60 protein-coding genes and 1 other RNA gene (1 of these 61 cut by a window edge) are annotated in these 57671 nt (G+C 45.5%); 11 read left to right on the top strand and 50 right to left on the bottom strand.

Annotation, left to right across the window (positions count from 1 at the left end; all coding sequences use genetic code 11):
• Positions 1–205 precede the first annotated feature (205 nt).
• On the top strand, positions 206–769 hold the full coding sequence (locus ACTSEZ_RS11630) for a hypothetical protein (protein WP_369734369.1): 564 nt from the start codon (positions 206–208) through the stop codon (positions 767–769).
• Between the two features lie 28 nt (positions 770–797).
• On the opposite strand, the gene ACTSEZ_RS11635 is transcribed toward ACTSEZ_RS11630, so the two are convergent.
• Positions 798–1115, bottom strand: coding sequence for a hypothetical protein (locus ACTSEZ_RS11635; protein ID WP_369734370.1), 318 nt, complete (start codon positions 1113–1115; stop codon positions 798–800).
• A 246-nt stretch (positions 1116–1361) separates the two neighbouring features.
• On the opposite strand from ACTSEZ_RS11635, the gene ACTSEZ_RS11640 reads away from it, so the two are divergent.
• Both ACTSEZ_RS11640 and ACTSEZ_RS11645 read left to right on the top strand, forming a co-directional pair.
• Positions 1362–1682: a MarR family winged helix-turn-helix transcriptional regulator gene (locus tag ACTSEZ_RS11640; RefSeq protein ID WP_369734371.1), complete on the top strand. Its 321-nt coding sequence runs from the start codon at positions 1362–1364 to the stop codon at positions 1680–1682.
• Positions 1683–1695: 13 nt separating this feature from the next.
• Positions 1696–2913, top strand: a complete 1218-nt coding sequence (locus ACTSEZ_RS11645; protein WP_369734491.1) for an MFS transporter — start codon at positions 1696–1698, stop codon at positions 2911–2913.
• A 55-nt stretch (positions 2914–2968) separates the two neighbouring features.
• On the opposite strand, the gene ACTSEZ_RS11650 is transcribed toward ACTSEZ_RS11645, so the two are convergent.
• Positions 2969–3457 carry a TlpA family protein disulfide reductase gene (locus ACTSEZ_RS11650; protein ID WP_369734372.1) on the bottom strand — a complete coding sequence of 163 codons (489 nt, stop codon included), beginning with the start codon at positions 3455–3457 and terminating at the stop codon, positions 2969–2971.
• A 110-nt stretch (positions 3458–3567) separates the two neighbouring features.
• Here ACTSEZ_RS11650 and ACTSEZ_RS11655 point away from each other — a divergent pair, with 110 nt between their 5' ends.
• Positions 3568–3900: a hypothetical protein gene (locus ACTSEZ_RS11655; RefSeq protein WP_369734373.1), complete on the top strand. Its 333-nt coding sequence runs from the start codon at positions 3568–3570 to the stop codon at positions 3898–3900.
• Positions 3901–4453: 553 nt separating this feature from the next.
• Here ACTSEZ_RS11655 and ACTSEZ_RS11660 read toward each other — a convergent pair.
• The 10 genes from ACTSEZ_RS11660 to ACTSEZ_RS11705 all read right to left on the bottom strand — a co-directional run bounded on the left by ACTSEZ_RS11660 (position 4454) and on the right by ACTSEZ_RS11705 (position 15470).
• Positions 4454–5281: a carbohydrate ABC transporter permease gene (locus ACTSEZ_RS11660; protein WP_029284490.1), complete on the bottom strand. Its 828-nt coding sequence runs from the start codon at positions 5279–5281 to the stop codon at positions 4454–4456.
• Positions 5282–5293: 12 nt separating this feature from the next.
• A complete protein-coding gene (locus tag ACTSEZ_RS11665) occupies positions 5294–6190 on the bottom strand; it encodes a carbohydrate ABC transporter permease (RefSeq protein ID WP_369734374.1) in 897 nt (298 codons plus the stop codon).
• Between the two features lie 139 nt (positions 6191–6329).
• On the bottom strand, positions 6330–7580 hold the full coding sequence (locus tag ACTSEZ_RS11670) for an ABC transporter substrate-binding protein (protein ID WP_369734375.1): 1251 nt from the start codon (positions 7578–7580) through the stop codon (positions 6330–6332).
• Between the two features lie 62 nt (positions 7581–7642).
• Complete coding sequence (locus ACTSEZ_RS11675; protein ID WP_369734376.1) at positions 7643–9757, bottom strand: amylo-alpha-1,6-glucosidase; 2115 nt, start codon at positions 9755–9757, stop codon at positions 7643–7645.
• 92 nt (positions 9758–9849) lie between these two features.
• Positions 9850–10854 (bottom strand): LacI family DNA-binding transcriptional regulator, encoded by a 1005-nt coding sequence (locus tag ACTSEZ_RS11680; protein WP_369734377.1) that lies wholly within the window; start codon positions 10852–10854, stop codon positions 9850–9852.
• Positions 10855–10978: 124 nt separating this feature from the next.
• Positions 10979–11290 carry an iron-sulfur cluster biosynthesis family protein gene (locus ACTSEZ_RS11685; RefSeq protein WP_369734378.1) on the bottom strand — a complete coding sequence of 104 codons (312 nt, stop codon included), beginning with the start codon at positions 11288–11290 and terminating at the stop codon, positions 10979–10981.
• Positions 11287–12183, bottom strand: coding sequence for a YegS/Rv2252/BmrU family lipid kinase (locus ACTSEZ_RS11690; protein ID WP_369734379.1), 897 nt, complete (start codon positions 12181–12183; stop codon positions 11287–11289). The genes ACTSEZ_RS11685 and ACTSEZ_RS11690 overlap by 4 nt, the downstream gene beginning before the upstream one ends.
• A gap of 288 nt (positions 12184–12471) precedes the next feature.
• Complete coding sequence (locus ACTSEZ_RS11695; RefSeq protein WP_369734380.1) at positions 12472–13203, bottom strand: exonuclease domain-containing protein; 732 nt, start codon at positions 13201–13203, stop codon at positions 12472–12474.
• Complete coding sequence (locus tag ACTSEZ_RS11700; RefSeq protein WP_369734381.1) at positions 13200–14180, bottom strand: DUF294 nucleotidyltransferase-like domain-containing protein; 981 nt, start codon at positions 14178–14180, stop codon at positions 13200–13202. The genes ACTSEZ_RS11695 and ACTSEZ_RS11700 overlap by 4 nt, the downstream gene beginning before the upstream one ends.
• Positions 14181–14204: 24 nt before the next feature.
• On the bottom strand, positions 14205–15470 hold the full coding sequence (locus ACTSEZ_RS11705) for an ammonium transporter (RefSeq protein WP_369734382.1): 1266 nt from the start codon (positions 15468–15470) through the stop codon (positions 14205–14207).
• Between the two features lie 324 nt (positions 15471–15794).
• Between ACTSEZ_RS11705 and ACTSEZ_RS11710 the strand changes: the two genes are divergently transcribed.
• On the top strand, positions 15795–16760 hold the full coding sequence (locus tag ACTSEZ_RS11710) for an L-lactate dehydrogenase (protein ID WP_369734383.1): 966 nt from the start codon (positions 15795–15797) through the stop codon (positions 16758–16760).
• Positions 16761–17107: 347 nt separating this feature from the next.
• Here ACTSEZ_RS11710 and ACTSEZ_RS11715 read toward each other — a convergent pair whose 3' ends face one another.
• Entirely contained in the window at positions 17108–19243 is a 2136-nt protein-coding gene (locus ACTSEZ_RS11715; protein ID WP_369734384.1) for a heavy metal translocating P-type ATPase, read from the bottom strand.
• Positions 19233–19604: an ArsR/SmtB family transcription factor gene (locus tag ACTSEZ_RS11720; protein WP_369734385.1), complete on the bottom strand. Its 372-nt coding sequence runs from the start codon at positions 19602–19604 to the stop codon at positions 19233–19235. The genes ACTSEZ_RS11715 and ACTSEZ_RS11720 overlap by 11 nt, the downstream gene beginning before the upstream one ends.
• 144 nt (positions 19605–19748) lie before the next feature.
• Here ACTSEZ_RS11720 and ACTSEZ_RS11725 point away from each other — a divergent pair, with 144 nt between their 5' ends.
• Positions 19749–20063, top strand: coding sequence for an ArsR/SmtB family transcription factor (locus tag ACTSEZ_RS11725; RefSeq protein WP_369734386.1), 315 nt, complete (start codon positions 19749–19751; stop codon positions 20061–20063).
• Positions 20064–20112: 49 nt separating this feature from the next.
• Here ACTSEZ_RS11725 and ACTSEZ_RS11730 read toward each other — a convergent pair whose 3' ends face one another.
• From ACTSEZ_RS11730 to ACTSEZ_RS11745, 4 genes are all read right to left on the bottom strand, one after another.
• The gene (locus ACTSEZ_RS11730; RefSeq protein WP_369734387.1) at positions 20113–21033 is read right to left on the bottom strand and encodes a cation diffusion facilitator family transporter; all 921 of its coding nucleotides are present in this window, start codon (positions 21031–21033) and stop codon (positions 20113–20115) included.
• A 176-nt stretch (positions 21034–21209) separates the two neighbouring features.
• Positions 21210–22190 (bottom strand): ABC transporter permease, encoded by a 981-nt coding sequence (locus tag ACTSEZ_RS11735; RefSeq protein WP_369734388.1) that lies wholly within the window; start codon positions 22188–22190, stop codon positions 21210–21212.
• Complete coding sequence (locus ACTSEZ_RS11740) at positions 22183–23100, bottom strand: ABC transporter ATP-binding protein (RefSeq protein WP_369734389.1); 918 nt, start codon at positions 23098–23100, stop codon at positions 22183–22185. Before ACTSEZ_RS11740 ends, ACTSEZ_RS11735 begins: the two co-directional genes overlap by 8 nt.
• Positions 23090–23902, bottom strand: a complete 813-nt coding sequence (locus ACTSEZ_RS11745; RefSeq protein ID WP_369734390.1) for an SGNH/GDSL hydrolase family protein — start codon at positions 23900–23902, stop codon at positions 23090–23092. The genes ACTSEZ_RS11740 and ACTSEZ_RS11745 overlap by 11 nt, the downstream gene beginning before the upstream one ends.
• Before the next feature lie 177 nt (positions 23903–24079).
• Here ACTSEZ_RS11745 and ACTSEZ_RS11750 point away from each other — a divergent pair, with 177 nt between their 5' ends.
• Positions 24080–24745 (top strand): haloacid dehalogenase type II, encoded by a 666-nt coding sequence (locus ACTSEZ_RS11750; protein WP_369734391.1) that lies wholly within the window; start codon positions 24080–24082, stop codon positions 24743–24745.
• 243 nt (positions 24746–24988) lie between these two features.
• Here the strand turns inward: ACTSEZ_RS11750 and ACTSEZ_RS11755 are convergent, their stop codons facing one another.
• The 18 genes from ACTSEZ_RS11755 to ACTSEZ_RS11840 form a co-directional block, all read right to left on the bottom strand.
• The gene (locus ACTSEZ_RS11755) at positions 24989–26428 is read right to left on the bottom strand and encodes a hypothetical protein (RefSeq protein WP_369734392.1); all 1440 of its coding nucleotides are present in this window, start codon (positions 26426–26428) and stop codon (positions 24989–24991) included.
• A gap of 63 nt (positions 26429–26491) precedes the next feature.
• Positions 26492–27409 (bottom strand): FTR1 family iron permease, encoded by a 918-nt coding sequence (locus tag ACTSEZ_RS11760; protein WP_369734393.1) that lies wholly within the window; start codon positions 27407–27409, stop codon positions 26492–26494.
• A gap of 26 nt (positions 27410–27435) precedes the next feature.
• Positions 27436–28188, bottom strand: coding sequence for a hypothetical protein (locus ACTSEZ_RS11765; protein ID WP_369734394.1), 753 nt, complete (start codon positions 28186–28188; stop codon positions 27436–27438).
• Positions 28189–28262: 74 nt separating this feature from the next.
• The gene (locus ACTSEZ_RS11770; RefSeq protein ID WP_369734395.1) at positions 28263–29027 is read right to left on the bottom strand and encodes a glycosyltransferase family 2 protein; all 765 of its coding nucleotides are present in this window, start codon (positions 29025–29027) and stop codon (positions 28263–28265) included.
• Complete coding sequence (locus ACTSEZ_RS11775; RefSeq protein ID WP_369734396.1) at positions 29024–30499, bottom strand: alkaline phosphatase family protein; 1476 nt, start codon at positions 30497–30499, stop codon at positions 29024–29026. The genes ACTSEZ_RS11770 and ACTSEZ_RS11775 overlap by 4 nt, the downstream gene beginning before the upstream one ends.
• On the bottom strand, positions 30486–31430 hold the full coding sequence (locus ACTSEZ_RS11780; protein WP_369734397.1) for a lysylphosphatidylglycerol synthase transmembrane domain-containing protein: 945 nt from the start codon (positions 31428–31430) through the stop codon (positions 30486–30488). Before ACTSEZ_RS11780 ends, ACTSEZ_RS11775 begins: the two co-directional genes overlap by 14 nt.
• Positions 31396–32343, bottom strand: coding sequence for an SDR family NAD(P)-dependent oxidoreductase (locus ACTSEZ_RS11785; RefSeq protein ID WP_369734398.1), 948 nt, complete (start codon positions 32341–32343; stop codon positions 31396–31398). The genes ACTSEZ_RS11780 and ACTSEZ_RS11785 overlap by 35 nt, the downstream gene beginning before the upstream one ends.
• Before the next feature lie 72 nt (positions 32344–32415).
• Entirely contained in the window at positions 32416–33612 is a 1197-nt protein-coding gene (locus ACTSEZ_RS11790; RefSeq protein WP_369734399.1) for a hypothetical protein, read from the bottom strand.
• 171 nt (positions 33613–33783) lie between these two features.
• Complete coding sequence (locus ACTSEZ_RS11795; RefSeq protein WP_369734400.1) at positions 33784–34398, bottom strand: PH domain-containing protein; 615 nt, start codon at positions 34396–34398, stop codon at positions 33784–33786.
• Positions 34399–34513: 115 nt separating this feature from the next.
• Entirely contained in the window at positions 34514–35290 is a 777-nt protein-coding gene (locus tag ACTSEZ_RS11800) for a sulfite exporter TauE/SafE family protein (RefSeq protein ID WP_369734401.1), read from the bottom strand.
• Between the two features lie 54 nt (positions 35291–35344).
• Entirely contained in the window at positions 35345–35572 is a 228-nt protein-coding gene (locus ACTSEZ_RS11805) for a sulfurtransferase TusA family protein (RefSeq protein WP_369734402.1), read from the bottom strand.
• 35 nt (positions 35573–35607) lie between these two features.
• Positions 35608–36735: an MBL fold metallo-hydrolase gene (locus ACTSEZ_RS11810; RefSeq protein WP_369734403.1), complete on the bottom strand. Its 1128-nt coding sequence runs from the start codon at positions 36733–36735 to the stop codon at positions 35608–35610.
• 43 nt (positions 36736–36778) lie between these two features.
• Complete coding sequence (locus tag ACTSEZ_RS11815) at positions 36779–37345, bottom strand: sulfurtransferase TusA family protein (protein WP_369734404.1); 567 nt, start codon at positions 37343–37345, stop codon at positions 36779–36781.
• A 42-nt stretch (positions 37346–37387) separates the two neighbouring features.
• On the bottom strand, positions 37388–37675 hold the full coding sequence (locus ACTSEZ_RS11820; RefSeq protein WP_369734405.1) for a rhodanese-like domain-containing protein: 288 nt from the start codon (positions 37673–37675) through the stop codon (positions 37388–37390).
• A gap of 14 nt (positions 37676–37689) precedes the next feature.
• On the bottom strand, positions 37690–38049 hold the full coding sequence (locus ACTSEZ_RS11825; protein ID WP_369734406.1) for a rhodanese-like domain-containing protein: 360 nt from the start codon (positions 38047–38049) through the stop codon (positions 37690–37692).
• Positions 38050–38069: 20 nt separating this feature from the next.
• Positions 38070–38549 carry a DsrE/DsrF/DrsH-like family protein gene (locus ACTSEZ_RS11830; RefSeq protein ID WP_369734407.1) on the bottom strand — a complete coding sequence of 160 codons (480 nt, stop codon included), beginning with the start codon at positions 38547–38549 and terminating at the stop codon, positions 38070–38072.
• A gap of 113 nt (positions 38550–38662) precedes the next feature.
• Positions 38663–38923 (bottom strand): metal-sensitive transcriptional regulator, encoded by a 261-nt coding sequence (locus ACTSEZ_RS11835; RefSeq protein ID WP_029284564.1) that lies wholly within the window; start codon positions 38921–38923, stop codon positions 38663–38665.
• A 17-nt stretch (positions 38924–38940) separates the two neighbouring features.
• Positions 38941–39189 carry a rhodanese-like domain-containing protein gene (locus tag ACTSEZ_RS11840; protein WP_369734408.1) on the bottom strand — a complete coding sequence of 83 codons (249 nt, stop codon included), beginning with the start codon at positions 39187–39189 and terminating at the stop codon, positions 38941–38943.
• Positions 39190–39433: 244 nt separating this feature from the next.
• Here ACTSEZ_RS11840 and ACTSEZ_RS11845 point away from each other — a divergent pair, with 244 nt between their 5' ends.
• Both ACTSEZ_RS11845 and ACTSEZ_RS11850 read left to right on the top strand, forming a co-directional pair.
• Entirely contained in the window at positions 39434–39952 is a 519-nt protein-coding gene (locus ACTSEZ_RS11845) for a sigma-70 family RNA polymerase sigma factor (RefSeq protein WP_369734409.1), read from the top strand.
• Position 39953: 1 nt separating this feature from the next.
• Positions 39954–41234, top strand: a complete 1281-nt coding sequence (locus ACTSEZ_RS11850) for a DUF4179 domain-containing protein (RefSeq protein WP_369734410.1) — start codon at positions 39954–39956, stop codon at positions 41232–41234.
• Between the two features lie 131 nt (positions 41235–41365).
• On the opposite strand, the gene ACTSEZ_RS11855 is transcribed toward ACTSEZ_RS11850, so the two are convergent.
• The 6 genes from ACTSEZ_RS11855 to secG form a co-directional block, all read right to left on the bottom strand.
• Positions 41366–41713: a VOC family protein gene (locus ACTSEZ_RS11855; RefSeq protein WP_369734411.1), complete on the bottom strand. Its 348-nt coding sequence runs from the start codon at positions 41711–41713 to the stop codon at positions 41366–41368.
• A gap of 130 nt (positions 41714–41843) precedes the next feature.
• Positions 41844–42208: a transfer-messenger RNA gene (gene ssrA, locus ACTSEZ_RS11860) on the bottom strand.
• 155 nt (positions 42209–42363) lie between these two features.
• Positions 42364–42834: an SsrA-binding protein SmpB gene (gene smpB / locus ACTSEZ_RS11865; protein WP_029284570.1), complete on the bottom strand. Its 471-nt coding sequence runs from the start codon at positions 42832–42834 to the stop codon at positions 42364–42366.
• 94 nt (positions 42835–42928) lie between these two features.
• Positions 42929–45322: a ribonuclease R gene (rnr, locus tag ACTSEZ_RS11870; protein WP_369734412.1), complete on the bottom strand. Its 2394-nt coding sequence runs from the start codon at positions 45320–45322 to the stop codon at positions 42929–42931.
• Between the two features lie 18 nt (positions 45323–45340).
• Positions 45341–46084, bottom strand: a complete 744-nt coding sequence (locus ACTSEZ_RS11875) for an alpha/beta hydrolase (protein ID WP_369734413.1) — start codon at positions 46082–46084, stop codon at positions 45341–45343.
• Between the two features lie 352 nt (positions 46085–46436).
• Positions 46437–46670 (bottom strand): preprotein translocase subunit SecG, encoded by a 234-nt coding sequence (gene secG, locus ACTSEZ_RS11880; protein WP_369734414.1) that lies wholly within the window; start codon positions 46668–46670, stop codon positions 46437–46439.
• 172 nt (positions 46671–46842) lie between these two features.
• Here secG and ACTSEZ_RS11885 point away from each other — a divergent pair, with 172 nt between their 5' ends.
• Together ACTSEZ_RS11885 and ACTSEZ_RS11890 are read left to right on the top strand one after the other, a co-directional pair.
• The gene (locus ACTSEZ_RS11885; protein WP_369734415.1) at positions 46843–47766 is read left to right on the top strand and encodes a DMT family transporter; all 924 of its coding nucleotides are present in this window, start codon (positions 46843–46845) and stop codon (positions 47764–47766) included.
• 186 nt (positions 47767–47952) lie between these two features.
• Complete coding sequence (locus ACTSEZ_RS11890) at positions 47953–48801, top strand: nuclease-related domain-containing protein (protein ID WP_369734492.1); 849 nt, start codon at positions 47953–47955, stop codon at positions 48799–48801.
• A 957-nt stretch (positions 48802–49758) separates the two neighbouring features.
• Here ACTSEZ_RS11890 and eno read toward each other — a convergent pair.
• From eno to rpoN, 8 genes are all read right to left on the bottom strand, one after another.
• Positions 49759–51051, bottom strand: coding sequence for a phosphopyruvate hydratase (eno, locus tag ACTSEZ_RS11895; RefSeq protein ID WP_369734416.1), 1293 nt, complete (start codon positions 51049–51051; stop codon positions 49759–49761).
• A gap of 25 nt (positions 51052–51076) precedes the next feature.
• Complete coding sequence (gpmI, locus tag ACTSEZ_RS11900) at positions 51077–52612, bottom strand: 2,3-bisphosphoglycerate-independent phosphoglycerate mutase (protein WP_369734417.1); 1536 nt, start codon at positions 52610–52612, stop codon at positions 51077–51079.
• Positions 52605–53366, bottom strand: coding sequence for a triose-phosphate isomerase (gene tpiA, locus ACTSEZ_RS11905; protein WP_029284585.1), 762 nt, complete (start codon positions 53364–53366; stop codon positions 52605–52607). The genes gpmI and tpiA overlap by 8 nt, the downstream gene beginning before the upstream one ends.
• Positions 53367–53394: 28 nt before the next feature.
• The gene (locus tag ACTSEZ_RS11910; protein WP_369734418.1) at positions 53395–54579 is read right to left on the bottom strand and encodes a phosphoglycerate kinase; all 1185 of its coding nucleotides are present in this window, start codon (positions 54577–54579) and stop codon (positions 53395–53397) included.
• A gap of 124 nt (positions 54580–54703) precedes the next feature.
• Positions 54704–55711, bottom strand: coding sequence for a type I glyceraldehyde-3-phosphate dehydrogenase (gene gap, locus ACTSEZ_RS11915; RefSeq protein WP_029284588.1), 1008 nt, complete (start codon positions 55709–55711; stop codon positions 54704–54706).
• A 53-nt stretch (positions 55712–55764) separates the two neighbouring features.
• Entirely contained in the window at positions 55765–56793 is a 1029-nt protein-coding gene (locus ACTSEZ_RS11920) for a sugar-binding transcriptional regulator (RefSeq protein ID WP_369734419.1), read from the bottom strand.
• Between the two features lie 198 nt (positions 56794–56991).
• Positions 56992–57249, bottom strand: coding sequence for a glutaredoxin family protein (locus tag ACTSEZ_RS11925; protein WP_369734420.1), 258 nt, complete (start codon positions 57247–57249; stop codon positions 56992–56994).
• An 11-nt stretch (positions 57250–57260) separates the two neighbouring features.
• A protein-coding gene (gene rpoN, locus ACTSEZ_RS11930) for an RNA polymerase factor sigma-54 (RefSeq protein WP_369734421.1) crosses the window boundary here: on the bottom strand, positions 57261–57671 show its 3' portion. 906 nt of this gene lie beyond the right edge of the window; 411 of the gene's 1317 nt are visible here — the last part of the coding sequence; the start codon falls outside the window, past its right edge — the gene reads right to left on this strand; its stop codon occupies positions 57261–57263.

The following is a 57671-nucleotide window of genomic DNA, read 5'->3' on the forward strand; positions in this document are numbered from 1 at the left end:
GTACTAAATAAGCAAATTCAGCACCGTTTCTGCGGTGTTTTTTTGCATAGTAAAATCCCAATGAACTATACGTTGAAATCGAATGAGCCCTAGACGTATAGATTGATAGATTCACAGCACTTACTTAGTACAGGTTAAATTTGACAATACCAGCTTAGTATCCTACATTGTGAATAATTGGGAGAATGAAAGGGAGGCGAAAGAGATGGGATTTTTTCAGAGAATGTTCAAAAAAGTAGAGGAAGTTAATCGCGGAGAGGCAGCAGCCGCTGAACTGGAGTCGGAAATGGTGCTGATCTCCAAAGAGGATGCCTACGATTTTTGGATTCAAATGGCCCAAAATATTCTCGTAAATGCTGTCAACGCGACAGGTACGACAGTAGATCGCGCTTTTGTCATCCTGGATTTTCGCAATGAGCCTGCGTTTGAGCTGTTTTATCAGCAAAACGGTTCACTTTTAATGTGGGACAAGCTTGATGACAAGTCAATAACGGAAAAAATCCGTACGCAGCTTTTGCCGCAGGCGCCTGACGTTACGGATGCGATAAATGAAAATTTCCGCGCAGCCGGACACGTCCCGATAGCGCATGCAGAGCTCCAGTTTGAATGGGCTACGAAGGCATGGTTTTCCCATATCATATGGGCGGACGGAGAGCACGCCGATATTCAAAGGGATGAGCTTCTTCGCAACTGGTTTGCCCGCATGGAAATAGAAACCGCAAATGTGCCGCTCGACAGTGACCAAAAGCTTTCTTGGTACCCTGAATAAAAGTGAACTCCACCACAATCCAAACCCCTCAGGCGTCTGCCTGAGGGGTTTTCATTTTCAAAAAATCCATAACTGTCAGACTGACCGTTTCTTTGCCTCTGGCATAGCTCACAGCATAAAGGACGAATGCAAGAAAAATCGATGTCACTAAATAAATCATCCAGTAGATTGACGTGCCGGCATACGAGATGCCGAGCACAAACGCAGAGGCAAACCAGAGCATAAGATGAAGAAGATGCTGCAGCTTATACCTTTTTTTCTCTAAAACAGCCGAAAAAAAGGACGCGCAGTATAACGCAGCTATGGCGGCATAAACACCTGATACGATGATAACTGCAAACAGCATAACCGATCATTCCTTTCCTTACTGACTATTTTCGCACAGGCGGCAGGATCAATAAAGAAAGAACTTTCATTACCCGGGTAACTAAAAAAATGTGATATAATTACCCAGGTAACTATTTAAAAGGAGAACCAACAAATGATCGCCGAACAGAACCTTTTTCACGCCATTCAGCAGCTTTCAAGGAAGCTGACAAACCGTTTAAATGAAACGCTTCAGCCTTTTGGCCTTTAAAGCGCGCAATGGACCGTGCTATTTACCCTCAAAAAATCAGGAACTCTCACACAGACTGAGCTCTGTGACTACTTATCGATTGAAGCTCCTCCTATGACGCGCACTATCCAGCGCCTCGTGAAACAGGGCTACGTCCAGCAGGTTCAAGGTGCTGATAAACGGACGAAGCACATCAAACTCACTGACAAAGCGACCCAGGATTATGAAAAATGGGAATCAGCAGTAGCTGAAATGGAGAAGGACCTTCTTTCGGGCATGCCGGAAAGCACTCAGGAGCCTCTCAGGATGTATATTCAGCAGTGGCTTCTTCATATAAGAAATACAGAAAGGAAATGAACATATGAATAATATGAATGAACAAAAACTATGGACCAGAAACTTCCTGTCCATTTCTATAAGCAGCTTTTTTCTCTTTTTGACGTTTTACTATCTGCTCGTAACCCTGCCCATTTATGCCATTCACGATTTAAACGGAAAACCGGCACAAGCAGGCCTGATAGTGACCATTTTTCTAGTCGCAGCCATTGTCGTCCGGCCATTTGCCGGGAAATGGATTGAACGGAACGGAAAAAGGAAAGTGCTCCTTTCCTCCCTTTTGATCTTTTTAATAGGATCCTTGCTTTATTCTTCGATAAACTCAATGAACGGGCTATTTGCATTAAGGTTCCTGCACGGAATTGGCTTCGGAATGGCCACGACGGCTGCAGGAGCGATTGTGGCAGATATCATTCCTGAATCAAGGCGCGGCGAAGGGATGGGCTATTACGCCATGTCGATGAATCTTGCGATGGTCATTGGACCGTTCCTTGGCCTGACCGCTATGGACCAATGGGGCACGGGCATTATGTTCAGCATCTGCATCTTTACAGCTGTTTTCTCCCTAGTGTCAGGATTGCTTATGACTCTTCCAAAAGGTACTGCTGATGGTAGCAAAGTCGTTCCAGCTGCCGGCCGGACAGGAATAAAAGGACTGTTTGAGCCATCAGCCATCTCAATTGCGCTGGTTGCCGGGCTATTCGCTCTGGTGTATGCATCCATCCTTTCCTTTGTCTCTGTATACGCAAGGGAAATCGGCCTAATGCAGGCAGCAGTCTACTTCTTTGTTGTTTACGCAGTGGTCATGCTCCTTGCACGGCCTTTTACGGGAAAATGGTTTGACCGCTATGGGGCAAATATCATTATCTACCCTGCCATCCTGATTTTTGCGGCAGGAATGGTGCTTTTGAGCATCGCCGATACATCACTCGGCTTTCTCACCGCTGCAGGCTTAATCGGCCTCGGATGGGGCACTCTGTTTCCAAGCTTCCAGACGATCGCCGTCCAATCCGCCGAGCCGAAAAAAAGAGGCCTTGCCACAGCAACCTTCCTGTCCATTTTTGATATCGGGATTGGTGCAGGTTCATTTATCGTCGGCGTACTGACAGCGAAGATTTCGTTCAGCACCTTGTATTTTGCCAGTTCGTTTTTCATTTTGGGATGCCTGGCTGTTTATTACTTGCTGCATGGGAGAAAGGACGCTGCTATGCGTGCAGCAGTAATGGCGGAGACGGAAAAACAAAGTGCATGAGAAGTCATTTTGAATAAGAACATTAAGAAGAGCCTGCTCCCGTAGAGCCGGCTCTTCAGTGTTCCAGCAAGTAATTGATTCTCTTCTCCAAAAGCCCTTCTCCCCCATACCCCATCAGCACGTTAACGATTTCTCCTTCCCTGTTGATAAAATAGGTTGTCGGCACAGCCGCTACCCTGAATAGTGAGGCTGCTGCTCCCGTTTTATCCAGCAGGACAGGAAACGAAAAGCCATAATCTTTCGCAAACATATACGCCCCTTCTTCTGAATCCTGGGCTGTTAGATTCACGGCGTATATCTTCACTTTCCCTTCATATTTTTTAGAAAGCATGACTAGCTCGGGAGCTTCCTGTTTGCACGGACCGCACCAGGAAGCCCAGAAATTCAGGACAACAGGCTGATCATATGGAGGCTTTAAATAATGCTCCTGCCCCCTCATATCCATCAGTTTAATTTCAGGAGCGAGTGGATCTTTTGCCAGTGCAGGCTGGTGAAATGCTAAACAAAAACATAAAGACAGTACAAATCCGATTATTCTTTTCAACGTCTTTCCTCCCTTTTTAAAGCTAGCATTCTCCTTATCAAAAGTGCATATTCCTAAAAAGACAAGCGTACACATGAGATAGGATGGTTTTCTGAAAGGAGCGGCTCGTTTTGCTTTCTAAAACAAGTTCAGCAATTGTTACTTTTCTTTTTTTGGCTTTATTTATTGCGATGATGGCCTATTTGGATACACCCCAGGCAACAAGTGATGAAACCGTTACGTTTCCAATGGCTGCTGAAGATCAGGATCAGGAGACAGCCGCATTAGAGTCAGGGCTGGTCACTGTTTATGAGGACAAGAAAATCGGCACAAAATGGGAAGACGGCTACCGTGTAGAAACGTATCAGGAATTTGAGGTAGTGAAAGATGCAGACGGGAAAACGGTAGATGTCAGGCCAACGGGGAACTACAGTTATTTGAAGTATAAAGGTGATGAGGAATAAAAGAAGGGTGTCCCGGCAGCAGGCCGGAACACCCATTTTTGTTTTTGTTTAGGAAGGGAAGTGATGGAACAGCATGAACCATTCAGTGCCATCCATTCATGGTATTGATTTATTGATGGCACTTATCATGATGTTGAGAACCATCAAACTCCGTAATCCTTTTCTTGATGGCACTTATCATGATGTTGAGAACCACCTAAAACCGAAATCCTTTTCTTGAGGGCACTTATCATGATGTTGAGAACCACCAAACACCGCAATCCTTTTCTTGATGGCACTTATCATGATGTTGAGAACCACCAAACACCGCAATCCTTTTCTTGATGGCACTTATCATGATGTTGAGAACCACCAAACACCGCAATCCTTTTCTTGATGGCACTTATCATGATGTTGAGAACCACCAAACACCGCAATCCTTTTCTTGATGGCACTTATCATGATGTTGAGAACCATCAAACTCCGTAATCCTTTTCTTGAGGGCACTTATCATGCTTTTGAGAACCACCAAACACCGCATTCCTTTTCTTGATGGCACCAGTCAAACCGCAGATCATTTCCCTCCGGTAAACGATATCCCCTTAATAAAATACCGGTTAAAGAATGCATAAATCAGCAGCACCGGAAGCGTGAATACCATGGATGCCGCCATGATATAGTTCCAGTAGCTGACGTACTGCCCCTTAAAGGTATTAAGTCCGAGCGGCAGGGTGAACATTTCAATGTCGGTCATGACGATCAGCGGTCTCATGAAGTCATTCCATGAGCCCATGAATACGAAGATTGCCTGTGCTGCAAGGGCTGGTCTTGCGAGCGGAAGCACAATTTTAAAGAATGTGCCGAGTCTGCTGAGTCCGTCCATCTCTGCGGCTTCTTCAAGTTCTTTCGGGAAGTTGATGAAGAATTGTCTCATCATGAATATGAATGTGGCATTAATCATCGCAGGAACAATCATGCCCTGGTAGGAATTGAGCCAGCCGAGCTCTTTTAAAATCAGGTAGTTCGGGATCATTGTGACCTGCGCCGGTATCATCAGGACGGCAAGAATCATGATGAACAGAGCTTTTTTCCCGGGGAAACTGAGCCTTGCGAGCGCGTAGCCTGCCATGGAGTTGAACAGGAGGTTGAGTGCCGTTCCAACCACTGCAATCAGCACGCTGTTAAACATCCATCTCGGAAAGAGCTCCTGCTCGATGAAAATCTGTTTGTAGTTGTCGAGTGTAAAGTTTTTTGGAATAAAGCTCAATGTGCCGCTTACGATTTCCTGCAGTGTTTTAAAGGATGAAGACAGCGCCCACAGGAAAGGCACAAGTGTTGTGATAGCATAGAGAATCAAAATTGCATAGACAATGATCCGTCCGGCTCCAAGCTTTTTCTTCATGTTTCTCCCTCCTTAATATAGCGACTCTTCTTTTGAAAATTTTCTCTGTATCAGTGTGGCGACAAGGATGACGATGGCAAGCATGAGCACAAGCGCTGCTGCGTATCCCATCGTTCCAAGATTTTTGAACGCATATTGGTAGACTAATAGGACGACCGTCAGCGTGGAGTTGTCAGGTCCCCCTGATCCTCCTGAAAAAATATATGACTGGTCGAACAGCTGAAACGTTCCGATCAGTCCCATGATGGCGACAAATGATGTAACTGGACGCAGCTGCGGGACAGTGATCTTCATGAATTTCTGAATGGTATTTGCTCCGTCAAGTTCAGCCGCTTCGTATAAAGAGTCCGGAATATCCTGAAGGGCTGCCAGGTAAATAACCATGAAAAACGGTGCTGTGGACCAGATGTTCATGATCATAATCGCGTTCAGCGCAATATTCGGGTCCCCGAGGAAGTTATACGTCGGAAGTCCAATCGCATCAAGCACGTTATTGATCAGCCCGTTTTTATTGTACATCCACATGAAAATCAGCGTCAGTACGGCTGATGAAGTCAACGTAGGCAGGAAGTAAACAATCCTGAAAAAGGTCTGTCCTTTCATGCCGGCATTTAACGTTGCAGCCAGAATCAGAGCAAGAATGGTCTGGCACGGCACAACGATGACAACGTACTTGAACGTATTCCAAAGAGCAATTTGCGCCCTCGTATCATTGAGTATTCGCGCGAAGTTTTCAAAGGCCACAAAATCATAGCTTGTTGTTCCAAGCAGCTGAACTTTGTGGAATGACATAAAAATAACGTAAAAGATCGGTCCGATAATAAACAGCAGCAGGACAAATAGTGCAGGCGACATGAAGAAGTAGCCCTGTCCCGCTTCTCGTAATGTTCGTTTTGAAAGGTGTTTCATAAAATGGCCACGCTCCCTGTGCAACGGATTGCTGCACAGCCTCTTTCCATTGAAGCCGTAACTTCAGCAGAAAGAAGCCGTGCAGATTTTATAAAGGGAGAAAGGAAGTTGACGCTCCCTGTTCTCCCGCTTCACCGGTTTATTTTGAATCAATCTCGCTGTTTGCCTGTTTTTCCGCTTCTTTTAAAGCCTCTTCAAGCGGACGGTCTCCCAGAAATGCACTTAAAAACTGATTATTGAAGTTGTTCATAACAATCGGGAGCGACGTGCCTTCAGACCAGACAGTTGCATATTCTGCTCCTGCTACAAGCGGCCCGCGAAGTTCGTCCTTATCAAAACCCAGCTTTTCTGCAACTGATTTGCGTGTTGGAAGTGCGTAGCCTTTGCTCGTCCACGTCTCCATTCCTTCTTTGCCGGTCAAATAAGAAAGCAGTTCCCATGAAGCTTCTTTCTTTTCAGAAGCAGCGTTCATGACATAAGCAACACTGTATGCCATCGTTGATTTTTCACCATTTACAGAAGGCAGCTCGGCTGTTCCGTATTCTACATCCGGGAAGGTATCAGCAAGGAACGGAATTGCCCAGTTTCCTTCAATGACCATAGCAGCTTTCTGCTGGCCGAACACTTCCCCGCCCCATGTTGCGCCAACTTCTTTAGGTTCAACCGCTGACTTGTCGACATTGTGCATATCAATAATCGGCTTTAACGCTTCTGCCACTTCAGCTGATGCGAAGTTTGCCTTTCCGTCCTTTACGACGTCTCCCCCGAGGGATTCAGCAAGCCAGAACTGGCGCGCAAGCTCAGGTGCAACCCCAAAGCCGTATTTGCCGTCTTTTGTAAGCGTTTTGGCTGCTTCGCGGAATTCATCCCACGTCTGCGGTACTTCTACACCTGCATCCGCAAGCATTTTTTTGTTGTAAAATAAAGCTAATGTTGAGTAATCCTTAGGAAAACCGTATGTTTTGTCATCTGCAATAAACGCTTCGAGCAACGGCTTTTCAAAATCCGCTACATCAAAATCCTCTGTAACATACTCATCAAGGGGCTCAATCACGCCCGTTTCAATTAACGCAGGAGCTTCAAATGCATCCAGGTAGAACACGTCAGGACCTTCTCCCCCGATTAAACGGGTTTTAATAACGTCCATGTATTGCTCCGTGATGACCTCAAGTTTCACGTCAATGTTCGGATGCTTCTCTTCAAAATCTGCTATGGTCTGCTTTAAAAGCTTTTCTTCCGTCGGATTTCCTCCCCATCCGGCAAGTGTCACTTCTGTCTTTTCTCCGTCTGCCCCTTCTTTAGATGCGCCGTCTGAGCTACACCCTGAGAGAACACCTGCCATTAACATTGAAGCAATTCCAAGTCCCGCCATCCATTTTCTTGATTTCATGTACTTTTGCCCCTTCCAATTTTTTATGATCTAAAGGAGGTGTCCCTCCAGCAGATAATGGGTTATTTCTGTGCGAGCTGCTTAGATGTGTTAAGTTGAAATCCTGTCGTATTTTTCAGCACTTCTATTTTGTAATCTGTTCCGCTGCGTTTGATAGAAAGAGACAGTTTTCCCTTTCCGATTGCGAGATCCTGTACTTCAAGTGAATTCATTGATGGGAGCAGAACAGGAGAAAGCTTGATTTCTTCCTTTATGCTGTCCGGAAATAACCCGAGCAGAGATTGAATAAACACAAGCGGTGTTCCGGCTGCCCAGGCTTGCGGCGAGCAGGCAACAGGGTATTTTACTGCTTTGCCCCCCTTGCTGCTGTAACCGCAGAACAGTTCAGGCAGACGGTCATATTCAAAGTGTGATGCCGCTTCAATCAGACCGTTTATAACTTTGGCTGTTTCCTGATGGAAGCCCGTTTTGCTCATTCCAAGCAGAGACATGCTGTTGTCATGCGGCCAGATGCTGCCGTCGTGATAGCTCATCGGATTGTAGCCGGCTTCGCCTTCCGCCATCGTCCGGATGCCGTAGCCTGAGAACATTTTCGGCGAAACAAGCATATCTGTTACTGATTTTGCGCGGGTTTCGCTGAGCATGCCTGAAAACAGAACGTGGCCGGGATTTGACGTTATCGTTCCTACCTGGTCTTTCTTTTCATCAAGAGCGATGGCATAGAACTGAACATCCTCCATCCAGAACGCTTCTTCAAATCTATCTTTTAAAGCAGTTGCCTGTCTGCGGAGCGGGTCTGCTTTTTCAGGAAGATTCATTTTTTCATAGATCTCGGCAAGCCCCGTTTTTGCCTGATAGACATATCCCTGTACCTCTGCAAGGGCAATCGGCGTTTTCGCATACTCTCCGTCACGGTGAACAACTGAATCACCGGAGTCCTTCCAGCCTTGATTCGCTATGCCCTTGCTTGATTCTTGATGATATTCAACAAACAGATCATCATCGCGGTCGCCGTATTCATCAATCCACATTAAAGCGTTCTCAATTGTTTTCTCCAGAGATTTTGCAAGTTCCAAATCCCCGGTCCATTTCACATATTCAGATAATAGAATTAAAAACAGCGGAGTCGCATCAACCGTGCCGTAATATGGAGTAAACGGGATCTGGCCTGTTGCAGCAAGCTCCCCGAACCGGATTTCATGCATGATTTTACCCGGCTGCTCATCTCTCCATGGATCCAGATTCTGTCCCTGGTAATGCGCCATTGTAAGAAGAGTTCCTTTTGCAATCTCTGCCTGGAAAGGAAGGATCTGAAGTGCGGCAATCAGGCTGTCACGTCCAAATGGAACGCCAAACCAAGGAAGTCCCGCTACCGGGAACGGTCCAAACCCAACGTCTGTCAGAAGCACTCTCATATCATTCAGCCCGCGTTCAACCAGACGCTGCAGCGGTGCAAAATCCGTCTTCACTGTCGCTGTGCCGTCATTCCAGTTTTCATAGGAAGCTTCAAGCTTTTCAAGAGCGTCTTCTTTTTTCACCATTTTATTTCCGATGCTATCGCCAATCTTTGGTTGTACCGCAAGTGTCACGGAATCTGATTCACCGTGTGCCAGTTCAAATTCGAACACAATGGTTCCGCTCTCTTCAGCGCGCTTTGCTTGTTTATCCCAGGTGATGACTGTGCTGCGGTTTACATTGTCCGCGCCTTCGTAGTGAAACGAAAGGGTGTTTTCCTCAATCTTTTGGCCGGTTCTTTGGCCAAGATCGCCGTTTTGGAATCCGCGGACAACAAACATGTCCAGAAAATCAACATCTGCATGCACGCTGATTTCAAATTTTACCGGCTTCGGAAAGTAATTTTTCACTTTCACTTCTTCATAAAGCACATCGTCATAGATAAAACGAGCGCGTTCCATTTCAACGGATTCTCTCCACAGAATCAGCTCACCGTCTTTTTCCATATGGGGATTCGTCAATAGAATGCTTGATTTGTAGTTTTTGTCCGCTTCAGATGAAAGAAGAATTGGATCTTCACCGTTGATTTTCAAGTCCAGCTTGCTCAGGAAGCGTGTATCCTTTGTGTAAAGCCCTAAGCCGTACGGATGGTTTTCAGGTATATTCCCGTTTGTGTCTGTCAGAAGAAACAGGTCGTTCTCTTTAATCACTCTGTAATCCATAAATGTCCTCCTTGGTGAATCCGAAACGTTTTGGATTTGATGCAGCACTTCCCGAAACGTTTCGGTTTTTGGCAGTACCACAAAAGTGGCTTTTATTTTGCAGATTCTCTTACAATTAATTCGGTTTCAAGTGTAATGACTTGCGCTTCGGAATTTTCTTCTAGCATATCTATGAGTGCATTCGCTGCTTTGTAGCCAAGTTCAAACTTATTTTGGGCAATGGTCGTTAGAGGCGGTGATGAATAGGAAGCAAGCAGAATGTTGTCATAGCCGATGACAGAAAGCTGCTCTGGCACGGAAAGTCCCGCTGCTTTTGCACTTTTTATCACGCCAAGCGCCATAAGATCGCTTGCGCAGAAAATGGCTGTCAGTTCAGCGTGTTCTTTTAAAAGCATCGTTCCTGCTTCCTCTGCTTTTTCCTCCGTAAAGTCACCGCTCGCAATATACTGCTCGTTTACTTGAAGTCCCGCTTCCTCCAGGGCTTCCATATAACCTTTAAGCCTTTGTTTACTTACATAAGCCTGATCATGGCCATTTACTAATCCTATGTTTTTATGGCCGGATTGAATGAGATGTTCAACTGCCCGTTTTGCCCCAAGAACGTTGTCTGTTGTGACATAGCCCACGCTCTTTGATGAAATAGGGATATCAATCAGCATACACGGAATGTCGCTTTCTACAACTTCCTTCAAATAAGGATCATCAATTTTCATCCCTTGAAGGATGACACCGTCGACTCTTCGTTCTCTGCACAGCTGAGAGTATGTTTTCTCCCGCTGCTTCGTAGTGGTCGTACTGAAAAGCACCAGGTCATAATCGCGTTCTGAAATGCATTCATTTACCCCCGAAAGAACCTCAAAAGTGAAATTGTCTTTAGAGCTGACACGGTTCATGCCGGATACAAGCATGCCGATGGTTCTGGACTTTTTCATGACAAGTCCCCTTGCCAGCGTGTTGGGGCTGTAATTGAGCTGTTTGGCAATCTCCGTAATCTTTCGTCTTGTCTTTTCGTTCACATCGGAATAGCCGTTCAGTGCCCGTGATACAGTCGTTACAGACACGCCTGCCGCTTTCGCAATGTCTTTTATCGTAGTCAAAATACTTTCCTCCAAAACGTTTCGGATGCCTTTGATAGTCATCTTACATGATTATGATAACGTTTGCAAATGTTTTCTTTCTGAAAAACTCATGAAAAAAAGGGATGACCAGCATCCCCCTTCCTCATACATATCTCAGCCCAATCCGATTGTTGAAGGTCTGATTCTTATTTTTAAAAACAAAAAAGTTGTTAGAATAGTCAATGGTCAGCTCATGATCATAGGCTTCTTCAAAATCATGATCAACCAGGATGCTTAGCTTTTCCGCCTCCAGTATTTTTTCATATTCTGCCGGATTGCGCTTAGGGACGACTCTCATTTCATAAAGTGTATTTACAATGTCACAGCTTCCCCGGTCAAGCGAGAGCTGAAGCATTTTATCTTCCGGAATGTCTTTCAGCTGTTTCTTTGCACTGTCTGTTACAGTCATTTTCATTGCTCATCCTCCTTCGGAACCAGTATTTCAATATGCCGTTTTAAATTTCCAATTTTCACAGGCAGCTTATCCCCTTCATCCCCATCAACATTCGCAATCATTTCGTATGTAGAGGAAACATCTACCTCGGGAACTTTTAAGTAGACAACCTGCTCGCTTTCTGCCAGATCCCCTGTCAGAACTTTTGGGAGCAGCAGAAGAAATTGAGGCAGGGCCATATCTTTTATGATCATGACGTGCAGTTTGCCGTCGTTGACCTTTGCTTCCGGCGCAATGGTTTCAAACCCGCCCACCGAATTCGTCAGGGCGATAAGCATAAGAAGCGCCTCTCCCTCCCACACGCCCTCTTCATGCTTGACGCGGAGTTCAAACGGCTGCTTTTCCTTCATTTTTTTTACCCCTTCGACAATGTAGGCGAGCGGACCAAGCTTTGTCTTTTGCTCAACAGGTGTTGAAAAGGATGCTTCAGCAAGAGCTCCTACAGCAACAATATTAATGAAATAGCGGTCGTTTATCTTGCCTACATCTGTCCGACTTGAATGCTGTTGCTCCATCATGGCGATTGCGTCTTCCGGCTCCAGCGGAATATGCAGCGCCCTTGCGAAATCATTGACCGTACCAAGCGGGATAAGGCCGAAAAGCGGCCTGTGCTCCTGTTCAGCTATGCCATTGATCGCTTCATTAATTGTTCCGTCGCCGCCCATCGCCGCAACAAAATCAAGCCTCCGTTCACATGCTTCGCGTGCAAAGTCTCTGGCGTCCCCTTCCCCCTCTGTTTCCCGCAGTTCGGTTTCGTAGCCCATCTTTTTCATTGTTTCCAGGGCATATTCCGTATATTCCGCCCCTTTTTCCTTGCCTGAAGATGGATTAACAATCAGCATCGCCTGCTTCAAACCAGATTCCCCCTTGAATGTGCTCTTTTCAATGACCTTACCCTTATTTTGTATAATTGGAACCTGTTAGATTGATAGATTGTTGATTTTTCTATTAAAAAGATAAACTGTTTTCACTCCGATAATTTTTTAAAAAATTGTACCCGTTCCCGTTCTCTCCAGTCACAAGATTACCGCAGGAGTGCCTTCCGCTTCAGTCCACTGGTGTATATAAGTTGTTCATAGAAACAGCAAAATTCACGAATTGAACCAAAAGAAAAAGCACTGCCAAGTCCTATGGCAATGCTTCTAAAGCGCAGCAATCCGTTCATAAATATCCCGAAGGTTACGGCAGCCCTCTTTTTTAACATCTTCAATGTAGCCGCACCAGAGTTTAGCAGTCATGACGGCGTCACCGAGGGCATGATGCCGGTCAGTGATAGGAATCGACCGGTGTTCGCACAGGTCTTCGAGCCTGACATAATCCGTATGGGGATCAGCAATCCGCTGAAGAAAGGAAGTATCGACGATCCGGTGCTTGAAGGGTGCCCGGAAATGCTTCCAGCTTGCGTGCTGCATAAACTTCTTTTCATGCGATGAGTGATGCGCTACAAGGGTGTCACCTTTAACAAATTTAAAAAACTGAATGAGCGCTTCCTCAAGCGCCGGTGCCCCTTCCAATTCCGCTTCTGTAATCCCTGTCAGCGTGCTGATTTCACCAGGAAGGCCGTTTTCGTGGCGGACAAGTGTATAAAACCGCTCGTCTTCGAGCATCTCGCTCCCCTTCACTTTCACCGCACCGATTGAGATAATTTCATTTCCCTGTTCAGGAAAAAAGCCCGTCGTTTCAATATCAAACACGACAGCGGAAAACTCTTCTAAAGGAACAGACATCACTTCCTCAGCCTTCATCTCCCGCTGAAGCTGCCTTAAAAATGCAATCTGCTGGGAATTCTGCCCTCCCTGTGCCGTCCCGAAAACACTCGTCTGAAACTTGCCGTGCACTTCCCGGATAAAATGAATAAACGGATTCGACTTCATGAATGAACACCCTTTTCAATGATCACTTGAACGTAGTGATGCAGCTTCTTCCCGTTTTTTAAAATGGTTTTCAGTTCCTTCTTTTCCGCACGGTTGAGGTCCTGTACAGGCAGATAATGCACATCATCATACTCTTTAATTCTCTTTAAATTCGACATCCGGAACTGAAGCAATCGCTGAAAACTTTCTTTATAGATTTCAAGTTCATTTTTATATTCATCCTGAAGGGAAAGGCCGTTTATCCGGTCAAGGGTGGAGGATTCCATGATCCCTTCTTTAATAGCAAGAATTCTCACCGCATTCACATACGGAAGAAATGCCGCCTGTTTAATGTTCAGGCACCCCTGATAATGGCCGCTGCTTTCTGTAAAGATCTGGCCGAGCGGTCCGACAGACGGTTTGATGTGCATGATGGTATCCAAAAACCGTTTCAGAAGCTTTGGCGACTGCTTTTGATAACTGTCCACTCTTTGCTTTAAACGGATAAGCAGCTTATCATTTCCCGCCATCGTTCTTGCATCAATGAAGATCTGCAGGTATCTCATCGATTCAAAGCTGACATCCTCCATCCATTTGTCGAGCAGCCCTTCATATCCTTCTGCCGACTTGCACCATAAAGGATTTGAGCTCATCACTTTTCCTTCGCAATAAGGGTAACCTGCAGCATGAAGTCCATCCGATAGTTCTTTTCCGAGAGCCAGAAAATATTCCTCTTCAGCTGCACCGCTTTTTTCATACACCATACCGTGATCCTGGTCGCTTACGACCGCCTGTTCAAACCTCCCTGCACTCCCCATGACAAACCACGCATAGGGCGAAGGAGGATCCCCTTTCTCCTCCTTCACAATCTGCAGAGACCGTTCGAAAACCGTCCGCATGACCCGGTCATGAAACACATTCAGCGAATGCGCATCAGACATATGATTCTGAATCTCTTTCTCTCTCCACTCCCTGATTGACCCGTAGCTATCACCCATGAACCGCACGTCCCTTTCGCTCCATTACGAGCTGATCTTATCCTCTTTTGATAAGAATACTTCAGGATAGCCGTAACTTCCATGCTCACTCATATCAAGACCCATAATTTCTTCTTCCTCTGTCACACGCAGGCCGCCCATCAGCTTTTTCGCTGCGAAAAGAATAACGAATGAAACGATGAAGGCATAAGCACCTGACACCCCGACACCCATAATCTGAACGCCCAGCTGTTCAAAGCCTCCTCCGTAGAAAAGTCCCGGCTTTCCGACAGTTGCAAGTTCCGGTGCTGCAAAGAATCCGGTTGAAATGGTTCCCCAAACCCCTGCCGCACCATGAACAGATAAGGCAAAGATCGGATCGTCTATTTTTTTCTTTTCAAAAAATCTCACACTATAAAAAACTAGAATTCCGGCAACAAATCCGATTAGAACAGCTGCCCACGTTTCAACAAATGCACATGAAGCGGTAATCGCGACAAGCCCGGCAAGTGCCCCGTTCAGCATCGTCGGAACATCTGATTTCCCAAGAACAGCCCATGAAACAAGGAGAGCTGCAACCGCGCCTGCAGCAGCCGCAAGATTCGTATTAAGAGCCACATAGCCGAAAAAGCCATCTTCCACTCCAAGCGTACTTGCAGCATTAAAGCCGAACCAGCCAATCCACAGCACGAGCACACCAAGAGCCGTAAAGACCTGGTTGTGGCCGAAAATATTGTTGGCAGAGCCATCCTGATTAAATTTTCCGATGCGGGGCTTTAACAGAATTGTAGCAGCTAAAGCAGCCATAGCACCTGTTAAATGAACAACGGTGGAACCGGCAAAGTCCTGCTTGCCGTGCTCTGCAAGCCATCCGCCTCCCCAAATCCAGTGAGCGACTACAGGATACACCAGCGCCGAAAACAGCACAGTGAACACAAGATAAACCGAGAGTTTCGCGCGCTCAGCAAATCCGCCAAGAGCAATGGTAATCGCAATTCCTGCGAATGCAAGCTGAAAAAGAAAGAAAACAGATGACGATAAATTCATTCCCTCAAGCTCATATCCTGAGTAGAAAAAATGAGACAGTCCAACAAAGAAATTGGAATTGTCACCGAAAATAAAGCCGAATCCAACCGCCCAGAAGATAAGCGATGCAAGACCAAACGTAAAAATTGTTTTCCCTGCAATATGTCCTGCATTTTTCATTCTGGTCGAGCCCGCTTCAAGCAGAATAAATCCTCCCTGCATAAGTATGACAAGAATGGCACCCAGCACCACCCATAAACTGTTTAATAAATATACCGAATCCAATTGAATGTCCTCCCTGATGATTTTTACCTTACATTAGATGTTATAAAACATAACATAAAACTATTATTCTTTATTCTATCTGAATATTAATTGTTGTCAACCAGTTTTCTGTAAATTATGTCACAAATCCTAACATCGATGAATTTGCCTATATTTTTATAACAGGAATTGTCCAGCTCCGCCTCCCAACCCTTCCGTCAGAACAAAATCCCCTAAAAAGGCGGGCTAAACGGTCGGCTACGCTTTTATCATGGACATTTTTCCCTTTTTAAGGTAAAATTATATTGTGAAGTTTTTCACATAATAACGGGAGGGTGTTGCACTGTGGCACAGGAAAAAATAAACCGTGTAGTGCTTGTAGGAACTGGATTTGTAGGATCAAGTTATGCGTTTGCTCTTATGAATCAGGGAATTGCAGATGAACTGATTCTGATTGACGCGAATGCCGAAAAAGCCCTTGGAGATGTCATGGATCTGAATCACGGAAAAGTCTTTGCTCCGAATCCGACTGCCATCAGACTCGGAAACTATGAAGATTGCAAACACGCAGACCTTGTTGTTATTTGTGCAGGCGCCAACCAGAAGAAAGGCGAAACACGCCTTGACCTTGTTTCAAAAAACTTGAAGATTTTCAAAGAAATTACGGAGAGTGTCATGCAATCAGGGTTTGACGGCATTTTTCTCGTTGCAACAAATCCCGTCGATATTCTCACGTATGCCACATGGAAATACAGCGGACTGCCACAGGAGAAGGTGATTGGTTCAGGAACCATTCTGGACACATCCCGTTTCCGCTACCTGCTTGGAGATTACTTTAAAATTGCGCCGAACAACGTTCACGCCTACATCATCGGCGAACACGGCGACAGCGAGCTGCCTGTCTACAGCACTGCGGACGTCGGAGGCATACCTGTTATGAAAATGATTGAACGCAACAGCACCTATAAAAAAGAAGACCTGGATGAGATTTTTAAAAATGTGCGCGACGCAGCCTATCAGATTATTGAGAGAAAAGGCGCCACGTATTACGGCATTGCCATGGGCCTTGTCCGCATCACAAGAGCCATCTTTCATAACGAAAATTGCGTGCTCACCGTTTCTGCGCGTCTCGACGGACAATACGGCGAATCTGATGTTTACATCGGTGTGCCCGCCGTTATTAACCGCGACGGCATCAGGGAAATCGTAGAGCTTGACTTAAGCGCAGACGAACAGAGCAAGTTCCGGCAAAGCGCAGGGGTGCTGAAGGAGATCCTGGCTCCGTTTTGGCCGGGAGATGCACCTGCTTAAGGAAGTAAGAGAGGAAGACTGAAGCACTCCGGCTCTTGGGAAGCCGGAGTGTTTTGCGTTGGAAAATGTGCTGTTTAGCAGATGGATGGAAGAGAGTTTGATTGAGTATGATTAGAGATTGGGATTGTTCCCTTTAGCTGCAGCAGAAAAGCCTGAGTGGTCATAAGTGACATGGATTGTTACCTTCAGCTGCTACAGAAAGGTCTGAAGGGGCTGAAGGGTCTGAAGGGGCTTGGATTGTTACCTTCAGCTGCGGCGGAATTGTCTGAAAGGTCATAAGAGGCTTGGATAGCACTTATTCCATTCAAAAAAAAACACGAACCCCGCAAGGTCCGTGTTCTCCCAATCTAGCTGTCTCTTTTTTCTTTTACTCTTAATAGACGCAATCCGTTGGCTGTCACAAGCAGGGTTGCCCCCATGTCTGCGAAAATGGCGATCCAGAGGGTCAGCCAGCCGGGAATGACAAGGAGCAGCGCGAGAAGCTTTAGTCCGAGTGCAAACGCGATGTTCTGCTTGATGATGACAAGGGTTCTGCGGCTTAAGTCAATGGCAAACGGCAGCTTCTTCAAGTCATCTCCCATCAGCGCTACGTCCGCTGTTTCAAGCGCCGTATCGGTTCCGGCTCCGCCCATGGCTATTCCTACTGAAGCTGCTGCAAGAGCAGGAGCATCGTTTACTCCGTCACCCACCATAGCGGTCTTGCCATAGGTCTGCTGCACATCTTTAACGGCTGTTAATTTATCTTCCGGAAGAAGGTCCGCTTTTATATCCGAAACGCCGAGCTGTCTGCCCACCGCTTCAGCAGTTGCTGCATGGTCTCCCGTCAGCATCACGGTCTTGCTGATCCCAAGCCCCTTCAGCTGATCGATCACCCTTATGCTGCTGTCCCGCACCTCATCTGCTGCAGCTAAAAGAGCAAGCGGCCCTTTATCTGTACCCGCAAGCATAACGGTTTTTCCTTCTCTCTGCAGGGACTGCATTCTTTCGGTCCATTCAAAATCCAGCTTAGCGGATTCCTCAAATAAAGACTGATTACCCACATAAACCCACTCGCCGTCAACTTTCCCTTTCAGTCCTTTTCCAGTGACAGACATAAAGTCTTCGACCACTGGAGATTCAAACGAAAGATTCAAATCTCTGGCCTTCTTTAAGACAGCTGATGCAAGCGGATGCTGTGATTTGTTTTCAAGAGCGGCAACCTTTGTGAAAAATTCATCTTCAGAACGGCCTCCTGCAAGAACTTCAAAATCCGTAACAGCCGGTGTTCCTTTAGTTAAGGTTCCTGTTTTATCAAAAGCCACAGCCTTAATGCTGCCAAGCTCTTCAAGGTAAATGCCGCCTTTTATCAGCACTCCGTTCCGGGCCGCATTGCCGATGGCCGTTACAATGGATACGGGTGTAGAAATGACGAGTGCGCACGGGCATCCTACCACTAAAACAGCAAGCCCCTGATAAATCCACGTTTCCCATGCACCGCTCAGAAATAATGGCGGAAGAACAGCAACCAGCAACGCGACAGCCATAATGGCAGGCGTATAATATTTCGCAAACTTATCAACAAAAGCCTGTGAAGGGGCACGCTCAGCCTGAGCCTCTTCCACCAGGTGGATGATTTTCGATATAGCTGTATCTTCTGCAAGCTTCGTGACCTCAACTTCGAGAAATCCTTCTTCGTTCAGCGTTCCGGCAAACACATCTGCACCGGGGCTTTTTTCTGCAGGCATTGATTCACCGGTAATCGGAGCCTGGTTAACAGAAGAAAATCCTTTTACCACCCTTCCGTCCATCGCGATTTTTTGTCCCGGTTTAACAATCATTATATCCCCGACTTCAATGTCATCCACCCCAATCAGCGATTCCAGGCCATTTCGTCTGATAAGGGCTGTTTTCGGAGCAATTTCCATTAAAGAACGAATCGACCGGCGCGCTCTGTCCATGGAATAGGATTCAAGCGCTTCGCTGATAGCAAAGAGGATTACAACGACTGCCCCTTCACTCCACTCTCCAATGATCGCAGCGCCAATAACTGCGATTGTCATCAATGTTCTCATATCGAATTCGAAACGCATCAGATTTTTAAATCCCGTGAGGAAAAGCGAATATCCCCCGATGATTATTGCAGCCAGAAACGCCAGAATAGACGGCAGGCTTTCTTCGCCATATGCAAAAAGAGAATAGTATCCGAAAACAATGAAACCTATTGATGCGAGCAATGCCGCATGCTTTTTGATAAAAGGTTCTGCCGGCGTTTCCACAGCCCCTTTTTCAGGAAGTATTTTCAGGTGTTCAAACGCACCGGCTTTCTCAATTTCTTTTATACTGGCTTTTCCTATCACGGTCAGCTTGGCGGCACCAAAGTTCACTTTCGCATCCGTCACTCCGTCAAGTTCCTTTACGTTCCGCTCAAATTTCCCGGCGCAGCCGGCACATGTAAATCCTTGTACCCGGTATACATTTTTCTCGGCTGATTGTTCAGCTTCCATGTATGTTCATCTCCTCTTGATGAAAGAAAGCCAGCTGAACCAGCTGCTTCACATATTCATCCTCCAGTGAATAATAAACCAGTTTTCCGTCTTTCCGGAACCTCGCAAGACCCGAGTTTTTCAAAAGTCTTAAATGGTGAGAAGCGGTTGCTGTTGTTGTGCCGGTGATTGCCGCTGCATCACAGACGCAAAGCTCGCCCTCGTCTAAGAGAGCAGAGACAATTTTAAGCCTCGTTTCGTCGGCAAGCGCTTTATAGATTCTCACAGCACTGCCGGTATCCCGCTGCTCAGCTTTTCTTTTTGCCCGCTCAACTTTATCAGAGTGAACACAGGCGACCTCGCAAACATCCTGCATTTTCACTTCATCACACCCTTCATTCAAATCATCGTTTGAATAAAGTATATGCATGAAAATATGAACAGTCAAACAATTATTTGAATGTTTGTAAAAACGGAACATTTTCCCTATAATAAAGAAACAATCGCCCGGAGAAGGAGAATATCAATGTCTAATGAAAAACAAGGATCCTATCAGGACTTGGATGAAGAAACACTGTTTATCGCATCGCAGACATTCAAAGCATTGTCCGATCCTACCAGACTCCGCATCTTAAATCTCCTGACACAGGGAGAACGCTCGGTCAATGAAATAGCCGAAACCTTATCTCTCCTGCAGTCAACCGTTTCCCACCAGCTCAGATTTTTAAAAAACCTGCGCCTGGTCAAATTCCGGAGAGAAGGCACCACCTTATTTTATTCACACGATGACGAACATGTTATCGGGCTTCTTAAACAGATGATCGAGCATGCTCAGCATTAAAAAGACAGCAGAAAAGCCCCGGGATTCGGGGCTTTCTTTTAATTGGCTTTTAATTACAGTGCTCATCCCCGCAGCAGCCCGATCCTTTCCAGTCCACCTGAATGGTTGTATGGTGAAGACCAAATTGGTCATGAAGCAGTTTGTTTGCTTCCCTCAGGACGGCCTGATGTTCCATCCCTTCCTCCACTTCAAGATGACAGCTCAGTGCTGGAAAATCGGATGTAATGGACCAGACATGCAGATCGTGCACCCCGAGCACACGGTCCATGTTCAGCAGAGCATCTTTGATTTCTTCAAGATTCAAGTTGCCCGGAACACCCTCCATCAAAATATGAAAAGAATCTTTTGTGACCCGAAATCCGCTGATGATGATTAAAATGGCCACAACGATACTTGCAATCGGGTCCGCTGCTCCCCAGCCGAAAAACATGATCAGCAAGGCGGCGATAATGGCCCCGACAGAACCAAGCATATCCCCGATCACATGCAGAAAAGCACTTCTGACATTGAGATTATCATCCTTATCACCCTTCATCAGAATGAACGCAGCTGCAATATTAACCAAAAGGCCGATGCTTGAAATGATCAGCATACCCGAGCTGACAACTTCCGGAGGATTCACAAACCGCTGATAGGCTTCCACGAAAATAAAAATGGAAATGACAATCAGCGTCAGGCCGTTAATAAACGCAGCAAGGATTTCAAACCGTTTGTACCCGAATGTCTTGGAAGAAGAAGCACCCTTTGCCCCGAATACGATCGCCAGAAAACTCAAGCCAAGCGCGGCCGCATCACTCAGCATATGACCTGCATCAGAGAGCAGGGCCAGACTGTTTGTCAAAAGCCCTCCTATCACTTCCGCAATCATAAAGAGAGCAATAAGCACAAACGCCAAAAGCAGTGCTTTTTTATTGTTCGTATGGTGGTGGTGGTGATGACCATCATGACCATGGCTGTGCGAATGTCCCATCGTATCCCTCCATTCTCCTTATATATGAATATATGCTCATATATATTATTTCAAAACATGCCGTTTTGTGCAAGGTGTAATTAGCTTTTGCATTTCTATTTTAATTATCAGGTTCGTACACTCCTCACCGTTTCACCAATATAAAAAAACAGCCGCATCCCCTGCGGCTGTTTCTTTTAATAAATATCTCTTCTCGAAAAGACAAAAAACGATACAATGAGGCCGCATAGGGCCCATACGCCGAGGACACTCATGGAAAATCCGAGCGACATCCCGCTGATTGGCGGAGCCATGCCGGCTACATAATCTGTGAGCCTCAAGTTGACCATGAACAAGTATTTAGCCGATTCCCAGGAGGAAACCATATTGGCAAGAATCGCCCCCGCGATCAGGGCGGCGAGCATGACGCCCATGACGGATGCCGTACTCTTCATGAGCACGGACAGGGTAAAGGTAAGCGTCCCGATGACGACTGCGACGAACCATACGAGGCCAAGCTCCATCAGGATATACTGCCACTGGTCAATGAGCTGGACATTTTCCGTGTTCAGCTCTTCCCCGGTCACCGTAAAACCGGTCAGCACCGGCATTGTCCAACCTCCATATCCGAAGACGACTCCCGATATCAAGTAAGATAGTACTCCAAGCGAGAGAACAATAAAGGATACGGACAAAAGCAGGGTAATGTATTTACTTAGAAGGATCTTCCACCTTTTCACAGGCCGTGTCAGCAGCAGTTTGATTGTGCCCCTGTTCGCTTCGGATGAGACAAGGTCAGCTGCAATGACCATGACCATGAGCGGAAGCAGGAGATCGATGGAATTTTCGGCAAACATCCTCATGAACGTCGGTGCTCCCGGCGCACTTGGATTGATGTCATTGTCCAGGTAATATTGCTGCTGTTCCATGCGGATCTGCAGATACTTTTTCCATTCAGCTGAAATACCGCTTGAGCTCAGCCTGTTCTGGGCATTGATAATTTCCTGCTGCAGCTGAGTGCGCCAGTCTGTGGTCCCAAGTTCTTCTTGAAGCTGTTTCGCTTCTTTCATTTGTGCATAGGTGAAAAGGCCAACCAGGACGGCAAGAATTCCTGCGATAATAAAGAGCCGCTTTTTGCGGATAATTTTAATCATTTCGTTGTAGACAAGATTAATCAATGGTTTCACCTTCAGTCAGTTCAATGAACAGGTCTTCAAGGGTTGGAAGCTTAACCTGGATTTCTTTCACTTTAACACCGGCTGAAACGAGCTTCCCGTTCCAGTCCGGGATGTGTTCTTCTTCATGATATGTGACGACCTGCTGATCGAAGTCTGACAGGATGGCTGTTTCCGCTGCCAGCACTTCTTTCCCTTTTTCTGGAGGATCAAGCTTCCAGATGACTCTCTCTTTTTCTGATAGGAGGTGCTCCACTGTGTCTACTTTTAAAACAGAGCCTTTTGATATAATAGCCACCCTGTCGCACATCAGCTGAATTTCGCTGAGCAAATGAGAGGATACCAGGACACTCAGTCCTTCTTTTTCTGCCAGGAACCGGATGAATTCCCGCATTTCACGGATACCTACAGGATCAAGGCCGTTTGTCGGCTCATCGAGGATGAGTACATCCGGTTTGCCAAGAAGAGCCTGGGCAATGCCGAGCCGCTGGCGCATTCCAAGGGAATACGTGCTTACGCGGTCGTCAATTCTGTTCTGGAGTCCGACAAGGTCCACCACTTCCTGTATCCGTTCCTTTGGAAGCCCCGGAACCATGCGCCAGAAATACTGAAGGTTTTCCCGGCCTGTCAGGTAAGGGTAAAGTTCAGGGTTTTCCACAATGCACCCGATGTGACTGATGGCTTTTGAAAAATCCGTCTTTAAGTCATGACCGCAGATTGTAATCTTTCCTGACGTTGCCTTAATGAGTCCTACAAGCATCCGGATTGTCGTGGTCTTTCCTGCTCCGTTTGGTCCGAGAAAGCCGAATACTTCTCCTTTTTGTAGCTGAAACGATATGCCTTTAATGATTTCTTTCCGCCCGATTTTCTTTTTAAGATCTGTCACTGCGAGCGTTGTCTGCCTACTGCTCATCCTGCTTCTCCTCCCCGCTGAACACAATCAATGATGAAAGCCTCTCTCCGATCAGCTTATAGCCTTCTGAGTTAGGATGAAATTTATCGCTGTAAAGATAATCATTCACGTTCTGCTCAAATAAATCGAACGTCGGAACCATGATGACATTTGGGTATTTCGCTGCCGTCTCTGCGGATTCAAAATTCCACTGTCTGACAACAGCGGACGTTGTTTTTGCATCTTCAAGATCATTAAACGGGTTGTAGAGGCCGACATAATAAAGCACCGCATCCTTGTTTATTTTGCGAATTTCGCTGAAAATGGCATCCAGGTTCTTAACATAGGCTTCTCTTGCAGCTTCATTTGAGGAAGCATTCAGATTTTCCAAAGCCTGTCCTCCCTGGAACAAATCATTTCCGCCAATCGTCATGACAATCGTATCTGCTGAGCGGAGCTGCCTCTTAATTTCAGGCTTTTGGAGCTGACCTATGACATCGTTTGAGACTTGTCCTTTTACAGCCAGATTAGACAGGTTAATCTCTCTGTCTGTCTTTTCTCCGAGCTCATCCATCATGTAGCCGATGTATCCTTTACCGGACTGATCCCCGGTTCCCCGCGTTAGAGAATCTCCAAGCGCGACAATCTGATACTCCCCGTCGCCCGAAGCGCTTACTTCTTCCTTTTCACTCTGACCGGGAGATTGCATTGCAGCCGGCCCGCTGAAAAAATAATGCTGAATGGTCCATCCAAGTCCAAATATCCATAAAGCGGTTGCCAGCACGGACAAAATGCCGATAAACTTTGCTGCAGTTGGTTTCAAACGATCACCTTTTCCTAACGTGTTATCCATCAATTTACATGAAAACAGAAGCACAGTGCAACTTTGAGTACGTTCCATCCAGGACAAATTTGACCATTGTTCAAGCTTTCGCCATATTTTCTGCCTGTTTGTGTAGTAAAAAAACGGGTATGGCTCAGTAACAGGAGGAGGCGCCAAATGAATAAAGAAATAAAGGCTTTCGTATTTGACGTATACGGCACACTTTTTGATGTGCATTCCGTAAAGAAAAAAGCAGATGAACTTTATGATGGAAGAGGAGAAGAGATCAGCGGGATATGGCGGCAAAAGCAGCTGGAATATTCTTTTCTTCGCCAGATCATGGGCAACTATGAAACGTTTTTAACCGTCACAAGAAACGCGCTGGCATACACCCTTCGTTCACTGCATCTGGAGAATACACCGGAAAATGAAGAGCTTCTTATAGATGAATATAAAAAGCTGGAATGCTACCCTGAAACGGAAAAGGTTCTGCAGAGCTTATCCGGTAAAAAGCTTGCTGTTTTCTCTAACGGGTCCCATGATATACTGGATCCCCTCATTGAACGGTCAGGACTCGCGCCTCTTTTTGACGCCATTATCAGTGTGGATCATGTGAAGCAATTCAAACCTTCCCCCGCTTCCTACACCCTTGTCTTAAAAGAACTGGGGGTGGAGCGGGAAAACGTGCTTTTCATGTCATCAAATGGATGGGATATTTCCGGTGCCCGCAATTTTGGATTCCAGACAGCGTGGATCAACCGGGGAGGCATGCCCGCTGAAGAGCTTGGGCTAAAGCCGCATAGTATTTACGATGATTTGAAAGGGATTTTAGAGTGGAGATAGCGCGTAAATCAATTTTTCTTACCCTCCCAAACCGTTATTCGTTCTGGCAGGGTACGCAAACCTACTTTTCTTACCCTCGCAAACCGTTATTCGATCTGAGAGGGTACGCAAACCTGCGTTTCTTACCCTCCCAAACCGTTAGTCAATCTGCCTGGGTACGCAAACCTACTTTTCTTACCCTCCCAAACCGTTATTCGATTTGCCAGGGTAAGCAAACCTCATCAGCTGCAGTCACCCAAACAGTCATTCCTTCAATCTATAAAGATCAATCTCCCCGTAAACAGGATCAAAAAGAACGTTCGAGTGAAACTCTTTTACTTTTTCAAGCCGGGGATATAAGTCCACTCCCTGTTCCTTAAATCCTTCGACAAGCTCGCCGGTCAGATAGATCTTCTTGTCTTTCTGGTAGGAGATGTCTTTTTTGAAGTATGGATACGTATAAAAGCGTTTATGGTCATAGGGAACGGAAAGATACTCCAGCACCCGGGTTTCCTCCCACGTATATACAATCAGCGGCTGTTTCTGCTGCCCAAGGTATTCCGCCATCTGATAGACGGCGGGTTTTTTTTCGGCCTGTTCCTTAAGAATGGGAACACTTACCGCTAACTGAAGGCCGGCAAACAGAATAAGGACATACTGAGCTTTTGCAGATCTGGCGGCAGCCGTTAAAAAGAAGCTGAAAAGCAGCAGCATGGCGATTGGAAACGAGTGTCTCGGTTTATCAATATTTTGCGCAAAAAGATTCCAGATAAAATAGCCGCCGGCAAGGACAAGCAACAGCTTGTTACTCGACCAGTACTCCCTGAATGCAGCCTTTCGGAATCTGAGCACCAGCAAGCCCCCAGCTGCCGCACCCGCAGCAAGCAGGAGAAGCGATCCGGCAAACATGCCCGTAAACACAACATTGTGAAACGTCAGCCGGTAAAGTCTGGACATGAGCGGTTCCCCTGACTCCGTAACAGCTCCTCCCCAAGAAGTGAAGTGACCCGCAACAAATCCCATTGAAAGCTTTAGAAAACCGCTTATGCTTCCTTCACTCAGAATAAGCGCAGCAAGCCACACTCCCTGAAACAGGATGGCCGCTGCAGCAAGGCCTGCAAGCTCTCTAAAACGTTTCCCTTTTCGGTACTGATTAATCCAAAGAAGCAGAATGGCAAGACCGAAGGGAGCATATGAAAGCCTGATCCCCATTAACAGACTGAAAAACAGAAGCGGCAGGAGCTGCGCCGTCAGATTGGTTTTATGATAAGCACGGTGAACAGCCCACAGGTACCACCACAGCACCCCGATTGCCGCTCCTTCTGACATCGGCTGAGCTGAAAGGATAGAGAGGTACGTGTTCGTCTGCAAGGCCGCCACAACCAGAAGTGATGGAAGACGTCCGGTATAGTGCCTTGCAAGCAGATAAACCGGAAGGCTCGCAGCAAGTGTCATCATTCCGTTAAAGACAGACAATGCCTGTGAAGGATTTTCTATCCAGCTGTTTACAATCATGCCTCCGAAGATAAAAAAAGGATAGCCGGGAAAGTGCGGCTGCATGGCAAGTAGATCATATCTTTCAAGTGCAAGGGCAAAGTCAACTTGATCCCATGTTGCTGCATAGGGGCTGCTGTATAAAAACCGTAAGCTGAAGACTGCAGCCAGAAGAAAAAAGGCGGCTGCTGTCATGATGTTTTTGTTCATTTTTGCATTCTCCTCTGCTGTATGCTGAACGATAAAAAACGCAAGGCAAATGCCTTGCGCTTTTTATCCTATACGTGCCTCAGGCTTCAATACTTCCTTGGATGCTTCTTTTTCTTTCTTTACAGGCTTCTTGGCTGTCAGCAGCATATAGATGACGGCAAAATAGCCGAGGTATCCGATGACTTCCTCGAGAGAAGGCATGGATGAATAGCCAAGGAATGCTTTAAGGAAGATGCCGATATCTCCTGATAAAAGCGGTGCTGTCCCGTGATCGCGCAGATAATGCGCATAATCAATCGGATGCTCAGGCAGCAGCCACGTAATGTTGTACACATGAGGCATGACGCTTCCAATGATTTTTAAATCCTGCAGCATGGAAATGCCCTGGACAAACAAGCCCGCAGCAATCAGGACAATGAAAGCCCCCGTGATTCTAAAGAATGCTTTAAGAGAAATTTTCATTGTTCCTTTAAAGAACAAATAGCTGACAGCAGAAGCGACGAGCAGTCCGGATATGGCTCCCCAGCCCTGCAGAGCGGCGCCAATATTCCCGCCTGTGATGGCTGCGAAAAAGAAGACCGTTTCTACACCTTCCCTGAGGACAACCAGGAAGGAATGCATCACCATGCCGATGATGCTTCCGGCCGAAATATAATGACTGATTTTCCCCTCGATGGAGGACTTGATGTTTTTACTGTGTTCGGCCATCCAGAAAACCATTTGCGTTAAGAGAATGGAGGATATAAAGATAATGGAGATCTTCAGATACATTTCGCTTCCCATTGCCGAAAAGCCGGTAAAGACGACCTGGAAAAGCAATGCAACAAGGTAGCTTGCAAAAACGGCAAGGCCTGCACCAAGCCAGACAAATTTCACAAGCTTTGCATTGTCTATTCTTTTTAAATAAGTGGTGATAATCCCTACAATAAGCAGGGCTTCAAGTACTTCGCGGAATGTGATTAAAAATGCCTGAAGCTGCATAATATACCCTCCCCTTTATAATGCGGCTACTTTCTTCTTCTCCTGATGGTGAAGACTGTAACGGCCGCAATCACTGCTGCAAGCAGCAGAATTGGAATCCAGTTTTTCAGATTCGCAAGATCTGTCCAGTCCGTCGTCTCTGAAGCGGTCGATTCTTCCTCTCCGCTTGTAAAGTGGCCCTGTTCAAAATCTTCTATATCAAATTCTTTTTTCAGGTTCGTTAAAATAACATCTTTGCTTTCATTAAACGAATCCTGGCTTGCATCTGCTTTTCCGACACCGAAAAGGCCCGGATTTCCAAGAGCTTTTAAAGCTTTATTGAATTCGTCTTTGTTCTTTTGGTCCATTTCAGGGTCACTCTCCGCGATGCGCGGCGACAAAGCTTCATAAGTTGCAAAGCCTTTTGCCAGCAGGCGTTTGCTTGTGTCGTAATCTTTAAAATTCGCGTCTACGTTCTCAAGCCGGCGGCTGATGTTCATGGCAAGAAGCTTCTCCATGTTCTGAACCAGCTGTTCTTTGTCTTTATCTTCTATATTCTGAAGGATTGCCTTTGAAGGCTCAGCGCCCATGTGCATATCCACTTCTTCCTGAACCGTTTCATAAATCTTCTTTGCCTCAGCAAAATCAGGAGGAGATTCATCGAGTTGAACCTGCATGTTTTTATAAGCTTCTGCAATCTTCTCCTCATTCGGATCACCGTAGGAATAAGCAAAAGCACTGTTATGTACAGGCAAACTGAATAGTATTAGTGCAAAAAGCAGAATAAATGTCTTTTTCATTATGTTCCCTCCCTAAACAATGATAATGATTCTCATTTTTATTGTCAATAAAAAATGAGAAAATAAAAAATACTCTAGGAGCATTTTTTATTTTCTCTAAAAAGCGGCAAAACATGTGCATCTCTTTTTATAGCCGGTTTTTTGACCGGGCGCGTCATTTCTTTAAGAATGGCAGGCAAAACAGACGACATGTATTTTCTGAATTTAATAAATGACTGCCCTTCTGTCCGCACCTGATAGGTGATGGGCACTTCTTTCACCCTGAAGCCTTTGCGTACGAGATTCAGAGTAATCACCTGGGCATAGTTGTAGTCATGAATGATTTCTGCGTGTTCCATTGCCTGGCGGGAAAACGCCCTCATGCCTGACTGCCCGTCATAGATCCACCTTCTTAAAAGAAGCGACTGAAGGAGGGTAAAACAGTAATTGCCAAGCCTTCTATGAAGCTTCATCCCTTTTATCGTTCCTAAAAACCTCGAACCCATCGTGTAGTCAGCTTCTCCTGCAAAAATCGGTTCGAGGAGGTTTGGAATTTCAGCCGCTGGATATTCGTTGTCGGCATCAATCATGACAGAGATATCTGCCCCCAATCGAAAGCTTTGCGCAAGGCCTTCCCTGACTGCGGCCCCGAGGCCGCCGTTACGCGGCAATGAAATGATATGATCAGCGCCTGCCGCTTTTGCAGCACAGACAGTTGCGTCTGTTGAACCATCATCAATAACCAGAATTTCAACGTCCACACTCTCATGAATGTTCCGTGGAACACATTCGATGACAGATGCGATGGATTTTTCTTCGTTGTATGCGGGCAGAAATACGATTACTTTCTGTTTTGTCATTGCTCTGTTCCCTTCTTCACGGCATCCATTAGCACCGGTCCCCTGCTGTGCGATGGGAATGGTGCGCCAAGCAGATAGGAAAGGGTAGGTGCAATCGATACAAGACTGTGTTTTTCCTCCACCACTTTGCCTTTGGCAATAGCTGAGCCGTACATGAAGAACGGCACAATCCGCTCTCCCTCATCAAGATGCCCGTGACCGCCGATTCCGTCCGCCTGTCCGTGATCCGCACAGATGATAAACGTCGTATTTTCGGCCTTGCCTGATTTTTCGAGGTGTCCGATAAAATCTTTTACGAGATGATCGGCTTCTTTTATTTTTTGAAGATATTCGTCATATAATACACCCCTGCTGTGGCCAGTCTGATCTGTTGAGATCAGCTGGACGATGAACAGCTCAGGATCCTGCTCGTCCATGATCTGTTTTGCTTTTTCCATGATTTTATAATCAACCACATCATTTTTCATAACGGCGGTAAAGGTTTCAACGTCTTTGCCAAAGGCATCAACAAGATGGGCAACGGCAAGCATTTTTCCTTTTTTCCCTACTTTGCGCAAGGAATCAAAAATGCTTTCTGTCCGGACTCCGAATCTCCACACCATGTTGGATTTTATGCCATGCTCAAACGGGTATGTGCCGGTGAACATGGAGGAGAAACACACGACTGTTCTTGCCGGATACACCGTTTCCATCTTCGCATACTCTGTTCCGTTCTTGCGGAGGTAATCGAGATAAGGGGTATCCGCTTCTTCAAACCGTTCCTTTCTCATCCCGTCGATGACAATGACAACTACTTTTTCGTTCATGCCATTTTCAGGTACTTCGGCGTTATCCGTATACGTTTCAATCGGCTTCGGCTTCCAGTCGAACAGATAGTGATGAAGAATAAAGGTATAAATGAACAGACCTGCATACAGCATGATAAGCTGCCCTGCGGCAATATCTGCAAATGTTCCGCCATCGTATAAAACGCTGAACGCATAGCTCCAGACGGAAAGAACAAGCATCAGCTTCGGCAGCTGCTCCTGTGCATTTCCGCTTGTGGAGTCGCTGTTTTTTAATACAAGCTTCCAAAAACGCGTAAAGTTAGTCCATGACGTCCCAATCCTCAGATGATAATAAAACGTTCCCCAGAAAAAGACCGTAAAAAAGAAATAAAGACCGGCAGCAAATAAGAGCAGGCCAAGATTCACTGCATCAAACATCAGCAAATACGCAATGAACGGAATCCATAAATAATTTCTTAAAAACAGAGGGAAATCATAAAGATAATAAATAATAAGCAATGGAATGACGACGAGCAGCGAACCTGCGAACGACTGCCAAAAACGGACATCTTCAAAAAGACCAAGATGAAACAGCAAAAAAGTACCTGCTGCAAAAATGGGTGTGAACGGCTTGCCTTCATTCAGCAGATTCCAGCACCATGCAGCAATTTTCTCAAAAGATGAAGCCTGTTTAGCTTTTTCCACTCCGATTCCTCTCCTTTCTTTTCATGAATTTTGTCAGTTCTTTCAAAGGAAGCGGCAGCAGCAAAAATGCCGCCAGGCCGCCTGCATAAGAAAAGACAAACTTAAATACGTGGCTGATGACTGCGTATCCGTAAGCCTCCTGAACGGCTGCACCTGTCTGAACGAGTGCCGCTGTCATCACTGATTCATAAGTGCACACCCCGCCGGGCGTCACCTGAAAGATCTGTCCTGCAATCGTCACGCTGTTTACCCAAATTGATTCAATGTAGGATAAACTGCCCGGCGCAGCGACGCCAAAAATAACGAACGCTTCAAGCACCCAGCTCACAATGATTAAACATAAAACCGCCATGCCCCTCACACCGTGAAGCCCTTCTTTCAGCTGAAGGATTTGCTTGCGGAGGAACTCCGGGAATTTCAGCCCCAGCAGTAAAAGCCCAGCACCTGCAAGAACGGCCAGCAGAATAACAAGCGGAACATTCAGGCCAAATCTGCCAAGAAGCACAGCAAAGCCTGAGCCTGCAAAAACAATCAGCACAAGCATGTCAAGAAGCCTCAGCACAACCACAGAGTGGGCTGCCTGTCCAAGAGATATATTCCGGTCGCCTTTAAAAACAGCTGCTCTCACAGCGTCACCTGCTTTTACAGGAGATACATGATTGACAAAAAGGCTGTAAAGCAGGCCAGCCAGACACTTTCTGAAGGAGGCCCGGTTTTTGAGATACAGCTTCCAAGCAGCTGCCCGCAAAATAAAGGCAGACCCGTACAGAAGAGTCATCAAAATCAGAACGTACGGACGCTGAAGGAGAGACTGAAACTGGCCAATCATTAATTCCGGATGGAACACGCGGAGACTGATAAAGATAAAAAAGCCAACAAGAATGAGACCTGTCAGATTAAATAAGGTCCGAATGCTCTTTTGCCCAGGCAACAGTTTCCTCAAATCCTTTCTTAAAAGACACAGCAGGATCATACCCGAGTTTCACCCGTGCTTTTGACACATCAGCCCAGGTCGACGTCACATCGCCTATCCTTGCCTCTTTTTGCAGCAGCTTCACATTCGGAAAGTGATGTTTGATCTCATCCACAACCTCACTCATCAAAACCGGGCGCCCGGATCCAAGATTGTACACGTCACTCTCTTTTGATTTCAGTGTCAGCAGAATGCCGCTTACAATGTCATCGATATACGTATAATCACGGCCGGTACCCTGGCCGTAAATAGATATCGGCTCATTTCGGAAAAGCTTGCGGATGAAGGTGGCAAATGCCATATCCGGTCTTCCCCACGGTCCATATACGGTAAAGAATCTGAGGATATTCATCTGAAAGCCATACATGTGGCGATATGAGTGGCAGAGTGCCTCTGCGCCTGCTTTGGAGGCAGCATACGGGGAAAGAACCCTTCCTGTCGCCATATCCTCTGACAGCGGAAGCCCTGCCTGTTCTCCGTAAACGGATGAAGAGGAAGCAAAGATCACATGCTTCACATTCTGTTCAGCGGCACAGGCAAGCACATTGTTTGTGCCGTCAATATTCGTCTTAATATAATCAGAAGGATTCTTGAGGGAAGGTATGACCCCTGCCAGTCCTCCAAGATGAACAACAGCATCAGGTTTTTCCTTAACCATAACGGCAGAAACCTTGTCACGGTCAAGGAAATTGCTATTGTAATATGCCGCAGGCCCTGTTTTTAATACCTGCTTCAGCTGATATTCTTTTCTCGCTTCAGGCTGTTTCTCACAAAGTTGATCAATCAAAACCGGGTGCATGCCCTCTTTTAGAAGTCGGATGGCAAGATGGCTTCCAATAAAGCCCGCCCCGCCTGTTATAAGTACTTTCATTTTTGCATTAAACTCCTTATCGTAAAAAGAAGAAACCTTGTCTGCAAACAAGGCTTCTTCTTTTATACCATATTATTGAGCTTTCTGAATGAGATTATTTAAGCTCTCTTCAAGTAAAGGCATATATTTGTCTGCTTCTTCTTTATTGCCTGCTTTTGCAGCTTCAAGATATGCTTGAGCGTTTTCATTCAGCTTCGCTGTTTCTTCTTCGCCAAGAATTTCTTTGATGTCATTTTCAATCATGTTGATGAAAAGAGCACCTTCAATTGCTGTAACGGTTCCTTTTTCTTCACCGAACGCTTCTTTGCTTTCTTCATATTCGTGAAGAGCAATCTTGCCGAATCCGCGTACGAACGCTCTGTTGATTTTGTAGGCATCAAGATTTTTAGCTTTAGTCTGAAGATCAAGCTGGCCAAGGATGTAATCTCCTTCTTCAGGCGCATTCTTTTGCAGATAAGGATACAGGGACTGATAGAATGCCCATCCTTCTGACTGCTGAATCATTGCTTCAGTCTCGTCCGTTTTCGCTGTTTCTGAAGCTTTTGTTGCATAGCCGTTTGGTACAGCGCCTACTGCATAATAGAAAGTTTTCATTAACGTTTTGTCAACTACTTGCTTGCCCAGTGAGAATGCAAGTTTGTCGTCATTTTCAATGGCTGACTGGATTTCGCTGAATCCGCCGGAGATCACATCCTGCATGTTTGACTGATATGCAGCGTCTCTCTTCTCAACAGTACCTTGAAGAACGCTGTAAAATGCCATTGCTTCTTCGTATTCTTTCGTGACTTCTTCTTTATTTCCCCAGTTTTCATCAATTTCAGCAAATTCGTGTCTGACAGTCTGGAAGAATTCTTTCTGCATGAGCTTATCAAAAAGCTGTCTTACAACAACCGGATTCATTTCTTCGTTCTTGCCGGCTGCAAGTGCAGCTGTCAGAGTCTGGTCAACCTGCTCTCCGAATTCCTCATCGCGCTTTTTAACAAGCGGCTGAAGGTCTGCTATGTAGATCTCTTCTACCTTTGCAAAGTCCACTTCTTTATCTTCTTTTGCTTTATCAAGTTCGGCAACTGCTTCTTTATAAGAGACCACAAGAGCTTCAGGCTCCGTTTCTCCCTGTTCTTCTGTATCTGATTTCACTTGTTCTTCTTTGCCTGCTTTCTCTTCTGCAGCCGGCTTCTCTTCATTTGATGACGCGGTTTCTTTTGAACATCCGCTGATGATAAGCGCTGATGCAAGAGCCGCTGATAAAATCGTCCACTTAAGTGACATGTTATTTCCCCCTGTTTATCGCTGTTGATAATGATTTTCAATAAGTACTTCGTCATTATAATGGAGAACGATTCTCATTGTCAACACACTTCAGACTATTTGCACAGGTTTCCAGCAGGGGATGCAACAATGCATCTAAAAAGCCTGCTCACAGAGAGCAGGCTTTTACTGTCAATTATTAATATACTTTTCAAACACACTGCCGAAATCTTTAATATGGTACTGCTCGCGTACAGATGTCATCCAAGTGAACCCGAAGTCCGTCAAATCTCTGTATGTATCCGCAAGCTTTGTATCATCCGTTCTGGAATTTTGGAGCACGTTTACTGCTTTATCAAGACTTTGAGACGCCATATCGATGTAGATGGCATTCTCATGCGTTGTTTCAGCAATGCGGAGAAGAGATTTATACAAATCCTTCAGCTGTTCAATTTGATCTTTGCGCACGTCAATGTCAAAACGCTGGCTGCCGAGTGTGAACTTGATTTCAACGTCCATATCAATTTTGCCTGCTGTTTCAAGCATTACATCTGAAAACTTATGCTGTGCGTACGGATAGCGTTTCAATGTTCGCTTTGAAGAGACTGCATTCGCACCGTCTACATGGATAAACGCGAGGTTTGTAAAGCAGTACTCGTCAGCTTTTGTTTTGATCAGGAAGTAAATTTTTTCGTTGTCTTCATGCATGACATAATCGTCAGCATCTGTTTTATCAAAGTCTGCAGGGCTGATGATTGTACCGATATCTGACAGGCCAAGTGCTTCTGAAGCGATCTTTTTAAACATGGTTTTCATCCTTCCTTGTTTAGCATCTCCCTAATTTTAACAAGAGGCAGGAGGATTGGGAACCGTTTTTTTATAAAAGAGCAGCAAATCAACCGATGATCTGCTGCTCTTACAATTAAAGAATATCGAGCCAGATCTTCACTGCTGTCGCCAAAATCAAGACAGCGAGAATGATCTGAAGCACTTTCGTATTCACTTTTTTACCTGCCATTGCACCAAGCGGAGAAGCAATCAAACTAGCAACAACCATAATCAGCGCAGGATAGTAGTCAACCTGGCCTGTCGTTATTTTCCCGACAGTTGCTCCAATGGATGAAATGAATGTAATTGCAAGCGACGAAGCGATGGTCATTCTTGTAGGAATTTTAAGAACCACGAGCATAATCGGCACAAGCAAAAATGCCCCGGCTGCACCGACGATTCCTGACCCAACTCCTACAATAAGTGCTAAAACAGCCGCTAGCCACTTGTTAAATGTTACTTGGTCAAGAGGAATATCATCGATGCCCTTTTTAGGAATGAACATCATGACAGCTGCAATTAAAGCGAGTACTCCGTAAATCACGTTAATGCCTTCCTCAGACATCGCTTTAGACCCGAATCCTCCGATAAAGCTTCCGATTAAGATACTTGCTCCCATATAAAGAATGAGCTGCTTATTCAAATACCCGCCTTTTCTGTAGGCCCACACACCGCCGATTGTCGCAAAGAAGACCTGCACGGCACTGATTCCCGACACTTCATGGGCGCTGAAGGCTGCAAGTCCGAAAAGGGGCGGAATGTAAAGCAGCATCGGATACTTAATAATGGAACCGCCAATTCCAAGCATCCCGGAAATGTATGAACCGATAAAACCGATTAAGAAAATAGTGATAATAAATGAAAAATCCAATGGTGAGTCACTCTCCTTATTGGAAAAGGGAACCCGAACCGGTTCCCTCTCTCTTTATCCTTTTTTAATCCAGAACTTGAAGACACTGTTTTCTTCTTCGTGTTTCACAAGCTCATGGCCGCCCGACTTTGACCAGGCTGTAAGGTCCGCCTTTGCACCTTTGTCTGTTGCATGTACTTCAAGCACCTGTCCTGATTCAAGATCAGCCATCGCTTTTTTTGTTCTGACGATTGGCATTGGACACGCTAAACCTTTTGCGTCTAATACTTTTGCTGTTTCCATTATTAAATTCCTCCCAGAGTTGATTTAAAGTCTGATTATCTTACTGCACAGCGGTTTGGACCGATTTCCATTTCACGCTGCTGTTCTTCATCCGGGGTGATTTTCCCCATATTTGTTTCGCGAATCTCCTGGTACGCATTTGGCTGCGGAGGAAGATTCTCTGTTACAAGCTTTCTGAACTCATTTTCATCTTCAATGTTTAATCCATGGTTCTTTTCAAAAAGGACGCCGAGCTTCTCAGAAACACTTCCATCGTCATTCAACTCATCAATCATCATGAAATGAGCCGGAAGGACAAGAAGATCCTCTGACAGTTCTTTATAGCGCTTATAAAGACTCTCGCGCAAATCGCCAACCCAGTCTTCTGCCATACCCGCAAGATCAGGTCTTCCAATGGAATCGATGAAAAGAATATCACCTGAAAGCAGATATTTCTCATCAATGACGAAGGAAGTTGATCCAATCGTGTGACCCGGTGAATAAAGGGCATGAATAGTGATTGTCGCACTGCCGATTGTGACATCTTTTCCGCCTTCTAAGGCGTTGTAGTCAAAGGTTACTTCTCCAGCATCCTTTGGAGGCAGCCAGTAGGCAGCGCCTGTTTTCTCCGCGATGATTCTTCCGCCGGAAATATGATCCGCGTGCAGATGAGTATCAAAAACATGCTTAATGGCCGCACCCTTCTCTTTAGCAAACTGGAGATAAAGATCGGTCATACGGGTTGAGTCAATAATCGCTGCTTCACCTTCTGAAATGAACATGTAGGAAAGACAGCCTTTCCCGATGCGGACGAACTGATAAATCTCGCCGCCGTTCTTTAAGTCTCCGACTTTTACTGGCTCAAGGTGCTCACTCCAGGCTTTCATGCCGCCTTTTAAATACGACACAGACAAGCCTTCCTCAGCAAGCATTTCGCCGATCATAATGCTCGATCCTTCTTTTGCACAAACGACTAATATGTCACGGTCTGCGGGAATCTGATCTAAAATTTCTTCAACCCCATCAAGCAAATCAAAATATGGGATATTTAAATAGCTGAAGTTCTCGCCTTCGATTTTCCAATCCTGAAAATCACTTTCGTTGCGGACATCCAAGATGAATAAAGGCTGTTTATCAAACACCTTTTTCGTTACTTCTTTTGCTGTCATCACATTCAAAGTCATGCTCAATTACCCCCTAAGGTATATTAAATGGTAAAAAAATTTGTTAGATGCTTTCTGTTTTCCCAAACCATGCAGTCATTCCTGGAACAACGTTTTTCACGTTGGCAAATCCATTGCCTGCAAGTTTTTGAGCGGCCAGATCACTTCTGCTGCCTGTACGGCATACAACGTAAATCTCGTCTTCTTTTTTCAGCTCGTTCATCCGGTCTTCAAGCTCGCCAAGCGGAATAGAGATTGCATTCGGAATGTGCTCAAACGCGTATTCTGCAGCTTCCCGTACATCAAGAATCACAATGCTGCTGTCTTCAAGCTTTGTTTCAAGCTCTTCATTGCTGCTTACGTGAGGGTACGTTTTCTCTTTTGTTTCCTCTGCTGATGATTTTCTTACGTAGTGCTTTAACAATTCTCCTTCTTCAATCGTTCCCAGATATTGATGCCCAGCGCTTCCTGCCCAGGCTTTCAGATCAGCCTTTGACCCTTTGTCTGTAGCAAGCACCTCAAGTACCTGCCCGGGTTCCAGACCTTTCATCGCTTTTTTTGTCTTTACGATTGGCATCGGGCATGCAAGTCCTTTTGCATCAAGTGTCAAATTCGTTTTCAGCGTGTTCATCTTCATTCCTCCTAATTGTCTACATGCATTTTCCTGTGAAAATTACTCCGTTTTTCCTTCCCACTCAAGCATTCCGCCTGTCATGTTAATGACCTTGAATCCCTGGCTTTCAAGAAACTGGGCTGCGCGGCCGCTTCTTCCGCCTGAACGGCAGACCATTGTGTATTCCTTCGTCTTATCAAGCTCATGCATGCGGAACTCTAGGAGCCCCAATGGAATGTTAACTGCACCGGGAATTTTGCCGGCTGCTGTTTCATCCGGTTCCCTGACATCAATCACCGTTAAGTTTTTAAGCGACACTTCCACTTCTTTTGCCGTCATTTGCTTCATCTCATTTAGCCTCCTTAATTCCAGGCATTCATTCCGCCCTTAACGTTTGTCACATCTTTAAAACCTAACTTCTTTAACGTTTTGCAGGCACTCTGGCTTCGCATTCCGCTCTGGCAGATCACGACAACCTCACGATCCTTTGAAAGGAGCTGTGCCTTTTGAGCCAATTGATGCAGCGGCATATTTTTAAATCCTTTAAGGTGCCTCACCTTAAACTCTGCAGGAGTCCTGATATCAATAAACTGCTTGCTGCGGTCATCCAGCTGCTCTTTAAGCTGAGCAGTTGAAATTGTATGAATCCCTTTTGCTGGCATGAGTCTCTTTATAAGGAACAATAAAAGCAAGCCAATTAGAACGTATTGCACAATCTCCAACTCTTTTCACACCTTTCCATTTAGATAAACAGATTGACATTGCCGTCTTCTGCATCTGCCAAATAAGCGGCAACACCGGCATATTCAATGTTATCAAGAAGCTCTTTTTCCTGAAGGCCGAGCAGATCCATCGTCATCGTGCAGGCTACAAGCTTGATATCCTGTTCCTGAGCCATTTCAATCAGCTGCGGAAGCGGGACAGCGTTGTGCTTTTTCATGACATCTTTGATCATTTTTGGACCCATTCCGGCTAAATTCATTTTGGAAAGCCCCATTTTATCTGCGCCGCGCGGCATCATTTTGCCGAACATTTTTTCCATAAAGCCTTTCTTAACAGCAATCGGCTCATCTTTGCGAAGGGCATTCAATCCCCAGAACGTGTGAAAGATCGTTACTTCATGATCGTACGCTGCTGCGCCGTTTGCAATAATGTAAGCGGCCATTGCTTTATCATAATCACCGCTGAAAAGAACGATGGTCGTTTTTTTAGTTTCTGACATGTGTAGTTCCTCCTGCATTTACCCCTAAGGGTATAAATTTTGATAAAAAAATTACCTTTACCCCTATGGGTATCATACTGGTTAAAAATAAAGAGGGTGTCAACCCTTTTATTTTATCTGCTTCTTACCAGCAGATTAACAGCTTCCTTAACCAGATCTTCCGTGTTATGGCCTTCCTCATTTGCGGCCCGTACACATTCCACCAGGTTAGAGCTTACAACGACACCAATTGTCCGGTCAATCGCTGTTCTTGTGGCAGACAGCTGTGTAATCACATCTTTACAGTCTTTCTCTTCTTCCATCATCCGAAGAATGCCTCTAAGCTGACCTTCAATCCGCTTAACCCGGTTTTTCATTTGATCATTGTACTCCATGTTCTTCTCTCCTTTCTTTAAGCATTTATATTGGCAATCGTACACCCTTTGACCTGAAACCCTTTTTTCTTCAGGACACGGATGCCGAAATCTCTCTGCACCTTGCTAGATGCAATCACATGAATGTGTTTATGATGAATTTCCTTATAATATCTGTGCAAATATGCAACCGGGATGTTTCTTGCACCAGCTACAGGATTCTTATAAGACTCATTGTAAGCTCTCAGATCCAGTACCATAATCCCGTCTGCCGGCTGATCCGGCATGCTGCTGCAGGCGATCCCCCGCACAGGAAAGCAGCGGTTATATAGTAAAATACATGATAACATGATTGAACTTAAAAACAACCAATCAACGATAGCATCTCCCCGTTAAACGATTTGATGTGAACAAGACTTATAATATACCCCTTTGGGTATTTTGTCAACAACCCGATTTTAGTCTGACTTTCATAAAAAAATTTGAACTTTTTTACCAGTCTGTCACTCTTAGAAAGAGAGAGGTGAAGTAATGGAGGCAGCACGACTGATAAAAAAAGCGAAGCGGGGCGATAAGGAAGCTCTGCTCGACTTAATCATGGCAGAAAAAAACGCCTATTACAGGCTTGCCCTTACTTATATGAACAACCCGCACGACGCATTGGATGCGATGGATGAAATGATTGTGAGAGTATACGAAAAGCTCGACCAGCTGAAAAAACCCGAATCCTTTTACAGCTGGAGCAAAACCATTTTAGTCAATTGCTGCAAATCATTGCTTCGGGAAAAAACAAGAACACTGCCATTAAATGAATGGACATCAAACTCGGAGAAATCAGTGAATCCAATCATCCAAAGCGAGCACCAGATGGAAATACAGGACCTCCTGGCCCGCTTAAGCGAAGAACAGAGAGAAGCTTTAAGTTTAAAGTACTTGCACGATCTCGAACTTCAAACGATTTCAGAGATGACCAATACCCCGCTTGGTACAGTAAAGTCACGCATATTTCAGGGACTAAAAAAACTGAGAACCCTTACTGGAGGTGAATAAGTTGAAAACCGGCGATGAATTGTTTATTGAAGCAAAAAAGCAAATAGAAGAGATTCACGCACCTGATGAGCTCGAATTAAGATTAAGAAGGGCACTCCAATCAGTGCCTGTCAGAAAAAAGAAAAGCCCCTCCTTCCTTCTGACAGCTGCAGCAGCAATCTTCCTTATCGGAATCGTCACCTTTCAATATGACGCATTAGCCTATTACGGAAAAGTGCTGTCAGGTTTTGACGAATTGAATTCAGGCACACTCAATGATCTGAATGAAAAAGGATACGGACAGATTATTGAAAAAGATTCCATTCTTTCTGACGGAACAAAGCTCACGATTAATGGCGCAATGGCTGATGAGAATCAGTTTGTCCTGTACTATACGATGGCAAACGAAAACGGTCTTCCTTCAGATGCCGATCTTTCACCTGCCAGAATTTCCGGCCTTTTTACACAGTCTCAGGCAGAGAGCGGTACATCACAATTAAATGATGACGCCACTGAATTAAAAGGCATTTTATTTTTTGAACCGGTCAGCCCTTTTTCCAATGACCTTACACTGCATTTTTCAGAGCAAATGAAAAATGGATCCATAAAAGAATCTGCTCTGACATTCCCTTATCAGCCAAACAAAGCCCTGCAGACCTCTTTAAAAAAGCCAATCAGGAAAACATTACGCGTTGATAAAGGGAGCATCACCTTCAGCTCAATCAAAGCATCACCAACAATGACTGCTATAGAAGGAAAGCTTGATGTCGAAAATTTTGACCGTGCTGATTTTGCCCTTGAAGGAATCGAACTGAAAGCAGACGGGAAAAACGTTCCGCTTACAGGGGGTGGGAGCAGCACATCACTGTTCGGCACATCCTTTGATATCCGGTACGACGCCTTGCCAGAAACAGTTGAAACACTCACCATTGTCATGAAGACATTTACCGGTTACGAAACTTTAAATAGGAAAATTCCGCTCAGCGAGGCTGATGAGCTGCAGATTCTGCCGGCGGAAAAAGAACTTCTTATTAAAAACGTTGCCGCGACATCACACGGAACTGAAGTTACTGTGATAACAGATCAAGATGTTATGCTTGAGGAGTTATCCCTGACAGATCACCAGGGCCGAAGCGTTCCGCTTGAAACAACAGTGAACCAAAGCTACACGCAGAAAAATGGGAAGGGTATGAAAGAGAGGACGCTTATTTTCAATACGTCTGCTAAACCCTATTACTTAGTTGTAGAGGGAATGCATTATGTGAAGACTTACGATGAGAAAATAGAGATCCCTGTAAAGTAAGGTGCGCCTGTGCCACCTTAACCCGAGTGCTGCCACTTTTTCAGGTGATGGCCTCTTTTTTCGGCGTCACTTGTTCGAGTGCTGACACTTTTAAAAACTGGGCCGTGACGTAACAAAACGTTACGGCTGATTTATTCAACTGCAGAATGAATGGTCACTGGCGTACCGTCAGGAGCAGTCAGAGCATAGATTTTTTCACCTTGCTCGAACATCGTTCCATCAAACTTGACTCCTCTGGCTGATGCAAACTCAGCAAACTCGTCCGCATTATCCACAATAAGCTGAAGCATAACGGATGCTGGCATGCAGTCACTTTTTCTCCAGAACTCCAGCTGGCTGTCCCCCGCAGTAAAAATTCCGCCCTGATTATCATCTGTCTCTTTTCGCCCATTTGGAATGCCAAGCTTATTCTCAAGAAAATCAACCATTTCCATACTGTGCTCAGATACCGTTACGTAGCGGTAGCCTAAAACATTCATGCTCCTTTAACCTCCTGCTCAATTTATGTTTCACTACTTGCATTGTCTGTTGTTTGTTCATGAAATATACCCTGGCCAAAACCAAAAACAGACCAGCCTCAAAGGCTGATCTGTTGTCATTTATTATGTATGGTGGAGACGGTGGGAGTCGAACCCACGTCCAGAAACATCGGCACCATAGCGTCTACGAGTGTAGTTGATATATTTGGGATTCGCTGACTCGTATGCCTATCAACGGGCGTCGGAGCAGCTAGTCTGATTGATCTCTTCCCTTATCCCCAGACGGAGGCATCAGGCGTAGCCCACTTAAAGTGAGTCCCTTACCCTACCACATGGGCGATGGAGGGAGGAACCGCTATAGACTGTTATTAAGCAGCTAAAGCGAAGTTGTTGTTTTGTTTGCCAGTTATTATTGGCTTTGACGTTTTGACGAGGACGATCCCCTCGACTCGCAGCTACAGCTCGAACTATCCCTGTCGAATCCGTAACGTCCCCATGATATAAGGTTCAGCATGGAAATGAATCCAAGCCTCACATGGGTGTTCGGAGACGCTCGATATCAAGCTTGAGCGTATATGAAATTGTGTGTTTGTCTTATAAGTTCCATTATAGCAGAACGACGCAAAATATCAATTGTAAGTTATTGTCAATCAATAATCCTTCTGACGTTCGCGGAAAGCACGCTCGACTTCTCGTTTTGCTTCTTTCTTCTTAAGGTCTTCACGCTTGTCGTATTTCTTTTTACCCTTTCCGAGTCCGATCAAAACTTTGGCAAAGCCGTTTTTCAGGTACACTTTTAAAGGGACAAGTGCGTAGCCTTCTTCTTTTGTCAGTCCGATCAGCTTGCTGATTTCTTTTTTATGAAGCAGCAGCTTGCGCGTTCTCAAAGGTTCGTGGTTGTAGCGGTTGCCCTGTTCATAAGGTGAAATATGCATGTTGTGAAGAAAAACTTCACCCTGCTGCACTCTTGCAAAAGAATCTTTCAAATTTACGCGTCCGGCGCGGATCGCTTTTATTTCTGTCCCCTGAAGGACGATGCCCGTTTCATATGTTTCTTCAATGGCATAATCATGGTTTGCTTTTTTATTCTGCGCAACGACTTTTCCGGTTCCTTTTGGCATGCTGCATCCCCTTTCTCTCTCTATGGCGATAGCCTCTATTTTAGCAAAAGATTAAAGGAAAAGGAAGCCTGAGGCTCCCTGTCCATTCTATCTGTTATTGCTTTTTCTTCTTTTTCGTCTTCCGTTTTGCCACAGGGGTATTCTGGAACGACTTCTTTTTCTTTTTCTTCTTTTTGTTGGGATTCTGGTTGCTCCAGCCGTCCTCCACACTTCCGTTTCGTTCAGCAGGCTTCCTTCTGTCATCAGAAGCAGATTTCCTTCTGTTTCTGCCTTCTTTTGCCCCGCTGCGCTTGCCGCGGTCTCCTTTAATGACTTTAGGAGCATCTTTGGCTGAACGGCGTCTCGTCCCTTTCATGCCGACAATTTCAAAATCAACGGCCCGTTCGTCTTTGTTGACATTTACGACACGTACGGTGATTTCATCCCCTATGCGGTACACAGTTCCCGTGCGCTCGCCGATCATCGCATAGTTACGCTCATCATAACGGTAGTAATCGTCTGTCAAATAGCTGACATGGACAAGTCCTTCAATCGTATTCGGCAGCTCGACGAACATGCCGAAGTTTGTGACAGAACTGATGATGCCGTCATATTCCTCGCCGACTTTGTCAAGCATGTACTCTGCTTTTTTAAGATCATCTGTTTCGCGCTCAGCATCCACTGCGCGGCGCTCCATGTTTGATGACTGATCCGCAATCAACTCCATCTTTTCAGCCCATTTAACCTTTGTCGCTTCATCCACTTTGCCTTCAATTAAATAAGTCCGGATCAAACGATGCACAATCAAGTCAGGATAACGGCGGATCGGAGATGTAAAATGCGTATAGAACTCAGTTGACAAGCCAAAGTGTCCAAGGCTTTCCGGATCATATTTCGCCTGCTTCATGGAGCGTAGCATGACGGTTGAAATGACCATTTCTTCAGGCTGTCCTGCTACATCGTCCAGAATATCCTGAAGGGCACGCGGATGAATCGTATTGGCTGTTCCTTTTACCGAGTATCCGAAGTTTGTGACAAATTCAAGGAAACGCTGCAGCTTCTCCGTATTCGGCTCCTCGTGAATCCGGTAGATAAACGGAACCTTCATCCAGTGAAAATGCTCGGCAACTGTTTCGTTTGCCAGAAGCATGAATTCTTCAATTAAACGCTCGGCAACGGTCCGCTCCCGAAGAACGACTTCTGTCGGCTTTCCGTCTTTATCGACAAGAACTTTCGCTTCTTTAAAATCAAAATCAATCGCACCGCGGTTCATACGCTTATTGCGAAGGATTTGTGCCAGTTTTTCCATGCGCTTGAACATCGGAATCAGCGGCTCATATTTTTCAAGGAGCTCCGGTTTTTCATCCACAAGGATTTCCTTCACATCTGAATAGGTCATCCGCTCCGTCGTTTTAATGACACTCTGGAAAATTTCATGTTTCACGACTTCTCCAACGCTGTTAATCTCCATTTCACAGGAAAGCGTGAAACGGTCAACCTTCGGATTAAGCGAGCAGATTCCATTTGAAAGACGATGGGGAATCATTGGAATAACCCGGTCTACCAAATAAACACTCGTAGCACGCTCTAGCGCTTCTTTATCAATTGGCGAACCTTCCGTCACATAATGACTGACATCAGCAATATGAACGCCAAGTTTATAGTTTCCGTTATCGAGCTCAGTCACCGTGACTGCGTCATCCAGATCCTTTGCATCCGCTCCGTCAATCGTCACAATCATTTCATTGCGGAGGTCGCGCCGGTCCTTGATGTCTTCTTCCCGGATTGTCTCAGGAACTTCGTTAGCCTGCTCAAGCACTTCTACAGGGAACGCCTGAGGAAGGCCATGTTTATGGATAACCGAAAGAATATCCACACCAGGATCATTTTTGTGCCCGAGAATCGCTGTCACTTCCCCTTCAGCGCTCATTCTGCCTTCAGGATAGGTTGTCAGCTTGACAACGACCTTATGCCCTTCAATCGCGCCATTAGAGGCTTTTTTAGGGATAAAAATATCATTGGGAATCTTTTTATCATCCGGAATCACAAATCCGAAGTTTTTGCTTTCCGTATACGTTCCGACAACCTCTTTCAGGCCGCGTTCAACGATGCGGATGACGGTCCCTTCCTGCCTGCTGCCGCTTGATTCTGTGCTGACTCGGACAAGCACCGTATCACCGTGCATGGCATTGTTCAGCTCGCCCGGCGGAATAAAAATATCATCCTGACCCGGCTCCTCCGTCACTAAAAAGGCAAACCCCTTGGCATGCCCGCTAAGCTTTCCGCGGAATAGATTCATCCTTTCCGGAATTCCGTAGCGGTTGCTGCGAGTTCTTACAACAAGTCCTTTTTCCTCCATCAAAACAAGAGCCTTCACGAACTCTTTAAACTCAGAGGATTCCTTTATCCCAAATGCCTCTTCAAGCTCCTGAACGGTCAGGGGTTTGTACGCTTCCTCCTTCATAAAAGAAAGCAATTTTTCTATATGTATTTCAATTTGCTGATCCATTTGCGTCCCTCCTTTAATTTACTGCCAGTCAAGACCTTCCAGGAACTCGTAAACGTCTGCATGAAGCTGCTCGCGCTCTTTATCGAGTGTAATGACATGTCCTGATTCTTCGTACCATTTAATTTTTTTATTGTCTGTTTCCACTTCGTTATAAATAATATTTGCACTGTCTGTATTAATCATGTGGTCGTGCCTTGCCTGTGCTACAAATGCAGGCGCGTAAACCATGTCTACATTATTCCTCACATCAGCAATCAGCTCTTGAAGTGCTTTCAGGGTATTCATCGGCGTTTTCTCAAATTGCTTCATTTCCTCTTCGATTTGCGCCTCTGTTTTCCCTTCGAATTTTTTAAAATTGCGGGCATATTCAAGGATTCCTTTATACATCACTTCTTCACTCTTGATGTACATCGGCGCACACATCGGCACAATACCCTTTACAGGTACAGTGTAACCCAATTTGACCGAAAACACACCGCCCAGCGACAATCCGGCAACCGCAATCGATTCATGTCCCCGGTCCTTAAGGAGCTGATAGCCCTCCATAACGTCTTTCCACCAGTCTTCAGGACCCGTATGAACAAGCTCTTCAGGCGGCACTCCATGCCCCTTGTACTGCGGGGCATGACACGTGTAGCCTCTCTCGTTCAAATAGCGTCCAAGCATCCTCACATCCGCTGTGTTCCCTGTAAAACCGTGCAGCAGCAGAACAGCGCGGTCTCCTCCTTCAAACGTAAACGGCTTCGGCAAAACTCTTTTCATTTTTAAAAACTCCTTTATGTAAACTAGTCATATAAACAAAGGCTTCTATTGTTAAGATTCCTTCTTCCGTTTCTATTTAAACAAACGTTTAATTAAAGGGCAAAAATGCTGTTTAAAAATAACAAAAGCGGAGGCGCCTTGTTCAGATCCGATAGGCAGATAAGAATCCGGCGGAAAAGTCCGGTTTTGACTTTTTTGACGGATTTGTTCTGACAGAGGATCTAGGCACTTACGCTTGCCGAGGATAACTTTGTTATATTATCCAAAGCCTTTTGTTCTTTATATATTTCCTTTAACAATAACAAAAGGGAGTCTGATGGCAATCAGACCCCCGAATGATTAGAAAGATGTATTAAAATCCTGCGTAAGAAACCAAGATTGTAAGTACAAAGAATAAAACAGACAGCACGATGGTCGCGCGATGAAGCACCAAATCAAGTCCGCGTGCTTTTTGCTTTCCAAAAAGCTGTTCAGCTCCGCCTGAAATGGCTCCTGATAAACCTGCACTCTTCCCAGATTGAAGAAGTACGACTGCGATAAGGGCAAGACTGACGATAACAAGCAAAGTAATCAATACAACGTGCATGGACGACACCTCCTAAAACCCGGTTAGCATTATTTTCAATTTACCATATTGCCGTCCAAATGTCACTATCATTCAAAGTTGTTTTTTATTAGCCTCACGAAACATTCCCTTTGAGGGAAAAGCTTCCTCTGTGATATGCTGTTTAAATAGTTCGCAGAAAGAAGGGAAAATCTTGAACAACACCCGCATCTATCTGATTCTGGTCGGTGTTATGCTCATATGGGGCCTGAATGTGCCCCTGCTTAAAATCATTGTTGACAGCTTTATGCCTGTTACTGTCACCTCAGTGAGAATTTTTACTGCAAGCATTTGTGTCCTGATCATACTGGCTTTTTTAAAACTGCTCCGCAAGCCTACATTAAAAGAAACTTTTTACATTGCAGCCGGGGGCCTGCTGAATGTTGTGTGCCATCACTACTTTCTTTCTGTCGGCCTGACAATGACTTCATCTACAAATGGAGGACTCATTCTCGGCCTTGGCCCAATGCTTACAGCCATTTTGTCCATTATTTTTCTTAACCAGCGTCTGACAGTCATCCGCTTAACAGGATTTATCCTCGGGCTGACCGGTGTCGGGTTCACCATCTTAGCCGGAAGCAAAGGCGTCAGCAGCATGAACACTGGTGATATCTACATTTTCATTTCAATCTTTACCCAGGCATGCAGCTTTATCATAATCAAAAAAGCGTGCCGCACATTGGATCCGCGTCTTATGACGGGTTACATGCTGTTCTTTGGATCTTTCGTTTTATTCCTTATCAGCCTGGTGACAGAGCCTGGCGGACTTGCAAGCCTGACTAAGGGAACGCCTGAAGTATGGGGAGTCTTTTTCACATCCGCCATCCTTGCAACGGCCATCGGACACATGACTTATAACTACGCCATCGGCATGGTCGGTCCGGCAGAAACGTCCATCTTCATGAATCTAAGCACCTTTTTTGCACTCGCAGGATCTGCTCTCATATTGCATGAGGCGGTATATGCATCGCATTTGTTTGGACTTCTCTTCATTGTATCCGGGGTCATTTTAGGATCTGGGGCATATGAAGAATTCAGGCATCGTCATCATAAACATGAAGCATCTTCTTCGGGGTGAAGAAGGTGTTTTTTTGTGTGTCTCAGTCCGAACAAAATAGATTTTTCAATCAGCAAAATGAGATTTTGATGATTTGCCGGATCTTCTGTTCTCGCCTTATGATGAGCGGAGGAGGTGATTATGCTGATTTTAAAAGAGCGAACAGAATCGGCGGAACTGAGAACGTACAGAAGCTTACATGCACGAATGGACTTAGCGCGTGCAGACCAGAAACAGTTCGACTACCTTGAAAGCGGATATGAGGGAGAGAAAATCTTTGATGGATGGGTAGAGCACGCTGGAGAGGGGCTGATTTTAAACGACCTTCTCTTTGTCACCGGCGGAAGCCACTATCAGATGGATTCCCTTTACATCGCTCCGCAAAAAATCTATCTTTTTGAAGTGAAAAACATGTCTGGAGACCACTACATTGAAAAAGAAGAATGGATCTCATGCACCACAAAATCCGAAGTCAAAAACCCCCTTTTGCAGCTGAAAAGATGCGAATCTCTGCTTAAAAGGCAGCTTCAAATTTTGAGGTGCCCGCTTCCGGTTGAAGCCTACGTCGTATTTGTAAACCCGCACTTTCACCTTTACCACGCTCCCCTCCATTCTCCTATAATCTTCCCTTCCCAATGGGATCGTTTTTCCCTAAGACTGAAAAATATCCGTATGCAGCAAGGCCTCCACTCGGAGCTTGCGGAGAAGCTTTTATCACTTCATGTGAAAAAATCCCCGTATGAACGGCGGCCTGATTTTAGATATGAGGGGCTTCGGAAGGGGATTGTGTGCGGGGGGTGTGGGAGGTTGGGGATGGATCCATTAAGCAGGGACCAGCTGGTCTGTGTAAACTGCGGACAAAAAGAAAGATTTAAAAACAGTGTTTTGAGAAGCGTGGAGGAATTTCGTCTCCTGTTTCCGGATAGGAAAATAACGTCTGAACAAATACACGAATGGTGCGGAAATATAAAAAACAGCAGGTCTATACAAAAAATACTAAAAGAGAATTTTGTGAGAATTGGTCATTCGAGAGGCACTAATTATGAAGAGAAATAGTAGTTTTAATTTGGAGCACTTTCTTTAGTGTTGCTCTATTCGTTTGTGCTGCTAACTCTGGTTTAGAACACTTTTGGGCCTGAGGTCTACTCAGTTTGTGCTGCTAACTTTGGTTTAGAACACTTTTGACCTTTCTCTCTACCCAGTTTGTGTTGCTAACTCTGATCTAGAACACTTTCGGGCCTGTGCTCTACTCAGTTTGTGCTGCTAACTCTAGTTTAGAACACTTTCGATCCTTCTCTTTACTCGGTTTGTGCTGCTAACTTTGGTTTAGAACACTTTTGACCTTTCTCTCTACCCAGTTTTTGCTGCTAACTCTGGTCTAGAACACTTTCGGGCCTGTGCTCTACTTGGTTTATGCTGCTAACTCTGGTTTAGAACATTTTCGATCCTTCTCTCTACTCAGTTTGTGCTGCTAACTCATGTTTAGAACACTTTCGGGCCTGTACTCTACTCAGTTTGTGCTGCTAACCCTGGTTTACAACACTTTCGGGCCTGTGCTCTACCCAGTTTGTGCTGCTAACTCATGTTTAGAACACTTTCGGGTCTGTGCTCTACCCAGTTTGTGCGGCTAACCCTGGTTTACAACACTTTCGGGCCTGTGCTCTACCCAGTTTGTGCTGCTAACTCATGTTTAGAACACTTTCGGGCCTGTACTCTACCCAGTTTGTGCTGCTAACTCATGTTTAGAACACTTTCGGGCCTCAGCTCTACCCAGTTTGTGCTGCTAACCCTAGCTTAAAACACTTTCAGGCCTTCACTCTCATCAGTTCCTGCTGCTAACTCCTGCTTAGCGTACTTCACAAACCACAGCAGCACCAATTTATAATCTTCCCTCAAGTTTAGCTCACGATCTTCACGTTGCACTCTAAAACTTAGCCACCATCACTGATTCACACACAAAAAAACCGCCCCAAGACCAAAGTCTCCGGGCGGTTTTCTATCATAAAGCAATCCTTATTTTTTAAGGTTGTAGAAAGTGTGGATGCCATCGTATTTAGCTGTGTCGCCAAGCTGGTCTTCGATGCGAAGAAGCTGGTTGTATTTCGCAACACGGTCTGTACGTGATGGAGCACCTGTTTTGATTTGGCCAGCGTTTGTTGCTACAGCGATGTCAGCGATTGTGCTGTCTTCTGTTTCACCAGAGCGGTGAGAGATAACTGCTGTGTAGCCAGCGCGTTTAGCCATTTCGATTGCGTCGAATGTTTCTGTAAGGGTACCGATTTGGTTAACTTTGATAAGGATTGAGTTGCCGATTCCTTTTTCGATTCCTTCAGAAAGTTTTTTCGTGTTTGTTACGAACAGGTCGTCACCAACAAGCTGAACTTTGTCGCCTAGGCGCTCAGTCAGAAGTTTGTGGCCTTCCCAGTCGTTTTCATCTAAACCGTCTTCGATTGAGATGATTGGGTATTTAGAAACTAGGTCTTCGTAGAAGTCTACCATTTCAGCAGATGTTTTTACGACGCCTTCACCTGTAAGGTGGTATTTGCCGTCTTCTTTGTTGAAGATCTCAGAAGCTGCAACGTCCATTGCAAGCATAACTTGCTCGCCTGGTTTGTAGCCTGCTTTTTCGATTGCTTCGATGATTGTTTGAAGAGCTTCTTCGTTTGATCCAAGGTTTGGAGCGAATCCGCCTTCGTCACCTACAGCTGTGTTAAGGCCTTTGCCTTGAAGAACTGATTTCAGGCTGTGGAAGATTTCAGCGCCCATGCGTAGAGCTTCGTGGAAATCTTCAGCGCCAACAGGCATGACCATGAATTCCTGAATGTCAACGTTGTTGTCAGCATGCTCGCCGCCGTTGATGATGTTCATCATTGGAACCGGCAATGTTTTCGCGTTGAATCCGCCAAGGTACTGGTAAAGTGGAAGTCCAAGGAATTCAGCTGCTGCACGAGCTGCTGCCATAGATACGCCAAGTATTGCGTTCGCACCTAATTTACCTTTGTTTTCCATACCGTCAAGCTCGATTAGAAGGTGGTCGATTGCAACTTGCTCAGTTACGTCGAAACCTAATAGTTCAGGAGCGATTACTTCGTTTACGTTTTTAACTGCGTTAAGAACGCCTTTTCCAAGGTAGCGTGATTTGTCGCCGTCACGAAGTTCTACTGCTTCGTATTCACCTGTAGATGCGCCTGATGGAACCAATGCGCGTCCCATTGCACCTGTTTCTGTGTGTACTTCTACTTCTACTGTCGGGTTACCGCGTGAGTCTAATACTTCGCGTGCAAATACATCAACAATATATGGCATGTTAAAATTCTCTCCTTTTGAATGGTTATTTTTTAATTAACGTTTTGCCTGTCATTTCTTTCGGAAGGTCTACTCCAAGCAGGTCGAGCACGGTTGGCGCCAAATCGCCGAGAATGCCGTCTTCTCTCAGGCCTGAAACTTCCTTGGTAATAATTACAGGAACCGGGTTTGTCGTGTGTGCAGTCATTGGTTTTCCTTCAAGTGTGAGCACTTCGTCAGAGTTTCCGTGATCTGCAGTAATAATCGCTGTTCCGCCTTTTGCAATGATTGCATCTACAACCTTGCCAAGGCATTCATCAACCGTTTCAATGGCTTTTACAGTTGGCTCAAGCATGCCTGAGTGTCCAACCATATCAGGGTTTGCATAGTTCAGGATGATTGCATCATGCTTGTCCGCTTCGATTTCGCCAAGCAACGCGTCCGTCACTTCGTAGGCGCTCATCTCAGGTTTCAAGTCATAGGTTGCAACCTTCGGTGAATCAATAAGAATGCGTGTTTCACCCGGGAATTCCGCTTCACGTCCGCCGCTCATGAAGAACGTTACGTGAGGGTATTTTTCCGTTTCGGCAATCCGAAGCTGGGTTAACCCGTTTTGTGAGAGAACTTCACCAAGTGTGTTGTCAAGGTTTGTTGCTTTAAAAGCAACATAGCCGTCAACTGTTTCACTGAAGTGAGTCAGACAGACAAAATGAAGGTTTTTCGGATGCTTTGGTCCACGGTCAAATGAACGGAAATCTTCGTTTGTAAACGTATTTGAAATTTGAATCGCGCGATCCGGACGGAAATTATAGAAAATTACCGCATCGTTCTCGCTGATTGTTGCTACTGGTGAGCCGTCTTCTTTTGTCATGACAGAAGGAAGAACGAACTCATCATAGATACCATTTTTATATGAATCCTCCACTAAGTCAAGCGGATCTGTGTAGGTCGGGCCTTCGCCGTAAACCATGGCTTTGTAAGCTTTTTCCACACGGTCCCATCTCTTGTCGCGGTCCATGGAATAGTAGCGTCCTGAAAGGGTTGCGATTGCACCCACGCCATATTCTTCAATTTTCTCATTCAGCTCTTTGATGTAGCCTTCAGCTGTTTGAGGACCAACGTCACGTCCGTCAAGGAATCCGTGGATATACACGTTTTTCACGCCTTCTTCTTTGGCAAGTCTCAGCAGCGCATAAAGGTGTTCAATATGGCTGTGAACGCCGCCGTCAGATAAAAGTCCGAAAACATGAAGGTTTGTGCCGTTTTCTTTCACATGGTTCATGGCAGACAGGAAGGTTTCGTTTTTCTCAAACTGGCCTTCGCGAATGGCCACATTTACACGTGTTAAGCTTTGATACACAACGCGGCCGGCACCAATGTTTAAGTGACCTACCTCTGAATTTCCCATTTGGCCTTCCGGAAGTCCGACTGCCTCGCCGCTTGCTGTCAGCGTTGCATGAGGGTACTGATCCCAGTAACGGTCAAAGTTTGGCTTTTTCGCATGTGCAACCGCATTACCCTTTTCCTCATTGCGCAGGGCAAAACCGTCAAGGATAATGAGGGCGACCGGTTTTTTACTCATGCTTTCCTGCCTCCAGAAGCTGAAGGAAAGATTGTGCCTCAAGGCTCGCTCCGCCGACTAATGCTCCGTCGATATCTGATTCAGCCATGTATTCTTTAATGTTGCCCGGCTTTACGCTGCCGCCGTATTGAATGCGGATTGCTTCTGCCGCTTCGCTTCCGAATTTGTCAGCCAGTACTGAACGGATGTGAGAGCAAACGTCATTTGCATCTTTAGCAGATGAAGACTTGCCTGTACCGATTGCCCAGATTGGCTCATAAGCGATGACAACCTGCTTTAATTGCTCGTCAGTTAAACCTGCAAGAGCTTTTGTTACTTGATCAGCAACAAGGTCGTTTGTTTTTCCGGCTTCGCGCTCTTCAAGCGTTTCGCCGCAGCAGACGATTGGAGTCAGACCGTGCTTGAAAGCAGCGGCTGTTTTTTTGTTGACAGATTCGTCCGTCTCAGCAAACATTTCGCGTCTCTCAGAGTGGCCGAGGATGACGTATGATACGCCAAGGTCTTTAAGAGCTTCAGGGCTTGTTTCGCCTGTGAATGCTCCGCTTTCCTCAAAATGCATGTTTTGAGCACCGATTTTTACATCTGTGCCTTTTACAGCTTCTACAAGGCGGTCCAAGAAAAGAGCAGGAGCACATACAACTGCATCCACTTTCTCAGCAGAAGGCACAAGACCTTTTACTTCTTCGATGAAAGCTGCTGCTTCGCCCATGACTTTGTTCATTTTCCAGTTGCCTGCGATAATTGGCTTTCTCATTGTGTACACCATCCTAACTTAACAAGAATTATTTATCGTTTAATGCGACGACTCCAGGAAGTTCTTTGCCTTCCATGAATTCAAGTGAAGCTCCGCCGCCTGTTGAGATGTGATCCATTTTGTCAGCTAAATTGAACTTTGCTGCTGCCGCTGCAGAATCTCCGCCTCCGATGACTGAGTATGTATTCTCAGCTTCTGACAGCGCTACTGCCACCGCTTTTGTACCTTCAGCAAATGCATCAAGTTCAAAAACGCCAAGAGGGCCGTTCCAGATAACAAGCTTAGAGTTTTTAATGACATCAGCGTAGATTTCGCGTGATTTCGGTCCGGCATCAAGGCCTTCCCAGTCGCTTGGAATGCTGTCGATTGGAACGATTTTGATGTTTGCATCGTTAGAGAAATCATCTGCAACCACAACATCAACCGGCATGTAGAAATTCACGCCGTTCTTTTTCGCTTTTTCCATGAACGTTTTAGCAAGGTCAATCTTGTCTTCTTCAAGAAGAGATTTTCCTACTTCATGTCCAAGTGCTTTGATGAACGTGTAAGCAAGTCCGCCGCCAATGATCAGGTTGTCTACTTTATCTAAAAGGTGGTCAATGACACCAATTTTATCTTTTACTTTTGCTCCGCCAATGATAGCTGTGAACGGACGCTCAGGGTTGGAAAGGGCTTTTCCAAGTACTTCGAGTTCTTTTTCCATAAGGAATCCTGCAACTGCCGGAATGTGCTCAGCGATGCCTGCAGTAGATGCATGTGCACGGTGTGCTGCTCCGAATGCGTCATTTACATAAACATCGGCAAGCTCTGCAAATGCTTTTGCAAGCTCAGGGTCGTTTTTCTCTTCGCCACCGTAGAAACGGACGTTTTCAAGAAGAAGCACGTCACCTTCCTGCATGTCTGAAATCTTCGCTTTTACAGCGTCGCCGTAAGCTTCATCAGCTTTTGCAACATTTTTCCCAAGCAATTCTTGAAGACGCTCTGCAACTGCATTTAAACGAAGCTCCTCAACAACCTGGCCTTTCGGACGGCCCAGATGGCTTGCTAAAAGAACCTTTGCACCTTGCTCTGTTAAGTGCTGAATGGTTGGTAAAGCTGCGTTAATGCGTGTGTCATCTGTTACTTTGCCGTCTTTCATCGGCACGTTGAAGTCTACACGGCAGAAAACCACTTTGCCTTTTACATCGATGTCTCTTACTGACTTTTTGTTCATCTTCAGGAATTCCTCCTTTTATTGGAAATACAAAACAAAAGGGAGGGGGCTGTATTCCCCTTCCCCTTTGCACTCATTATATCGTTAGTTTTCGGTTAAAACCAAACTTCGTGCGACTTAAGAATTAAAGTCCTTTAGAAGCGATGTAGTCTACAAGGTCAACTACGCGGTTAGAGTAGCCTGACTCGTTGTCATACCAAGAGATAACTTTAACCATGCTGTCTTCCATAACCATTGTAGAAAGAGCATCGATTGTTGAAGAAGCAGGGTCACCATTGTAGTCGCCTGATACTAGAGGCTCTTCGCTGTAGTTAAGGATTCCTTTAAGGTCGCCTTCAGCAGCTTCTTTGAATGCAGCATTTACTTCTTCAGCTGTTACGTTTGTGTTAAGCTCAGCAACAAGGTCAACTAGAGAAACGTTTGGAGTTGGAACACGCATAGCTCCACCGTTCAATTTGCCTTTTAGCTCAGGCAATACTAGAGATACTGCTTTCGCTGCACCAGTTGAAGTAGGGATGATGTTTTCAGCAGCAGCACGTGCACGACGGTAGTCTTTGTGCGGAAGATCAAGAATTTGCTGATCGTTTGTGTATGAGTGAACAGTTGTCATCATACCGCGCTTGATGCCGAATTTGTCGTTAAGAACTTTAGCGAATGGCGCTAGGCAGTTTGTAGTACAAGATGCATTTGAGATAACATCGTGGCTTGCAGCGTCATATTTGTCATGGTTAACACCCATAACGATTGTGATGTCTTCATCTGTTGCAGGAGCAGAGATGATAACTTTTTTAGCGCCAGCTTCCAAGTGCTTAGCAGCGTCTGCACGCTTAGTGAAGAAACCAGTTGATTCAACAACAACTTCTACTCCGCGCTCGCCCCAAGAAAGTTTAGCAGGGTCGCGCTCTGCTGATACTTGGATTGTTTTGCCGTCAACAACAAGGTTGTTTCCGTCTACTTTCACGTCAGCATCCAGTCTGCCATGAATTGAGTCATATTTTAAAAGGTGAGCAAGCATGTTAGCGTCTGTAAGGTCGTTAACTGCTACAACGTCCACGTTAGGATTTTTAAGTGCTGCACGGAATACGTTACGTCCGATACGTCCAAAACCGTTAATACCAATTTTTACTGCCATGTTGAAATTTCCTCCTTTAGATAAGTGAGAGATTTTTTTGTGTAACTATATAATTAGGGATGAATATCCCTTATTAACTCTTTTGCGGCACCTTCATCTGTTATGAGAATAGAACCCTGTGCCTGCTTCAGATAAGCCTGTATGGCTCCGGCTTTTGAAGCTCCGCCCGCTACTGCGATGACGTTTTGAATCTTTTCAAGGTCACTCAGCTGCATGCCGACAGTCTGCACTTTGTGGACCACTTCCCCCTCCTGGTTGAAATAGTACCCAAATGCTTCTGCGACAGCTTCGCCCTGCTCTATCTTTATGTAATCTTCAGGCAGCGTTTTACGGCGTTCCGCCATTGTCTTAGCGTCTCCTATTCCGTGAACGACCATACTTGAAGATTTAATGAGCGAAAGCAGTTCTTTTATAGAAGGCTCTTCTGTAATCGAAAGATACGCTTCTTTGCTGAGCTGGTCCGGAACGTGGAGCAGACGGTAGTTGCCCATTGCCCGTTCGGCCATTTTTGCACAAATCGTGTTTGCCTGGTTTTCTACATTTTCACCAAGGCCTCCCCGCGCCGGCACATAAAGCTGCTCACGGTTTTTGCTGTCAGGCGTCATCATTTCTGCGACGGCTGCAATCGTTGTTCCTCCAGTGACAGCGACGATATTTTTCCCGGTCAGACGTTCCTTTATGCATGAGACGCAAGCTCTTCCCATTTCTTTTTTCACCCATGAGAATTGATCGCTGTCTCCAGAGACGACAATAACCTTTTTCAGGTTTAGACGTTCCTTTAATGTATTTTCCAAAAACGTTAAACCTAAAACATCCTTCATCGCTTCTTCCAGAACGTTCAGCAGGTGCGACCCTTCTTTTGTCAGCGTCATTCCGGCCGGGAAAATCTCTATCAGGTTCTGATCTTTCAGAAACTGAACTTCTCCCCTGAGAATCCGCTCGCTTATGCCGAGGCTCGATGAAAGGCTTCTTCTGCCGATCGGCTGCATCAGTCTTATGTACTGAAGGATCTGATATCGCTTTTGCATAACAAGAAGCAGATCAGGCAATAATTTTTTTTGGACTTCAATCAGTGATCTCATCGTATTAATTCCTTTCAAATAAGAAATGTGCCTTGATGCCCGCATCCGCGCATCTTGTTCCGGCTGACCTTTTTAACGAAATTTCTTATTTACTAAGAATCGCGGGACTTCATTTGTCCCTATATGACGTATTGTGTCCCACTGTCCGCAAAAAAAATCATCCCTGCTTCAATTCATATTCTAGCAGGGTGAATTCGCTTATTCAACTATTGTTTCTTGCTTTTTTTCAAGTAACCGCTTTCTTATTAATTCTTTTCTGATACGGCCGTATCCGATGATTTTTCCGTCACATTCTGCCACCGGTATCATCAGCTGATACTTTTCGAGCAGACCATCGTCTGAGTGAATATCGATAACCTGTATGTCCAGGTCCAAATCCGCTTTCAGCCCGTTTAATTCCTCGATGGCCTCCTCACAAAGAGGGCAGCCTTCTCTTGAGTACACGTTTAAAATCATTCCAACACATCCTAATATCGTTTTCTTGCAGATGAAGATGCAATGCCAAGCTGATCTCTGTACTTGGCTACAGTCCGTCTTGAAACTTCGATTCCGTGTTCCTGTGAGAGTGTGTCTGCAATTCGCTGGTCAGAAAGCGGAGACAGTTTATTTTCGCTCTCGATCATCTTTTGGATGAGTGATTTTACAGCCGATGACGTAATGTCCTGAGAAGTCTGCTCAAGGCCATTTGAGAAGAAAAACTTCAGTTCATACAGACCATGGGGTGTCTGTACGTATTTCTCCCTGACCGTACGGCTCACCGTGGACTCATGCACATCAATCACATCCGCTACGGCTTTTAGTGTCAGCGGTTTCAAAAAGTGCCCGCCTTTTTCAAAGAAGTCCGTCTGTCTTCTGAGAATTTCATGCATCACTTTCAG

This window comes from Metabacillus mesotrionivorans (assembly GCF_052171315.1).
Taxonomy (GTDB): Bacteria; Bacillota; Bacilli; order Bacillales; family Bacillaceae; genus Bacillus_P.

Coding starts and splice junctions, on each gene's coding strand:
- ACTSEZ_RS11630 (WP_369734369.1), top strand. CDS start 206: ATGGGATTTTTTCAGAGAATGTTCAAAAAAGTAGAGGAAGTTAATCGC.
- ACTSEZ_RS11635 (WP_369734370.1), bottom strand. CDS start 1,115: ATGCTGTTTGCAGTTATCATCGTATCAGGTGTTTATGCCGCCATAGCT.
- ACTSEZ_RS11645 (WP_369734491.1), top strand. CDS start 1,696: ATGAATGAACAAAAACTATGGACCAGAAACTTCCTGTCCATTTCTATA.
- ACTSEZ_RS11660 (WP_029284490.1), bottom strand. CDS start 5,281: ATGAAGAAAAAGCTTGGAGCCGGACGGATCATTGTCTATGCAATTTTG.
- ACTSEZ_RS11665 (WP_369734374.1), bottom strand. CDS start 6,190: ATGAAACACCTTTCAAAACGAACATTACGAGAAGCGGGACAGGGCTAC.
- ACTSEZ_RS11670 (WP_369734375.1), bottom strand. CDS start 7,580: ATGAAATCAAGAAAATGGATGGCGGGACTTGGAATTGCTTCAATGTTA.
- ACTSEZ_RS11675 (WP_369734376.1), bottom strand. CDS start 9,757: ATGGATTACAGAGTGATTAAAGAGAACGACCTGTTTCTTCTGACAGAC.
- ACTSEZ_RS11685 (WP_369734378.1), bottom strand. CDS start 11,290: ATGAAAATGACTGTAACAGACAGTGCAAAGAAACAGCTGAAAGACATT.
- ACTSEZ_RS11695 (WP_369734380.1), bottom strand. CDS start 13,203: ATGAAGTCGAATCCGTTTATTCATTTTATCCGGGAAGTGCACGGCAAG.
- ACTSEZ_RS11700 (WP_369734381.1), bottom strand. CDS start 14,180: ATGGGTGATAGCTACGGGTCAATCAGGGAGTGGAGAGAGAAAGAGATT.
- ACTSEZ_RS11715 (WP_369734384.1), bottom strand. CDS start 19,243: ATGGAAGCTGAACAATCAGCCGAGAAAAATGTATACCGGGTACAAGGA.
- ACTSEZ_RS11725 (WP_369734386.1), top strand. CDS start 19,749: ATGTCTAATGAAAAACAAGGATCCTATCAGGACTTGGATGAAGAAACA.
- ACTSEZ_RS11730 (WP_369734387.1), bottom strand. CDS start 21,033: ATGGGACATTCGCACAGCCATGGTCATGATGGTCATCACCACCACCAC.
- ACTSEZ_RS11740 (WP_369734389.1), bottom strand. CDS start 23,100: ATGAGCAGTAGGCAGACAACGCTCGCAGTGACAGATCTTAAAAAGAAA.
- ACTSEZ_RS11750 (WP_369734391.1), top strand. CDS start 24,080: ATGAATAAAGAAATAAAGGCTTTCGTATTTGACGTATACGGCACACTT.
- ACTSEZ_RS11755 (WP_369734392.1), bottom strand. CDS start 26,428: ATGAACAAAAACATCATGACAGCAGCCGCCTTTTTTCTTCTGGCTGCA.
- ACTSEZ_RS11760 (WP_369734393.1), bottom strand. CDS start 27,409: ATGCAGCTTCAGGCATTTTTAATCACATTCCGCGAAGTACTTGAAGCC.
- ACTSEZ_RS11765 (WP_369734394.1), bottom strand. CDS start 28,188: ATGAAAAAGACATTTATTCTGCTTTTTGCACTAATACTATTCAGTTTG.
- ACTSEZ_RS11770 (WP_369734395.1), bottom strand. CDS start 29,027: ATGACAAAACAGAAAGTAATCGTATTTCTGCCCGCATACAACGAAGAA.
- ACTSEZ_RS11785 (WP_369734398.1), bottom strand. CDS start 32,343: ATGAAAGTACTTATAACAGGCGGGGCGGGCTTTATTGGAAGCCATCTT.
- ACTSEZ_RS11790 (WP_369734399.1), bottom strand. CDS start 33,612: ATGTCACTTAAGTGGACGATTTTATCAGCGGCTCTTGCATCAGCGCTT.
- ACTSEZ_RS11795 (WP_369734400.1), bottom strand. CDS start 34,398: ATGTTTAAAAAGATCGCTTCAGAAGCACTTGGCCTGTCAGATATCGGT.
- ACTSEZ_RS11805 (WP_369734402.1), bottom strand. CDS start 35,572: ATGGAAACAGCAAAAGTATTAGACGCAAAAGGTTTAGCGTGTCCAATG.
- ACTSEZ_RS11810 (WP_369734403.1), bottom strand. CDS start 36,735: ATGACTTTGAATGTGATGACAGCAAAAGAAGTAACGAAAAAGGTGTTT.
- ACTSEZ_RS11815 (WP_369734404.1), bottom strand. CDS start 37,345: ATGAACACGCTGAAAACGAATTTGACACTTGATGCAAAAGGACTTGCA.
- ACTSEZ_RS11820 (WP_369734405.1), bottom strand. CDS start 37,675: ATGAAGCAAATGACGGCAAAAGAAGTGGAAGTGTCGCTTAAAAACTTA.
- ACTSEZ_RS11830 (WP_369734407.1), bottom strand. CDS start 38,549: ATGTCAGAAACTAAAAAAACGACCATCGTTCTTTTCAGCGGTGATTAT.
- ACTSEZ_RS11835 (WP_029284564.1), bottom strand. CDS start 38,923: ATGGAGTACAATGATCAAATGAAAAACCGGGTTAAGCGGATTGAAGGT.
- ACTSEZ_RS11840 (WP_369734408.1), bottom strand. CDS start 39,189: ATGCCGGATCAGCCGGCAGACGGGATTATGGTACTGGATCTGAGAGCT.
- ACTSEZ_RS11845 (WP_369734409.1), top strand. CDS start 39,434: ATGGAGGCAGCACGACTGATAAAAAAAGCGAAGCGGGGCGATAAGGAA.
- ACTSEZ_RS11855 (WP_369734411.1), bottom strand. CDS start 41,713: ATGAATGTTTTAGGCTACCGCTACGTAACGGTATCTGAGCACAGTATG.
- smpB (WP_029284570.1), bottom strand. CDS start 42,834: ATGCCAAAAGGAACCGGAAAAGTCGTTGCGCAGAATAAAAAAGCAAAC.
- rnr (WP_369734412.1), bottom strand. CDS start 45,322: ATGGATCAGCAAATTGAAATACATATAGAAAAATTGCTTTCTTTTATG.
- ACTSEZ_RS11875 (WP_369734413.1), bottom strand. CDS start 46,084: ATGAAAAGAGTTTTGCCGAAGCCGTTTACGTTTGAAGGAGGAGACCGC.
- secG (WP_369734414.1), bottom strand. CDS start 46,670: ATGCACGTTGTATTGATTACTTTGCTTGTTATCGTCAGTCTTGCCCTT.
- ACTSEZ_RS11890 (WP_369734492.1), top strand. CDS start 47,953: ATGGACTTAGCGCGTGCAGACCAGAAACAGTTCGACTACCTTGAAAGC.
- eno (WP_369734416.1), bottom strand. CDS start 51,051: ATGCCATATATTGTTGATGTATTTGCACGCGAAGTATTAGACTCACGC.
- gpmI (WP_369734417.1), bottom strand. CDS start 52,612: ATGAGTAAAAAACCGGTCGCCCTCATTATCCTTGACGGTTTTGCCCTG.
- tpiA (WP_029284585.1), bottom strand. CDS start 53,366: ATGAGAAAGCCAATTATCGCAGGCAACTGGAAAATGAACAAAGTCATG.
- ACTSEZ_RS11910 (WP_369734418.1), bottom strand. CDS start 54,579: ATGAACAAAAAGTCAGTAAGAGACATCGATGTAAAAGGCAAAGTGGTT.
- gap (WP_029284588.1), bottom strand. CDS start 55,711: ATGGCAGTAAAAATTGGTATTAACGGTTTTGGACGTATCGGACGTAAC.
- ACTSEZ_RS11920 (WP_369734419.1), bottom strand. CDS start 56,793: ATGAGATCACTGATTGAAGTCCAAAAAAAATTATTGCCTGATCTGCTT.
- ACTSEZ_RS11925 (WP_369734420.1), bottom strand. CDS start 57,249: ATGATTTTAAACGTGTACTCAAGAGAAGGCTGCCCTCTTTGTGAGGAG.